Annotated in this window: 48 protein-coding genes and 1 riboswitch (1 of these 49 only partly in view); of the genes, 21 read left to right on the top strand and 27 right to left on the bottom strand. The window is 67.8% G+C overall.

Annotated features, from left to right (window positions below):
- The 4 genes from KVS69_RS08085 to aceB all read right to left on the bottom strand — a co-directional run.
- On the bottom strand, nt 1–507 hold the beginning of the coding sequence (locus tag KVS69_RS08085) for a putative peptide modification system cyclase (protein WP_217537693.1). It extends 1,989 nt beyond the left edge of the window; only the first 507 of its 2,496 coding nucleotides appear in the window; the start codon lies at nt 505–507; its stop codon lies off the left edge, out of view.
- Between the two features lie 12 nt (nt 508–519).
- On the bottom strand, nt 520–1,563 hold the full coding sequence (locus KVS69_RS08080; RefSeq protein ID WP_068848380.1) for a GGDEF domain-containing protein: 1,044 nt from the start codon (nt 1,561–1,563) through the stop codon (nt 520–522).
- 333 nt (nt 1,564–1,896) lie between these two features.
- On the bottom strand, nt 1,897–3,180 hold the full coding sequence (gene aceA / locus KVS69_RS08075) for an isocitrate lyase (RefSeq protein WP_217537692.1): 1,284 nt from the start codon (nt 3,178–3,180) through the stop codon (nt 1,897–1,899).
- A gap of 62 nt (nt 3,181–3,242) precedes the next feature.
- On the bottom strand, nt 3,243–4,892 hold the full coding sequence (aceB, locus tag KVS69_RS08070; RefSeq protein WP_217537691.1) for a malate synthase A: 1,650 nt from the start codon (nt 4,890–4,892) through the stop codon (nt 3,243–3,245).
- A 106-nt stretch (nt 4,893–4,998) separates the two neighbouring features.
- Between aceB and KVS69_RS08065 the strand changes: the two genes are divergently transcribed.
- Together KVS69_RS08065 and KVS69_RS08060 are read left to right on the top strand one after the other, a co-directional pair.
- On the top strand, nt 4,999–5,967 hold the full coding sequence (locus KVS69_RS08065; RefSeq protein WP_068848374.1) for a LysR substrate-binding domain-containing protein: 969 nt from the start codon (nt 4,999–5,001) through the stop codon (nt 5,965–5,967).
- Nucleotides 5,968–5,976: 9 nt separating this feature from the next.
- Complete coding sequence (locus KVS69_RS08060) at nt 5,977–6,882, top strand: LysR substrate-binding domain-containing protein (RefSeq protein WP_068848370.1); 906 nt, start codon at nt 5,977–5,979, stop codon at nt 6,880–6,882.
- Here KVS69_RS08060 and KVS69_RS08055 read toward each other — a convergent pair.
- Together KVS69_RS08055 and lepB are read right to left on the bottom strand one after the other, a co-directional pair.
- Nucleotides 6,872–8,143: an MFS transporter gene (locus KVS69_RS08055; RefSeq protein WP_217537690.1), complete on the bottom strand. Its 1,272-nt coding sequence runs from the start codon at nt 8,141–8,143 to the stop codon at nt 6,872–6,874. The two genes, KVS69_RS08060 and KVS69_RS08055, sit on opposite strands and share 11 nt — an antisense overlap.
- 266 nt (nt 8,144–8,409) lie before the next feature.
- Nucleotides 8,410–9,036 carry a signal peptidase I gene (gene lepB / locus KVS69_RS08050; RefSeq protein WP_217537689.1) on the bottom strand — a complete coding sequence of 209 codons (627 nt, stop codon included), beginning with the start codon at nt 9,034–9,036 and terminating at the stop codon, nt 8,410–8,412.
- Nucleotides 9,037–9,348: 312 nt separating this feature from the next.
- Between lepB and KVS69_RS08045 the strand changes: the two genes are divergently transcribed.
- Both KVS69_RS08045 and KVS69_RS08040 read left to right on the top strand, forming a co-directional pair.
- Entirely contained in the window at nt 9,349–9,753 is a 405-nt protein-coding gene (locus tag KVS69_RS08045; protein ID WP_217537688.1) for a hypothetical protein, read from the top strand.
- A 3-nt stretch (nt 9,754–9,756) separates the two neighbouring features.
- Nucleotides 9,757–10,200 (top strand): 3-dehydroquinate dehydratase, encoded by a 444-nt coding sequence (locus tag KVS69_RS08040; RefSeq protein WP_217537687.1) that lies wholly within the window; start codon nt 9,757–9,759, stop codon nt 10,198–10,200.
- A 206-nt stretch (nt 10,201–10,406) separates the two neighbouring features.
- Here KVS69_RS08040 and dcp read toward each other — a convergent pair whose 3' ends face one another.
- From dcp to arfB, 3 genes are all read right to left on the bottom strand, one after another.
- Nucleotides 10,407–12,563, bottom strand: coding sequence for a peptidyl-dipeptidase Dcp (gene dcp, locus KVS69_RS08035; protein ID WP_093535183.1), 2,157 nt, complete (start codon nt 12,561–12,563; stop codon nt 10,407–10,409).
- 106 nt (nt 12,564–12,669) lie between these two features.
- Nucleotides 12,670–13,230: a lysophospholipid acyltransferase family protein gene (locus tag KVS69_RS08030; RefSeq protein WP_254622084.1), complete on the bottom strand. Its 561-nt coding sequence runs from the start codon at nt 13,228–13,230 to the stop codon at nt 12,670–12,672.
- A gap of 46 nt (nt 13,231–13,276) precedes the next feature.
- Nucleotides 13,277–13,708 (bottom strand): alternative ribosome rescue aminoacyl-tRNA hydrolase ArfB, encoded by a 432-nt coding sequence (gene arfB, locus KVS69_RS08025; RefSeq protein ID WP_093535185.1) that lies wholly within the window; start codon nt 13,706–13,708, stop codon nt 13,277–13,279.
- A 190-nt stretch (nt 13,709–13,898) separates the two neighbouring features.
- Here arfB and KVS69_RS08020 point away from each other — a divergent pair, with 190 nt between their 5' ends.
- Nucleotides 13,899–14,453, top strand: a complete 555-nt coding sequence (locus KVS69_RS08020) for a DUF2059 domain-containing protein (protein WP_217537686.1) — start codon at nt 13,899–13,901, stop codon at nt 14,451–14,453.
- A 143-nt stretch (nt 14,454–14,596) separates the two neighbouring features.
- Here the strand turns inward: KVS69_RS08020 and KVS69_RS08015 are convergent, their stop codons facing one another.
- From KVS69_RS08015 to KVS69_RS08005, 3 genes are read right to left on the bottom strand one after another with little or no spacing between them, the layout of a single operon-like run.
- Nucleotides 14,597–15,319 (bottom strand): pseudouridine synthase, encoded by a 723-nt coding sequence (locus KVS69_RS08015; protein WP_217537716.1) that lies wholly within the window; start codon nt 15,317–15,319, stop codon nt 14,597–14,599.
- 11 nt (nt 15,320–15,330) lie between these two features.
- A complete protein-coding gene (gene ubiB, locus KVS69_RS08010) occupies nt 15,331–16,989 on the bottom strand; it encodes a ubiquinone biosynthesis regulatory protein kinase UbiB (protein ID WP_068848346.1) in 1,659 nt (552 codons plus the stop codon).
- On the bottom strand, nt 16,986–17,627 hold the full coding sequence (locus KVS69_RS08005) for an SCP2 sterol-binding domain-containing protein (protein WP_068848343.1): 642 nt from the start codon (nt 17,625–17,627) through the stop codon (nt 16,986–16,988). The genes ubiB and KVS69_RS08005 overlap by 4 nt, the downstream gene beginning before the upstream one ends.
- A gap of 130 nt (nt 17,628–17,757) precedes the next feature.
- On the opposite strand from KVS69_RS08005, the gene ddlA reads away from it, so the two are divergent.
- Nucleotides 17,758–18,861 (top strand): D-alanine--D-alanine ligase, encoded by a 1,104-nt coding sequence (ddlA, locus tag KVS69_RS08000; RefSeq protein ID WP_217537685.1) that lies wholly within the window; start codon nt 17,758–17,760, stop codon nt 18,859–18,861.
- Between the two features lie 98 nt (nt 18,862–18,959).
- On the opposite strand, the gene KVS69_RS07995 is transcribed toward ddlA, so the two are convergent.
- The 3 genes from KVS69_RS07995 to oleC form a co-directional block, all read right to left on the bottom strand.
- Nucleotides 18,960–19,115, bottom strand: a complete 156-nt coding sequence (locus tag KVS69_RS07995; RefSeq protein WP_068854496.1) for a DUF1328 domain-containing protein — start codon at nt 19,113–19,115, stop codon at nt 18,960–18,962.
- Nucleotides 19,116–19,176: 61 nt separating this feature from the next.
- Nucleotides 19,177–20,187, bottom strand: coding sequence for a 2-alkyl-3-oxoalkanoate reductase (oleD, locus tag KVS69_RS07990; protein WP_210133008.1), 1,011 nt, complete (start codon nt 20,185–20,187; stop codon nt 19,177–19,179).
- Nucleotides 20,184–21,839: an olefin beta-lactone synthetase gene (gene oleC, locus KVS69_RS07985; protein WP_217537684.1), complete on the bottom strand. Its 1,656-nt coding sequence runs from the start codon at nt 21,837–21,839 to the stop codon at nt 20,184–20,186. The genes oleD and oleC overlap by 4 nt, the downstream gene beginning before the upstream one ends.
- 105 nt (nt 21,840–21,944) lie before the next feature.
- Between oleC and KVS69_RS07980 the strand changes: the two genes are divergently transcribed.
- A complete protein-coding gene (locus KVS69_RS07980) occupies nt 21,945–22,328 on the top strand; it encodes a YkgJ family cysteine cluster protein (protein WP_093535195.1) in 384 nt (127 codons plus the stop codon).
- A gap of 90 nt (nt 22,329–22,418) precedes the next feature.
- Here the strand turns inward: KVS69_RS07980 and KVS69_RS07975 are convergent, their stop codons facing one another.
- The 4 genes from KVS69_RS07975 to KVS69_RS07960 all read right to left on the bottom strand — a co-directional run bounded on the left by KVS69_RS07975 (nt 22,419) and on the right by KVS69_RS07960 (nt 27,809).
- Nucleotides 22,419–23,309: an alpha/beta fold hydrolase gene (locus KVS69_RS07975; RefSeq protein WP_093535197.1), complete on the bottom strand. Its 891-nt coding sequence runs from the start codon at nt 23,307–23,309 to the stop codon at nt 22,419–22,421.
- Nucleotides 23,310–23,389: 80 nt separating this feature from the next.
- Nucleotides 23,390–24,406 carry a 3-oxoacyl-ACP synthase III gene (locus tag KVS69_RS07970; protein ID WP_068848332.1) on the bottom strand — a complete coding sequence of 339 codons (1,017 nt, stop codon included), beginning with the start codon at nt 24,404–24,406 and terminating at the stop codon, nt 23,390–23,392.
- Between the two features lie 113 nt (nt 24,407–24,519).
- Nucleotides 24,520–24,837 carry a DUF4156 domain-containing protein gene (locus KVS69_RS07965; RefSeq protein ID WP_093535545.1) on the bottom strand — a complete coding sequence of 106 codons (318 nt, stop codon included), beginning with the start codon at nt 24,835–24,837 and terminating at the stop codon, nt 24,520–24,522.
- A 128-nt stretch (nt 24,838–24,965) separates the two neighbouring features.
- Entirely contained in the window at nt 24,966–27,809 is a 2,844-nt protein-coding gene (locus KVS69_RS07960; RefSeq protein ID WP_217537683.1) for a pitrilysin family protein, read from the bottom strand.
- A 406-nt stretch (nt 27,810–28,215) separates the two neighbouring features.
- Here KVS69_RS07960 and KVS69_RS07955 point away from each other — a divergent pair, with 406 nt between their 5' ends.
- Both KVS69_RS07955 and trmL read left to right on the top strand, forming a co-directional pair.
- On the top strand, nt 28,216–28,662 hold the full coding sequence (locus KVS69_RS07955) for a hypothetical protein (RefSeq protein WP_217537682.1): 447 nt from the start codon (nt 28,216–28,218) through the stop codon (nt 28,660–28,662).
- Nucleotides 28,663–28,750: 88 nt separating this feature from the next.
- Nucleotides 28,751–29,230 carry a tRNA (uridine(34)/cytosine(34)/5-carboxymethylaminomethyluridine(34)-2'-O)-methyltransferase TrmL gene (gene trmL / locus KVS69_RS07950; RefSeq protein ID WP_095362500.1) on the top strand — a complete coding sequence of 160 codons (480 nt, stop codon included), beginning with the start codon at nt 28,751–28,753 and terminating at the stop codon, nt 29,228–29,230.
- Here the strand turns inward: trmL and KVS69_RS07945 are convergent.
- Complete coding sequence (locus KVS69_RS07945) at nt 29,227–30,390, bottom strand: acyl-CoA dehydrogenase family protein (protein WP_217537681.1); 1,164 nt, start codon at nt 30,388–30,390, stop codon at nt 29,227–29,229. The two genes, trmL and KVS69_RS07945, sit on opposite strands and share 4 nt — an antisense overlap.
- A 120-nt stretch (nt 30,391–30,510) precedes the next feature.
- On the opposite strand from KVS69_RS07945, the gene KVS69_RS07940 reads away from it, so the two are divergent.
- The 3 genes from KVS69_RS07940 (at nt 30,511) to KVS69_RS07930 (ending at nt 33,287) form a co-directional block, all read left to right on the top strand.
- Nucleotides 30,511–31,011: an N-acetyltransferase gene (locus KVS69_RS07940; RefSeq protein WP_217537680.1), complete on the top strand. Its 501-nt coding sequence runs from the start codon at nt 30,511–30,513 to the stop codon at nt 31,009–31,011.
- A gap of 213 nt (nt 31,012–31,224) precedes the next feature.
- Complete coding sequence (locus tag KVS69_RS07935) at nt 31,225–32,901, top strand: electron transfer flavoprotein-ubiquinone oxidoreductase (RefSeq protein WP_217537679.1); 1,677 nt, start codon at nt 31,225–31,227, stop codon at nt 32,899–32,901.
- 29 nt (nt 32,902–32,930) lie between these two features.
- Nucleotides 32,931–33,287, top strand: coding sequence for a c-type cytochrome (locus tag KVS69_RS07930; RefSeq protein ID WP_345776796.1), 357 nt, complete (start codon nt 32,931–32,933; stop codon nt 33,285–33,287).
- A 60-nt stretch (nt 33,288–33,347) separates the two neighbouring features.
- Here KVS69_RS07930 and KVS69_RS07925 read toward each other — a convergent pair whose 3' ends face one another.
- Nucleotides 33,348–36,926 (bottom strand): transporter substrate-binding domain-containing protein, encoded by a 3,579-nt coding sequence (locus KVS69_RS07925; RefSeq protein WP_217537678.1) that lies wholly within the window; start codon nt 36,924–36,926, stop codon nt 33,348–33,350.
- Between the two features lie 78 nt (nt 36,927–37,004).
- Here KVS69_RS07925 and KVS69_RS07920 point away from each other — a divergent pair, with 78 nt between their 5' ends.
- The 4 genes from KVS69_RS07920 to pnuC all read left to right on the top strand — a co-directional run bounded on the left by KVS69_RS07920 (nt 37,005) and on the right by pnuC (nt 41,783).
- Entirely contained in the window at nt 37,005–37,643 is a 639-nt protein-coding gene (locus tag KVS69_RS07920; RefSeq protein WP_068848316.1) for a response regulator, read from the top strand.
- A gap of 46 nt (nt 37,644–37,689) precedes the next feature.
- Complete coding sequence (locus tag KVS69_RS07915; protein ID WP_217537677.1) at nt 37,690–38,826, top strand: phosphotransferase; 1,137 nt, start codon at nt 37,690–37,692, stop codon at nt 38,824–38,826.
- A 41-nt stretch (nt 38,827–38,867) separates the two neighbouring features.
- A riboswitch (TPP riboswitch) is annotated at nt 38,868–38,963 on the top strand.
- Nucleotides 38,964–39,030: 67 nt separating this feature from the next.
- Nucleotides 39,031–41,202, top strand: coding sequence for a TonB-dependent siderophore receptor (locus tag KVS69_RS07910; protein ID WP_217537676.1), 2,172 nt, complete (start codon nt 39,031–39,033; stop codon nt 41,200–41,202).
- Entirely contained in the window at nt 41,199–41,783 is a 585-nt protein-coding gene (gene pnuC, locus KVS69_RS07905) for a nicotinamide riboside transporter PnuC (RefSeq protein ID WP_345776794.1), read from the top strand. The genes KVS69_RS07910 and pnuC overlap by 4 nt, the downstream gene beginning before the upstream one ends.
- Nucleotides 41,784–41,795: 12 nt before the next feature.
- On the opposite strand, the gene KVS69_RS07900 is transcribed toward pnuC, so the two are convergent.
- The 5 genes from KVS69_RS07900 to KVS69_RS07880 all read right to left on the bottom strand — a co-directional run bounded on the left by KVS69_RS07900 (nt 41,796) and on the right by KVS69_RS07880 (nt 51,249).
- The gene (locus tag KVS69_RS07900; protein WP_217537713.1) at nt 41,796–43,919 is read right to left on the bottom strand and encodes a phospholipase C, phosphocholine-specific; all 2,124 of its coding nucleotides are present in this window, start codon (nt 43,917–43,919) and stop codon (nt 41,796–41,798) included.
- Between the two features lie 17 nt (nt 43,920–43,936).
- Nucleotides 43,937–46,297, bottom strand: coding sequence for a TonB-dependent receptor (locus KVS69_RS07895; protein ID WP_217537675.1), 2,361 nt, complete (start codon nt 46,295–46,297; stop codon nt 43,937–43,939).
- A 106-nt stretch (nt 46,298–46,403) separates the two neighbouring features.
- Complete coding sequence (locus tag KVS69_RS07890) at nt 46,404–49,469, bottom strand: efflux RND transporter permease subunit (protein ID WP_217537674.1); 3,066 nt, start codon at nt 49,467–49,469, stop codon at nt 46,404–46,406.
- Entirely contained in the window at nt 49,466–50,566 is a 1,101-nt protein-coding gene (locus KVS69_RS07885) for an efflux RND transporter periplasmic adaptor subunit (protein WP_217537673.1), read from the bottom strand. The genes KVS69_RS07890 and KVS69_RS07885 overlap by 4 nt, the downstream gene beginning before the upstream one ends.
- Nucleotides 50,567–50,616: 50 nt before the next feature.
- A complete protein-coding gene (locus KVS69_RS07880) occupies nt 50,617–51,249 on the bottom strand; it encodes a TetR/AcrR family transcriptional regulator C-terminal domain-containing protein (protein ID WP_184126243.1) in 633 nt (210 codons plus the stop codon).
- A 426-nt stretch (nt 51,250–51,675) separates the two neighbouring features.
- Between KVS69_RS07880 and KVS69_RS07875 the strand changes: the two genes are divergently transcribed.
- Nucleotides 51,676–52,365 carry an MltR family transcriptional regulator gene (locus tag KVS69_RS07875; protein ID WP_217537672.1) on the top strand — a complete coding sequence of 230 codons (690 nt, stop codon included), beginning with the start codon at nt 51,676–51,678 and terminating at the stop codon, nt 52,363–52,365.
- Between the two features lie 363 nt (nt 52,366–52,728).
- On the top strand, nt 52,729–53,352 hold the full coding sequence (locus KVS69_RS07870; RefSeq protein WP_093535221.1) for a response regulator transcription factor: 624 nt from the start codon (nt 52,729–52,731) through the stop codon (nt 53,350–53,352).
- Here KVS69_RS07870 and KVS69_RS07865 read toward each other — a convergent pair.
- On the bottom strand, nt 53,349–53,882 hold the full coding sequence (locus KVS69_RS07865) for a hypothetical protein (RefSeq protein ID WP_217537671.1): 534 nt from the start codon (nt 53,880–53,882) through the stop codon (nt 53,349–53,351). The two genes, KVS69_RS07870 and KVS69_RS07865, sit on opposite strands and share 4 nt — an antisense overlap.
- A gap of 217 nt (nt 53,883–54,099) precedes the next feature.
- Here KVS69_RS07865 and KVS69_RS07860 point away from each other — a divergent pair, with 217 nt between their 5' ends.
- From KVS69_RS07860 to KVS69_RS07850, 3 genes are all read left to right on the top strand, one after another.
- Nucleotides 54,100–54,924, top strand: coding sequence for an alpha/beta hydrolase (locus tag KVS69_RS07860; protein WP_217537670.1), 825 nt, complete (start codon nt 54,100–54,102; stop codon nt 54,922–54,924).
- A gap of 71 nt (nt 54,925–54,995) precedes the next feature.
- A complete protein-coding gene (locus KVS69_RS07855) occupies nt 54,996–55,910 on the top strand; it encodes an alpha/beta hydrolase (RefSeq protein WP_217537669.1) in 915 nt (304 codons plus the stop codon).
- Nucleotides 55,907–56,277 (top strand): alpha/beta hydrolase (locus tag KVS69_RS07850; protein ID WP_217537668.1); only part of this gene is annotated, 371 nt, incomplete at its 3' end. The genes KVS69_RS07855 and KVS69_RS07850, both read left to right, overlap by 4 nt.

Below are 56,277 nucleotides of genomic sequence, written 5' to 3'. Positions count from 1 at the left end.
GGCGCGCTCGCCCAGGGTGGATGTGGCGCGATGGGTGAGTGACTCGGCGACGGCCGACAGCAGGATCTGCCCCGGCCTTGCCAGCATCATCAACCGAGCCGCCATCGGCTTGGCCAGGCCCTCGACTTCGACCGACTTGGCGCCGGCCTTCACCGCTTCGGCGCTGTTTTCCCAGGTAAGGACTTCACCCACGTGCAGGCCGGCGCGGGCGCGCAGCTCGAGCTTCTGCGCCTGGCCCAGCGCCTTCAGTTCCCGCTGGTAGTCCAGCGCGAAACCCAGGCCATCAATGGCGCGTTCGAACAACAGGAACAGGCCATCGGAACGGTCGATCTGCTGGCCATTCCATTGCTGTTGCAGCGTCAGCACCAGCCGGTCGTGCTGCTGGAACAGCTCGGCTGCGGCGCTGTCGCCGATGCGTTCCACCAGGATCAGCGAATCGCACAGATCGGTGAACAGCAGTGCGCGCAGCTGTGGGGCCTGGGTAGACGTTCCGTTGTCACCGTTCATTCGGATTCCCCGTCAGGGAGTGGCGATCGCATCATGCGACCAATACGAGCGGTTGCCGCCTTGGCGCTTGGCTTCGTAGAGCGCATTGTCGGCGCGGGCGTACCACCCGCTCCAGTCACCATCGGCCTCCAGCAGGCTCATCCCGATGCTGACCGGGCAGACATGCGGATGGCCGCCGGCCCGGCTCATCAGGCCATGCACCGCGCCGAGGATGAACTCGGCGGCATGCTGCACGGCTTCTGCGTTGGCGTCGCGCAACAGCAGGCAGAACTCATCCCCGCCCAACCGGCAGGCACGATCCTGTTCGGTGGCTACCGAGCGAAGGATGTTGGCCACGCTCTGCAGCACACGGTCGCCGGCCTGGTGGCCGTACTCATCGTTGACCTGCTTGAAGTGGTCGCAGTCGATCAGCAGCAGGCCCTGCGGCGCGCCGTTGTCATGGTTGCGACATTCCTGCAGGTACAACGCCAGGCCGCGGCGGTTGTGCAGGCCGGTCAACTCGTCGGTACGCACCAGCTCGCGGGTGTGGGTGAGCTGGTGGGTGGTGACGTAGAGGTTGTCCAGCGCGGTTTCGAGGTCGTGGTTGCGCCGGCGCAGCTGGCGGATCAGCACCTGTTCGTTGCTCACCACGCGCATGATCGTGCGGCGCAGGAAGTAGGCCACCAGGCCCGGGTCGCGGTCGACCAGACGCTGGAAATCGGTGTGGTCCAGTTCCAGCACCAGCGAATCGGTGGTGGCGCGCGCGTCGGCGCTGCGCGGGTGGTCGCCGATGAGCAGGCCCAGTTCGCCGAAGAATTCATGCTGGCCCAGCGTCTTGACCACCAGGTCTTCGCCGAAATCCAGCTCGATGGCACCGGTGACGATGACATACATGGTGCTGCCGGCCTGGTTGCGCAGGAACAGGTGCTCGCCGGCGCGCAGCGCGCGGTGCTGGCCGAATTCGGCAAACAGGGCGAATTCGCCGGCGCTCAGGACCGCGTGCACGATCTCAGCCATCGCGGTCTGCGCGATGTCTGACGCTCGTTCGCACACATTCGTCGCAAGCTTGCCGGTCATTCCCGTACACCCGCTTCCCAGCGTTCCCCGGTGAGCGAATGAGGATAGCACCCCTTAAAAGTGTGCGCCTCATCCCATTTCCATGCCCCGGCGCCCGGATTTCTCCGGCGCTCCGGCCCAGTCTTCCCCAACGCAGCGACCGGTTTGAACCGGCCATCCCCTACCGCATGGAGTCTTTTGCGGACCGTAGCATCTGGCGGGGGCATATAAAAGAAGGGCCACCCCTACAGGGGCGGCCTTCTTCGGGATGGGTTCCCGGGGATCCGGCCAACGGCCGGGGTTACCCGGGTGGCGCGGCCACCCGGCGGCGGCCGCAGCCGCCGATTCCGGGCGTCAGGCCGCCCGGAATTGTTCCTCTTCGGTCGAGCCGGCCAGGGCGGTGGTGGAGGACTGGCCCTGCTGGATGGCCTGGGTGACGGCGTCGAAGTAGCCGGTGCCGACCTCGCGCTGGTGCTTGACCGCGGTGAAGCCCCGGTCGGCGGCGGCGAATTCGGCTTCCTGCAGTTCCACGAAGGCGCTCATCTGGCGGCGGGCGTAGCCGTGGGCCAGGTTGAACATGGAGTAGTTCAGGGCGTGGAAGCCGGCCAGGGTGATGAACTGGAACTTGTACCCGTAGCTGGCGATCTCCTTCTGGAACGTCGCAATGGTGGCGTCGTCCAGGTTCTTCTTCCAGTTGAAGCTGGGCGAGCAGTTGTAGGCCAGCAGCTTGCCCGGGTACTTCGCATGGATGGCTTCGGCGAATCTGCGCGCGAACTCCAGGTCCGGCTTGCCGGTTTCGCACCAGATCAGGTCGGCGTAAGGGGCGTAGGCCAGGCCGCGGCTGATGGCCTGGTCCAGGCCGTTGCGGGTCTTGTAGAAGCCTTCCACGGTGCGCTCGCCGGTGGCGAAGGGCTGGTCGTTGGCGTCGATGTCGCTGGTCAGCAGGTCGGCGGCTTCGGCGTCGGTGCGGGCCACCAGCAGGGTGGGCACGCCCAGCACGTCGGCGGCCAGGCGCGCGGCATTCAACTTCTCGATGGCCTCGCGGGTGGGCACCAGCACCTTGCCGCCCATGTGCCCGCACTTCTTCACCGAGGCCAGCTGGTCTTCGAAGTGCACGCCGGCCGCGCCGGCTTCAATCATCGCCTTCATCAGCTCGAAGGCGTTGAGCACGCCGCCGAAGCCGGCTTCGGCATCGGCCACGATGGGCTGCAGGAAGTCGATGTCGTCCTTGCCTTCGGCGTGGTGCAGCTGGTCGGCGCGCAGCAGGGTGTTGTTGATGCGCTTGACCACGGCCGGCACCGAATCGGCCGGGTACAGCGACTGGTCGGGGTACATCTGGCCGGCCAGGTTGGCGTCGGCGGCGACCTGCCAGCCGGACAGGTAGATGGCGTTGAGGCCGGCCTTGACCTGCTGCATGGCCTGGTTGCCGGTCAGCGCGCCAAGCGCGTTGACGAAGTCCTTTTCATGCAGGTACCTCCACAGCTTCTCCGCGCCCAGCCGGGCCAGCGAATGCTCCACGTGCACGGTTCCGCGCAGGCGCACCACGTCGGCGGCGCTGTAGTTGCGCTGGATGCCGGCCCAGCGCGGGTCGGTGTTCCATTCGTGCTGGATCTGTTCGGCGGTCGGCAGCTTGGTCATGGCAATTCTCCAGGGGATGAACATCGAAAGCGGTAGCGCCGGGCCCTGCCCGGCTGAGCGGGTCAATCGATCCGGTCGTAGGCCGGCAAGGTCAGGAAATCGGTCAGTTCATTGCGGCGGCTCAGCTCACCGAGCAGGGCGATGGCCTCGTCGATGCGCGCCCCGCCCGGCAGCGCGCTGCGCTCGCCCAGGCGCGCCGGCAGTGCGGCCAGGGTGGCGTCGAGCAGGGCCAGGTCGATGGCGGTGCCGTCGTCCAGGTGCTGGCCGGGCACGTGCAGCCACTGCCACAGCTGGCTTCGGCTGATCTCGGCGGTGGCCGCGTCTTCCATCAGGTGGTGGATGGGAACGCAGCCGTTGCCGTCCAGCCAGGCGGCCAGGTAGCGCACGCACACTTCCACGTTGCCCTCGAACCCGGCGCGGGTGATGGTGCCGGTGGGCGCGGCGATCAGCTCGTCGCGGCCCACCCGCACGTCGCGGCGCAGCACCGCGTGCTGGTTGGGGCCGGGCATGTGCGCGTCGAAGATGGCCTGCGCCACCGGAATCAGCGCCGGGTGCGCCACCCAGGTGCCGTCGTGGCCGGCGGTGACTTCGCGCAGCTTGTCAGCGCGCACCCGCGCCATGGCCTGTTCGTTGGCGGCGGCATCGTGATTGATCGGGATCTGCGCGGCCATGCCGCCCATCGCGTGGGCGCCACGGCGGTGGCAGGTCTGGATCAGCAGTTCCGAATAGGCCTTCAGGAACGGCTGGGTCATGGTCACCTGGCCGCGTTCGGGCAGCACCTTGTCGGCGTGCTTACGGAAGGTCTTGATGTAGGAAAAGATGTAATCCCAGCGGCCGCAGTTCAGGCCAACGATGCGGTCGCGCAGCGCGTGCAGGATCTCGTCCATTTCGAACACCGCGGGCAGCGTTTCGATCAGCACGGTGACCTTGATCTGGCCATGCGGCAGGCCGAGCATGCCTTCGATGTGCGACAGCGCGGTTTCCCACAGCGCGGCCTCTTCCATCGACTGCAGCTTGGGCAGGTAGAAGTAAGGGCCGCGCTGGCGGCACATGAGGGTGCGGGCGTTGTGGAAGGCGAACACCGCCGCGTCGAACAGGCCGCCGGCCAGCGGCTGGCCATCGATGCGCACGTGCTTTTCATCCAGGTGCCAGCCGCGCGGGCGCACGATCAGCACGGCCTGTTCCTCGAGCGGGCGCAGCGCGTAGTGCTTGCCGGGCTTGCCGTCCGCGCCGGGCGCGGTGTGGGTGAGGTCGCCGCGCACCGCGCCGATCAGCGCCTGCTGGCCAGCCAGCAGGTTGCGCCAGGCCGGGGCGGTGGAATCCTCGAAATCGGCCATGAACGCCTTGGCGCCGGAGTTCAGCGCGTTGATGACCATCTTCGGGTCGGTCGGGCCGGTGATCTCGACGCGGCGGTCCTGCAGGGCGTCGGGGATCGGCGCCACGCGCCAGTCCTCGCTGCGGATGGCGGCGGTGTCGGTGCGGAAATCCGGCAGGCCGCCGCCGTCGAAGAAGGCCTGGCGCTCACGGCGGGCCTGCAGGCGGCGCTGGCGTTCGGGTTCAACCGCGCGGTGCAGCGACACCAGCAGCGCCAGTACCCCCGCCGGCAGCAGGGCCGACTGGCCGGCAAGCTGGGTGGTCAGAGCGATGCCCGGGGTGGCCGGGGCATCGGCCGGGGTGGGCTGGGCGGTGGCGAAGGCGGCGACAGCGGACATGTCCAACTCCTGCGTTGCGGGTGATGCCACCGTGCGCCGGAGTGTGGTATTTGACAAAACAGTTATCGCAATGCTTTACATAAGCTGCGCTTATATTCGTTACACCATGCCCACACCCAAGCCGCCAAGTCCCCGTTTTTCCTACAAGTCTGACCGGCTCAAGCCGCTGCGGGCGTTCTGCCAGACGGTGCGATTGGGCTCAGTCTCACGTGCGGCTGAGGCGCTGTTCGTCAGCCAGCCGGCGATCAGCCAGCAGTTGCAGGCGCTGGAACGCGAGTTGGGGGTGGGCCTGTTCGAGCGCAGCGGGAGGCGCCTGGTGCCCAGCCGCGAGGGCCAGCTGCTGTTTGAAATGGCCCAGCCGTTGGTGGAAAGCCTGGACGGGCTGGAGGCCAGCTTTCGCGACAAGGTCAAAGGGCTGGATGCGGGCGAGCTCAACATTGCCGCCAACAGCTCCACCATCCTGTACCTGCTGCCGCGCATCGTGGAGCGCTTCCGCCAGCGCCACCCGGACGTGCGCCTGACCCTGCACAACGCGATCAGCGCCGATGGCACCGACCTGCTGCGCAGCGATGCGGCCGACCTGGCGGTGGGCTCGATGACCGATGTGCCGGCCGACCTGAGCTATGCGCCGGCCTACCGCTTCGAGCAGGTGCTGATCGCCCCGCCCGACCACCCGCTGGCCACCGCGCCGGAGCTGACCCTGCAGGCGATCTCGGCCTACCCGCTGGTGCTGCCACCCAAGCGGCAGATCACCTACCGGCTGGTGGACCAGGTGTTCCAGCGCCAGCGCGTCCCGTACACGGTGGCGCTGGAGGTGGGCGGCTGGGAGGTGATCAAGCAGTACGTGGCGATGGGGATGGGCATTTCCATCGTGCCGGCGCTGTGCCTCAACGATGCCGACCGCGGCCGGCTGGTGACGCGCTCGATGAGCGCGTGGTTCCCCGAGCGCAGCTATGGGGTGATCGTGCGCCGGGGCCGCTTCCTGTCGCCGCAGGCACGGGCCTTCATCGAGCTGATCCAGCCGGACCTGTTCAGTCCGCGCAGCTATGATGAAAGCGGTCATTCCGAACGCTGATGCGCTGCCATGTCGATTGAACTGCGCCACCTGCGCTACTTCCTGGCGGTGGCCGATACCCTGCATTTCGGGCGTGCGGCTGAGCGGCTCGGCATGTCGCAGCCGCCGCTCAGCCAGCAGATCCGGCAGCTGGAAACGCTGCTGGGCGCGCGCCTGTTCCTGCGCAGCAACCGCCGGGTGGAACTGACCGAGGCCGGGCGCGTGCTGCAGGCGCAGGCCACCGACGCATTGGCACGGGTGGACCAGGCCATCGAACTCACCCAGCGCGCGCAGCGCGGTGAAACCGGCGAGCTGCGCATCGGGTTGACCCGCGCCACGCCGTTGTCCACGCAGATTCCGCGGGCGATCTTCGCCTACCGCCAGCAGTTCCCGCAGGTGCAGTTGAAGCTGCGCGAAATGAACACGTTGCAGCAGATCGATGCGCTTGTAGCCAATGAGCTGGATGTGGGGTTGATCCGCAAGCGCGCGTTGCCCACGCCGCTGATGTCACGCAAGTTGTTCAGCGATCCGCTGGCGCTGGTGGTGCATGACCAGCATCCGCTGATCCGCGACCTGCCGGCCGGTTCGCCGGTGGCGCTGCGCCAGTTCGCGCATGAGCCGTTCGTGGGCTTCCTGCGCGAGGTGGGCGCCGGCATCCACGATCACTTCATTGCGCTGTGCCGCAGTGCCGGCTTCACGCCGCGCATCATCCAGGAAGCTGGCGAGGCGTCCACGCTGATCAGCCTGGCCGCGTCCGGGTTGGGGGTGACGGTGCTGCCTGCTTCATGCAGCCACATCCACGTGGAAGGCGCGCGCTTCGTGCCGCTGAGTGATCGCGCGGCGAGTTCGGAGGTGCATGTGGCCTACCGGCGCGGTGCCCCATCGCCATTGATCACCCACTTCACCCGGCTGCTGCAGGGCGGCTTCAGCGGCTGAGTGCGAGCCCGGCCGGCAGCGGCTGCGCGCGGCGACCCAGCCGCCAGGCGATGGTGGCGCCGATCGCGGTGAGCACGGCGGTGAAGGCGCACACGCCCCACCAGTCCCAGCGGGTGTAGAACACGCCGCCGGCAGCACCGGCCAGGCTGGAACCGAGGTAATAGGCGAACAGGTACAGCGCCGAGGCTTCGGCGCGCATCACGCCCGCGCGGCTGCCGACCCAGCTGCTGGCCACCGAATGGCCGCCGAAGAAGCCGAACGTCACCAGCGCGATGCCCAGTGCCATGCAGCCCAGCCACGGCAGGGACAGCAGCACGATGCCGAGTGCGATCAGGCCGTAGCAGATGCCGAGCACGCGGCCCCGGCCATGCCGGTTGGCCTGCTGGCCCATCCACGCCGAACTGAAGGTGCCGACCAGATACACGCTGAAGATCAGGCCGACCACGGTCTGGCTGAGCCGGTACGGCGGCGCCAGCAGGTGGTAGCCGAGGTAGTTGTAGAGGGTGACGAACACGCCCATCAGCACGAACGCGGTGGCGAACAGCGAGGGCAGGCCGGGATCGGCGAACAGCTGGCGCCAGCGCGCGGGCAGTTCGCGCAGGCCGCCGCGACGGCTCTGGAAGTGGCGCGACGGCGGCAGCTGCACCCACAGCAGCACGGTGCTGAGCACGGCGATCAGCGAGACCACGCCGATGCCCCAGCGCCAGCCCCAATGGTCGGCCACGATGCCGGCGATCAGGCGCCCGCTCATGCCGCCCACTGCATTGCCGCCGATGTACAAACCCATCGCCAGGCCGAGCGCGCGGCTGTCCATTTCTTCGACCAGGTAGGTCATCGCCACCGCCGGCACGCCGCTGAGTGCGATGCCGAGCAGGGTGCGCAGGATCAGCAGCGTGGTCCAGTCGTCGACCATGGCGCTGGCGGCCGAGAGCACGGTGGAGGCCAGCAGCGCGGTGATCATCACGCCACGGCGGCCGACCCGGTCGGAGATCAACCCGGCCACCAGCATCGAAACGGCCAGCAGGCCGGTGCTGAGCGACAGGGCGAGCGCGCTGTTGGCGGCAGAGACGCCGAAGTGGCGGCTGAACTCCGGCAGCAGCGGCTGCACGGTGTAGAGCAGGCCGAAGGTGGAGAAGCCGGCCAGGAACAGCGCCGCCGCCGTGCGCCGGAACGCGGGGGTGCCCTGCTCGATGTGCTGCGAGGGCGCGGGCGAAGGGGGGGTGGGGCTGCGCTCGGGCAGCGCTGCGGTGTCGCCGTTCATTGCGTCTGGGCCCGTGGGGGCGGGCCGGTGCGTAAGGATCAGCGCTCAGGATAGGCAGCCGGTACAGGTCGATCCATAACCTGACGGGTCTGGATTGAGACGTTGTACGTATCGATCAAGGTTTTGCGAGGGCCGGCCAACGGCCGGCGCTACCAGTGGATCACGGTTTTGGGCACCCGACCCCGATCACGGTTTTAGGCGCCGACCCGATCGGGGTTGTGGGCGCCCGACCCCGGTAGCGCCGGCCGTTGGCCGGCCCCGTGATCTCACAGCGCCTGCCAGGTAAAACCCTCTCCGCGGCGGTAATACACGCGCGCCGCCTTTCCATACAGGGCCTTGGCGTCGACCAGGCCGAAGTAGCGGCCATCGGCGCTGTTGCCACGGTGGTCGCCCAGCATCAGCACCTTGCCGGCGGGTACGGCCAGCCCGGTGATGTCCGGGCCGCCGCCCTGGCCCAGGTCGAGCTGGGCCAGGGTGCGGCCGAAGTCTTCCACGTCATCTGTTCCCACCTGGCCGAGCGGGTGGCCGTTGATGCTGAGGTGGCCGTCATGCAGGTCCACGCGGTCGCCGCCCACGGCGGCGATGCGCTTGATCAGGCGGGTGCCGTCCTGCGGGGAATCGAACACCGCCACCTCGCCGCGCTGTGGCACACCGGTGTGCAGCAGTTCCACCGAGGTGAACGGCAGGCGTAGGCCGTAGGCACGCATGTCCACCACCACCCGGTCGCCGGGCATCAGGGTGTGCTGCATGGAGCCGCTGGGCACCTGGTAGTGGTTGGCCAGGCTGTCGCGCGCGGCGGCGAGCAGGCCGAGCATGACCAGCAGCGGCAGGGCTTCCTTCTTCAGCCAGTGGAGCAGGCCGTTGGAGCGGGGTTCGGCGGCGGCGGCGGTCATGGTGGCGATCCTTGCGGGCTTGAGTCCTGTCTGACCGTTGCGGCGTTCCGGAGTTCCCTGCGTGACGACCAACGGTCGTCACCTACCGCCAGGACCGGTAGGGCACGCAAGGAGCGGCGCAGCCGCGAGTAACGTCGCCCGCGACGGCCCGGAGGGTGCCCGGCCACGGCCGGGCATACCGTTGGTCGTGCCCCGACACAAAAAAAACTACGCGTTGTTTACGCGGCCCGGGCATGCGGGGCATCGCCCCGTTATGGCCCGCGCGCGCATCGTGTCGACACCGCGCCTCCGGGCGCTTTGTCGAGGTGTTCCATGACCATCCTGTTGCTCCGGCAGCCGTCGCCGGACCCGCTGCCGGTGCCGGCCCAGCTGGCCGGCCACGCCGTGCACTGCCAGGACTGCGCCACGCTGCCGGCGCTGCTGCAGTGCCTGCGCCAGGCCCGGGAAAGCCAGCCGGCGTGGGTGCTGATCGAGACCGGCGCCGCCGAGCCGGCGCAATGGGCCGCGCATGGCCGCGCGCTGTGCGCAGCGCTGGACGCGTTGCCGGCGCCGTATATCGAGATGGCGGCCAACGATGACGATGGGTTGGATGCGCACCTGCACCCGCTGCATGCGCCAGTGGCGCGGGTGGTGTGCAGCAGTGGCCGCGAGGATGCATGCCGGTTGTCGCTGGCGATTGCCGCGCGCCGGTTGCAGACCGTTGCAGGGAGTGCCTGAGCCATGTCGATCTTCATCATTCGTGGCCCGGAAACGAGCGGGCAATTGATCCGCACCGCGCAGCCGCTGCCGGCGCCCGTTCTGAAGGCGCTGGTGCACCGGGCGATCGATGCGGGTACCACGGTGGCAATCCGTGCGTGTGGGTCGGAGCAGGAGCTGCTGGATGCGTTGCGCGTGGCCGATCACAGCCGCGGCGAGGTCACACTGCTGGATCCGGGGGCGTGCGTGGGCAGTACGCGCTTGCAGCGGTTGTTGCCGCATCTGCATAACGTGTACGTGGAAGTGCATGACGATGATGCGGGCGCGCCGGAGGATTGCCTGCCGGCGGACGTGGGCCAGCGCATCGGCGTGGCGCACGGGTACTGCGCGCAGAGTTACATGCACGCGTTGGAGATCGCGTTGGATCACCTGGGATGCAGCGAGGTGGGATGTCGCGTGGGAACGTAGACGGTAGAGCCGACTGTTAGTCGGCTGCCGTTCGCGCGGCGATCGAACGTCCGTGGACCGCGCTTTGCCGACTAACAGTCGGCACTACCGGTTGGGCGACCGGCACCGGCAGGCCCCGGCACCGGCAGCCCCGGCACCGGCCGGCCCCGGCACCGGATATGCGAACGGCGGGGTTTCCCCCGCCGTTCGTTGTTACATCGGCCGCATTATTTCAGGCCGCGGTTGACCAGCAGCGGTTCGACCGACGGGTCCTTGCCGCGGAATTCGCGGTACAGGTCCGCCAGTTCCACGCTGTTGCCGCGCGAGAGGATCTTGTCGCGGAACACCTGGCCGTTTTCAGCGGTCAGGCCACCGTGTTCCTTGAACCACTCGAACGAGTCGTGGTCCAGCACTTCAGCCCAGAAGTAGGCGTAGTAACCGGCCGAGTAGCCGCCGCCCCAGATGTGGTCGAAATAGGTGGTGCGGTAACGCGGCGGCACCTGGGCCAGGTCGACCTTGTACTTCTTCAGCGCGGCCGCTTCAAACGGGGCGACGTCCTGCAGCTTGGCGTCGGCCGGCTGGGTGTGCCAGGCCAGGTCGAGCAGTGCGGCCGACAGGTACTCGGTGGTGGCGTAACCCTGGTTGAAGGTACGCGCCTTGAGGATCTTGTCGACCAGCGCCTGCGGCATCGGCTCGCCGGTCTTGTAGTTCTTGGCGTAGTTGGCGAACACCTTCGGGTCCAGCGCCCAGTGCTCGTTGAACTGCGAGGGGAACTCGACGAAATCGCGCGAGGTGCTGGTGCCGGCGATGGACGGGTACTTCACGTTCGAGAACATGCCGTGCAGCGCATGGCCGAACTCATGGAACATGGTAGTGACGTCGTCGAAGCTCAGCAGGGCCGGCTGGCCGGCGGCGGGCTTGGTGAAGTTGCAGACGTTGTAGACCACCGGCTTGGCGCCGGTCAGGCCGTTCTGCTCGACGAACACGTCCATCCACGCGCCACCGGACTTGCTGTCGCGCTTGAAGTAGTCGGTGTAGAACAGCGCCAGCGAGGTGCCGTCCTTGTCGAACACTTCATACACCTTCATGTCCGGGTGGTAGGTCGGAATGTCGGTACGCGGCTTGAAGGTGATGCCGTACAGCTGGGTGGCGGCGTAGAAGACGCCGTTCTGCAGCACGTTGTCCAGTTCGAAGTACGGCTTGATCTGCGATTCGTCCAGGTCGTACTGCGCCTTGCGCACCTGTTCGGCGTAGAAGTCCCAGTCCGATGCGGCCAGCTGGAAGCCACCCTTCTGCGCGTCGATCACCTTCTGCATCTCGGTGATTTCACCGCGTGCCTTGTTGGTGGCGGCCGGCACGGTGTCGGTGAGCAGCTTGAGCGCGGCGGCCGGGGTCTTGGCCATCTGGTCGGCCAGGCTGTAGGCGGCGTAGTTCTCGAAGCCGAGCAGCTTGGCCTTCTGCGCACGCAGCTGGGCCAGGCGCTGCACCGTTTCGCGGGTGTCGTTGCCATCGCCGCGCTCGGCGCGGGTTTCCGACGCCTTCAGCACGGCCGCACGCTGCTCGCGGTTGCTCAGCGAGGCCAGCACCGGCTGCTGGGTGGTGTTCTGCAGCGGCAGCAGGAACTTGCCTTCCAGGTTGCGGGCCTTGGCGTCGGCAGCGGCGGTGTTGATCTCATCCTCGCCCAGGCCGGCCAGGTTGGCCTTGTCGTCCACCACCACGGCAGCGGCGGCGGTCGCGGCGACCAGACGGGTATGGAACTGGGTGGCCAGCGTGGTTTCTTCCACGTTGAGCTTGCGCAGGGCGGCCTTGTCGGCGTCGTTCAGCTGCGCACCGGCGCGGACGAACTCCTGGTAATCGCGTTCGACCAGGCGGGTCTGCACCGGGTCCAGGCCCAGCGAGGCGCGCTGGTCGTAGATGGTCTTGATGCGCGCGAACAGCTTCGGGTCCAGGCTGATTTCATCCTGGTGTTCGGCCAGCTTCGGGGCGACTTCTTCCTGGATCTTCTGGCGCGCTTCGTTGGTATCGGCCTGCACCAGGCCGAAGAACACGCGCGACACGCGGTCCAGCGTTTCGCCGCTGCGCTCAAGTGCTTCGATGGTGTTGTCGAAGGTGGCCGGTTCGGCGTTGTCGGCGATCTTGCGCACTTCGGCCAGGTGCTGCTTCATGCCTTCGTTGAAGGCCGGCAGGTAGTCACTGTCCTTGATGCGGTCGAACGGCGGAGCCTGGAACGGCAGCGTGCTGGCGCTCAACAGGGGGTTGGTGGAGGCGTCGGCCGGCTGCTGCGCGGCGGGGGTCTGGGCGTCGGACACGGGGGTGGACTCCTTGCCGGAACAGGCCGCCAGCGCCAGGCTGATGGCGGCGGCCAAGATAACGGTACGCGACATGAAAACGGGCTCCTGGAATGAGGTGAAGCGGCACACAACCGCAGCCGGTCACCCTACTCCCATTGCCCGCGCCCGGCATGTGCCGGACGTGGCGCCTGGGCTTGCTTCAAACGGTGCCGCGGTTCTTGCCCTGCCAGGGGCGGTAATACTCACGGATGGCGGCCATGTCGGCCACGTCGTCGCCGGTGGAGTAGAACAGCGGGCCGATGCCGATGGTCTTTTCCGGATAGTGGAAATAGCAGGCCAGCACCGGCACGTCGGCCATGCGGGCGATCTTCAGGAACCCGGCCTTCCAGTGGGTCACCGCTTTGCGGGTGCCCTCGGGGGTGATCGCGTACCAGAGGCGGTCGGAGTTGCGCAGCAGGCTCACCGCCTGTTCCACGGTGCCCTGCGGCGAGCTGCGGTCCAGCGGGATCACCCCGAGGGTGCGCAGCAGCGGCGACAGCGGCCACCAGAACAGCGAGGCCTTGCCCAGCACCTTGACCTGCATGCCCAGCGCGATCTTGGCCGCCATGCCCCAGAAGCCGTCCCAGTTGGAAGAGTGCGGGGCGACGATGAAGACCAGCTTGGGCACGTCCGGGAAGGTGCCAGTGACTTTCCAGCCGCCCAGGCGCAGGGTGCAGCGTGCCAGCCAGCGCAGGAAGCGGTTCGGTTTGACCTGCGGCATGTTGGGCGGCACGGCCGGCAGCAGCGGACTTCGGTTGTTCAAGCAATCACTCCCAATTGCGTGTGGTGCGGCCGCGCTTGATCTGCGCGCGGCCCTTCTTTTCATCCAGCCGGCGCAGCTTGGAGCCATGCGAGGGCTTGGTGGCCACGCGCGGCTTGGGCACGCTGAGGCTGGCCTGGATGAAGGCGGCCAGGCGCTCGCGTGCATCGTCGCGGTTGCGGTCCTGGGTGCGGAAACGCTGGGCATCGATGACCAGCACGCCCTCGCCGGTCATGCGCCGGTCGCGCCGGGCCAGCAGGCGGGTGCGCAGCGGCTCGGGCAGCGAGGGCGAACCGGCCACGTCGAACCGCAGTTCAACGGCGCTGGAAACCTTGTTCACGTTCTGCCCGCCGGCCCCGCTGGCGCGCACGAAACGTTCGACGATCTCCGTGTCCGGAATCGCCAGGTGCGCGTTGATGGTGACAGGCCCGTTTCCCATGGGCGGCATTGTAAGGGCAGGATCGCCGCCTGAGGTGACCGCAATGTTCACCAATACCGCCGATAAGGGGCATAAAAGCCGGGTACGGGCCGGAACCGTCGGCACCGGACGCGGCAATGCAACGCGCGCACGGCTGCTTGACCGGATCGCAGGTATGCTCGGGCTTCCACGCAACGCAGGATGCACTTACATGATGTCGACCCGTTCGCCGGCCCGCCGTGGCCTGACCCGCCTGGCCCTGACCCTCGCGCTGGGCCTGGCCGCCATTGCCCCGGCGCTGGCCGCGCCGCCGTCGGACGCGGACATCAACCGCCTGCTGGCGGCGTCGCGCGCGCAGAGCATGCTGGACACCATGCTGCCGCAGATCGAGGCGATGCAGCGCCAGCAGTTCCAGCAGGTGGCCGAACAGCGCCAGCTGGATGAGGCCAAGAAGGCGCAGCTGCAGCGCATCGAGCAGCGCACCAACCAGACCATCCGCCAGGCGCTGTCGTGGCAGCAGCTGCGGCCGATGTACGTGGACCTCTACAAGAAGACCTTCAGCAAGGAAGACGTGCTGGCCATGGCCGAGTTCTACGAGAGCTCGGCCGGGCAGAGCCTGCTGGACAAGACCCCGGCGCTGATGCAGAACGTGATGGTGGCCATCCAGGACAAGATGCAGCCGCTGTTCGTGGACCTGCAGAAGGACCTGGAGGCGATCGTGAACGAAGGAAACGCGCCGGCGGCAGCCCCGGCTCCGGCCAAGTAAGGTCGAACGGTGTGGATGTGCGTGGGACACGCGTGGCGTGTCGCTACGCGGTTGGTCGGTGCGGGGTGATTGCAGACGGTGACGGGCTTGCCACGTAGTGACACGCCATGCGTGTCCTCGCGGCCCGAGACCCGCGCAACGCGTTACCAGCCAAACAGATCCATCGCCTTGCGGAACTCGCCATCCACCGGCGCGCTGACATCCATCAGCGTGCCGTCCGGATGCGGGAAACGCAGGCGTTCGGCGTGCAGCAGCATGCGGTGGATGCCCTGCATGCGGAAGCTGCGGTTGTGGCGGCCATCGCCGTGGCTGGTGTCGCCGATCAGGTGATGTGAGAGGTGCTTGAGGTGCCGGCGGATCTGGCGGAAGCGCCCGGTCTGCGGCTGGCAGCGCAGCAGCGCGTAGCGCGAGGTGGCGAACTCGCCCACCGGCACGCTGATCTCGCCCACGGCCACGCGCTGGAAATGGGTGATGGCGGGCTTCTTCACCGGCTTGCCGGGGCCGCCATCCAGGTCGTGGTCGACCGTGAACGCTTCTTCGGCCGGCCAGCCACGGCAGATGGCCAGGTAATCCTTGGTGACATCGCCGCCCATCAGCGATTTGCCCAGCACGCTGGCGCTTTCGCGGTCGAAGGCCAGCAGCAGGCAGCCGCTGGTGGCGCGGTCGAGGCGGTGGACCAGGAAGATCGGCTTGCCCAGCTGCTCGCGCAGGCGGTCGGCGAGGAAATCATCTTCGCCCCGGGCCAGCTTGCTGTCATGGACCATCAGCCCGGCCGGCTTGTTGACCACGGCCAGGCGCTCGTCCACGTGCAGCAGCTGCAGCGGCGGCAGCGCCACCGGCGCCTCGACCGTGGCGTCGGCGCACATCTCGATAGCGGTCACCGGCGCCACCAGGCGCTGGCCAGCGAGAACAACCCCGCTGCCCCGCTCACCCAGCTCCACACCGGCGCATCGCCGAAGTACCAGCCGCCCGGCTGCATGCCGTACAGCACCGCCGCCACGATCAGCAGGCCGACGCCGGCAATGGCGGCCACGGCGCGCTTCTGCAGCTTCTGCAGGTTGCTGTTGAGTGCCACCAGGTCCTGCGAGCGCATGGACAGCTCATGCCCGCCTTCCACCTGCTGGCGCAGCCAGGCGTGCACCAGGCGCGGCATGTCGGGGGTGTGGGTCATGATTTCCGGCAGGCGCTTGCGCAGTTCCTTGAACACGCGGCGCGGGCTGTAGCGTTCGCGCAGGATGCGTTCCAGCACCGGCCGCGCCACTGCCCAGATGTCCAGTTCCGGATCCAGCTGGCGGCCCACGCCTTCGATGTTGAGCAGCGTCTTCTGCAGCAGGATCAGCTGCGGCTGCAGGGTAAGTTCGTAACGCTGGGCCACGCGGAACAGCTTGATCAGCACTTCGGCCAGCGAGATCTGCGACAGCGGGCGGGTGAAGTACGGTTCGCATACCGAACGCGCGGCGGCTTCGAGTTCATCGATGCGCACGTTGTTGGGCATCCAGCCGGCTTCGACATGGAGCTCGGCCATGCGCCGGTAGTCCTTGTTGAAGATGGCCATGAAGTTTTCGGCCAGGTAGTACTGATCTTCCTCGGACAGCTGGCCCATGATGCCGAAATCCAGCGCGATGAAGCGCGGGTTGTCGCGGCGCGCCGGATCGACATCGACCCAGATGTTGCCGGCGTGCGCGTCGGCGTGGAAGAAGTTGTCGCGGAACACCTGCGTGTAGAACACGCGCACGCCCTTTGCCGCGAGCGCCTTGCGGTCGATCCCGGCCTTGTCCAGCGCGGCGATGTCATCCGACGGGATGCCCCACACCCGTTCCAGGGTGAGCGCGCGTTCGGCGGTGTGGCTCCAGACCACCTCGGGCACGTACAGGTCGTCCGAGTCCACCCAGTTGCGGCGCAGGACGCTGGCATTGGCGCCTTCGCGCTGCAGGTCCAGCTCGGCGGCCAGGGTGTTTTCGACTTCGGCCACCACTTCGCGCGGGCGGATCTTGTCGGCGCGCGGGTGGGTGCGTTCGACCAGCGCGGCGGCCGATTTGAGCAGTGCGATATCGGCGTCGATCTGCTTTTCGATATCCGGGCGCAGCACCTTGACCACCACCTGGCGGCCATCGGCCAGCGTGGCGGCGTGCACCTGGGCGATCGAGGCCGATGCCAGCGGTTCCAGCTCGAAACTGGCGAAGGCCTCACTGACCGGGCGGCCAAGCGCGGCTTCCACGATGCGCTGCGCGGTAGCGCCATCGAACGGTTTGACCCGGTCCTGCAGCAGCGTAAGTTCGTTGGCGATGTCGGCCGGGATCAGGTCGCGGCGGGTGGACAGGATCTGCCCGAACTTGACGAAGATCGGGCCGAGGTCCTGCAGCGCCAGGCGCAGGCGCGCGCCCCGCGACTGCACCGCGATGTCGGCCGAGGCGCGCGGCACGAACGGCTTGGCCAGGCGCAGCCAGCCTTCCAGCGGGGTGCCTTCGAGCAGGTCGTCGAGGCGGTAGCGCAGGATCACCCGACCAATGCGGCTTGCCCGGAACACCGCCTTCATGCGCGCACCTGGGCAAGGCGCTGCACGCGGGCGGCGATGCGTTCGACGTCGTCGCGCATCACATCCACATCGTCATGGAAGGCATCCAGTTCGGCTCGGGCTACCACGTCGCGCGACTCCTCGGTGACAAAATCGGCGGCGCTGTGCGCCAGGTCGGACGCGCCACGGCGCGCATGCTGCAGGGCCGAACGCAGGGCATTGGCGATCTGCACGCCCAGTACTTCACCGAACACCCGCACGAACGGCTGCTGCCAGTCCGGGTCGAAGCGGCTGGCCAGCTGCTGCAAACGGCGCGCCAGTTCGGCATCGCCGGACACTTTGACCCGCCCGGCCGGGGCGTCGCCGCCACGGCGTGCGTTGGCCAGGAACGGCAGCTGTGCCAGTACCCCGCCCAACGTGCTGCGCACGGCCAGGTCCGGTTCCTGCTGCGGGTCCACCGGGCCCACCGTGAGGCGCTCGCCCTCGACACCGATCCGCATCGCCAGCGCGGGCGATTCCAGGGTCAGGGCGATGTGGCGGCCATCCAGCGCGACCAGCGCGCGGCGGGTATCGGGATCCAGCGCCAGGGTGCGGTTGAGCGCGAGCTGCAGCGCATTGCCGGCCAGGGGCTTGAGGGAGGAGAGCAGGGAGCGTGCCATTGCGTCATTGTACCCGCCGCCTTGATGGGTAGAGCCACGCCCTGCGTGGCTGAACCATCGTCGGCCGCTCCAGCCACGCAGGGCGTGGCTCTACAATATCCCTCACACGCATGGCAGGAGCGGCAGCAGCATGGGCAGGATCCGGGTTGGCATCATTTTCGGCGGCCGTTCGGCCGAACACGAGGTCTCGCTGCAGTCGGCGAAAAACATCCTGGACGCGCTGGACAAGGAGCGTTTCGAGGTCACCCTGATCGGCATCGACAAGCAGGGACAGTGGCATGTGAGCGATCCGGACGGGTTCCTGCTGCACGCCGACGACCCGGCGCGGATCGCGTTGAACCGTTCCGGCCAGGGCGTGGCGGTGTTGCCCGGCGCCGAACGCCAGCAGCTGGTGCCGGCCACCCCGGCGGCCGCGCTGGCCCAGATCGACGTGGTATTCCCGATCGTGCACGGCACGCTGGGCGAGGACGGCTCGCTGCAGGGGCTGCTGCGCATGGCCAACCTGCCCTTCGTGGGCTCGGGCGTGCTGGGCTCGGCGGTGGCGATGGACAAGGATGTGGCCAAGCGCCTGCTGCGCGATGCCGGGCTGGCCGTGGCACCGTTCGCCTGCTTCACCCGGGCCACCGCAGGCGCAGCCGACTACGCCGCGCTGACCGCCCGGCTGGGCAGCCCCCTGTTCGTCAAACCCGCCAACCAGGGCTCGTCGGTGGGCGTGAGCAAGGTGCGCACGGCGCAGGAATTCCAGGACGCGCTGGCATTGGCACTGGATTACGACCACAAGGCACTTGTGGAAGCGGCCATCGACGGCCGCGAGATCGAATGCGCGGTGCTGGGCAACGCGTCGCCCGAGGCGAGCGTGTGCGGCGAGGTGGTGGTGCACGACGAGTTTTATTCGTACGACACCAAATACATCAGCGAAAACGGCGCCGATGTGGTGGTGCCGGCCGACATCAGCGCAGCCGACCAGCAGCGCATCCGCGAGATCGCGGTGCGCGCCTACCAGGCGTTGGACTGCGCGGGGCTGGCACGGGTGGATGTGTTCCTCACCCGCGGTGGCGAGGTGGTCATCAACGAGATCAACACCCTGCCCGGCTTCACCCGGATCAGCATGTATCCCAAGCTATGGGCGGCCAGCGGACTGGATTACACCGCGCTGATCACCCGGCTGCTGGAGCTGGCGCTGGAACGGCACGCCAGCGAGCGCGCGCTCCGCAGTTCGATCACCGGCACCTGAAGCAACGACGGCCCGGCGCTCTTGCGAGCGCCAGGCCGTCGGAGACTGCGCTGGATCCTGGTTGCCCGGAGAGAGGGGGCGTGCAGGATCCTGCGCTACTACCCTCGCTTACGGAACATCGAAATGATGGCCAGGATCAGGAACACCACAAACAGGATCCAGGCAATGTTGCTGGCAGCGCCGGCGATGCCGGAGAAGCCGAGCACCGCCGCAATGATGGCGATGACAAAAAAGATTACGGCGTAGTGCAGCATGTCGATCCTCGCGTCGTGCGTGCCGGATTGGCGTGCTGCCATCTTCACCAACCCCCGGTGTTCAGGAAGTGATGGATTCCTCGCCGCGCGATGAAGCCTTCAGCCTCGTGAGCCCTTCGTCAATGCTCACCTGCGGCACGTAGCCGAAGTCGCGCCGCGCAGGTTCCATGCTGTACCAGTGCGGCGTGCACAGCTGCTCGGCGAGGAAGCGGGTCATCGGCGGTTCGCCGCGCAGGCGCAGCAGCGGCCACAGCCGTTCGGCCACCGCGCCGATGCGGTAAGCGGTCTTGAAGCTGATCGATTTCTCCACCGGCGGCGCGCCCACCGCGGCCATCAGCTTGTTGAGCAGCTCGCGCATCGGCAGCGGTTCGCCGTTGGAGATGAAGTACGCCTTGCCGGCGCACGCCGCGCCCGGGGCCAGGTGTTCGAAGGCCAGGAAGTGGGCCAGCGCGGCATTGTCGATGTAGGTGGTGTCGACCAGGTTGCTGCCGTCGCCAACGAAGCGCAGGCGGCCGGCGCGCGCGCGTTCGGCCAGGCGCGGCACCAGCTGCTGGTCGCCCGGGCCCCAGATCAGGCGCGGGCGCAGTGCGACGGTGGCCAGGGTGGCGTCGTTGGCGGCCAGCACGTGCTGCTCTGCGATGGTCTTGGTGGCCGCGTACGGGGCCTGGAAGTTCTCGCCATACGGCACTTCATCGGCACCCAGGCCTTCCACCGGGTGGGTGGCGCGGTGGGTGACGCTGGGCGTGGAGGTGTACACCAGCGTGCGCACGCCGTGGCTGCGGCAGGCGGCGATGACGTTGTCGGTGCCGACCACGTTGGCCCGGTGGTAGCTCTCATAGCTGCCCCAAGCACCGGCCTTGGCGCCGTTGTGGAACACCGCATCCACCCCGGCCACCGCGTGGCGCACGGCGTCGGCGTCGGCCAGGTCGCCGCGGATCTGGCCCACGCCCATCGCGGCCAGCGGCGGGTAATCGCCGCGGTTGAAACTCAGGACCTCGTGGCCTCGCGCGACCAGGCCACGGCACAGCGCCTGGCCGAGGAAACCACCACCACCGGTGACAAGGATCTTCATGCGGGTTGTTCCATTCGGGTTGCCGCCCAGACCGCGAGCTTCTCGCGGCCGATCTTGGCGTTGTGGCGGATATCGACCGGGAAGCCGGGGTGCAGCAGGAAGCGTTCGATGCGCAGCGTGCCGGCATGCGCGGCCGCTTCATCGCGCAACCGCTGCTGCAGGGCCGGCGAATCGGCGCTGCCCGGCTGCAGTTCATAGCAGAGCACCGGCAGCTGCCGGCCAGCGGGGCCCACGCCGACCAGCGCGGTGCGCGCGATGCCGTTGAGTGCGTTGAACACCGGCTCCACCTGTTCGGTATACAGCGGGCCGTATGCGGTCTCCAGGCGCTGGGTCTTGCGCCCGCAGAACCACAAGCGGCCGTCGGCGTCGAAGTAGCCGACATCGCCCATGCGGTGCACCACGCGGGTGCTGCCGTCGGCGCGCGTTTCGGTGATCTTGGCCGCGGCGGTGGCCTGCGGGCGGTTGAAGTAGCTGTCGGTGGCGGTCGGGCCGGCCACGGTGATTTCACCCACCACGCCCTGGGCCACTTCGCGCGCCTGCGACCAGTGCGGCAGCGGGGCGTCGTCGATGGCGATGATGCGCACCTCGTTGGGCGCCACCACGCGGCCCACGCAGGTGCCGGCGCCGGCTTCGGTGGCCTGGCGGGTGCTTTCCAGCTCGCGGCCTTCGATCACTGCCACCGGCAGGCACTCGGTGGCGCCATACGGGGTCCAGAACTGGGCGTCGTCGGGCAACAGGCGGCGGATGCGGGCCACCACGTCCGGCGGCACCGGCGCGCCGGCCGAGGTCACCCGGCGCACGCCGGGCAGCGGCTGGCCGTGGTCGGCCAGCACCCGGATCAGTGCGGGCGAGCCGAACAGCTGGGTCACGCCGAAGCGGGCGATGGCGTCGTGCAGCCTGCGCGGGTCGGCCTTGGCCGGGCGCGTGGGGTCCATGTCCGGAATGACCGAGGTCAGCCCCAGCGCCGGGTCGAACAACGCGAACGGCGGGAAGGTGGGCAGGTCGACCCCGCCGGCCTCCATGCCGAATGCCGAGCGCAGCAGGTCCACCTGGCCGACGAAATGGCGGTGGCGGTAGACCACGCCCTTGGGCACGCCGGTGGAGCCGCTGGTGAACAGGATGGCGGCGACATCCTCGCCATCGGTGGCGGCCATCGGCTGCGGCTGGCGTGCGCCCTGCGCTTCCAGCTGGTCCAGGGTGGTGCCACCCCAGCCCCAGCGGCGGCCGACCGTGACCAGGCGCGTGGCGGACGGGCACCAGCGCAGCACCAGCCGCGCCACGTGGGCCAGGCCGATGCCGATGAAGGCTTCCGGCTGCGCCTCGCCCAGGCACTGCTTCAGCGCGCGCTTGTCGATGCCCGGGTCAACCAGTACCGGCACCGCGCCGTTCTTGAACAGCGCAAACATCAGCAGGAAGAACTCCGGGGAGGGCCGCACCATCACCACCGCGCGCACGCCGCGGCCGATGCCGTAGGCCGCCAAGCCGGCGGCCATGGCGTCGCTGCGGGCGTCCAGGGTGCGGTAATCGAGGGTCACGTCATAGCGCGCCATGCCCCCGGGGCCGGGCCGGCCGGGGCAGCGGATGGCGATCTGGTCGGGGCGTTCGCGGGCCAGTTCGGGCAGGCGCGCGGCGATGTTGATCGGGCTGTTCATCCGTTCATTGTCGCCGCTGCAGAAAATTCTTGCGCGGCGGCCGCAGGCGTGGAAAATTCGCCCCCTTCGCCTTTCCATCCCCCTGCCGCCCGAGGCGGCACGCCCATGTCCCATCCCTGCATGACGTGCGGCGCCTGCTGCACCCAGTACCGCGTGGCCTTCCACTGGATGGAATCGGACGAGGTCACCCCCGGCGGCGTGCCGCACCAGCTGACCGAGCCGCTCGACCCGCACCGCCTGTGCATGCGCGGCACCCATTCCAAGCCCGTGCGCTGCGTGGCGCTGGATGCGGAGATCGGGGTGTATTCACGCTGCAGCATCCACCCCAACCGCCCCAGCGTGTGCCGCGAGGTGGATGCGTCGTGGGAGTTCGGCAAGGCCAGCCCGCAGTGCGACAAGGCGCGGGCGATCCATGGGCTGCCGGCGCTGAGCCTGGAGAGCTGGGCCTGGCGGGATGGCGAGGGCAACGACGGCAATCGCGCCGCCTGAATGTGCGTGTGACGACCAACGGTCGTCACCTACCGCCTGCACCCGCCACGCCAACCCTCGGTAGGTGACGACCGTTGGTCGTCACGCCCGTCAAATCGGGTTCCGGTCCAGGAACGCGCGGATCTCCGGCACCAGCACCTCGTGCTTGTCTTCCAGCACGTAATGCCCGGCGTCCTCGAACGCGTGCACCTGCGCCTGCGGCAGCGCCGCCTGGAAGCCTGCCAGGAAGTGGTGGTCGAACACGAAATCGCGCAGGCCCCAGCCGATGAAGGCCGGGCGGTCGGCAAACGACGGCAGCGCCTTGCCGGCGCGTTCCAGCAGCGACCAGGCCTTGTCGGCCGGGCTCAGCGGAATGTCCTGCATGAAGCGGATGGTACTGATCCGGTTGGCATAGCTGTTGTACGGCGACACATAGGCACGGCGCACGTCGGCCGGCATCTTCCGCTCCACGCCCAGCCACGAGGCACCGGACGAGAACGCATTGAAGGTGCGGATGATCCACTCGCCGATCTTCCAGTGCCGGCCCAGCGCGATCTGCCACGGCATCTGCTTGGCCGCCGGCATCGGGAAGGCGGCGGTGTTGAGCACCACCAGGCGCTTGACCTGCGCATGGTGCGACAGCGCCCAGCCAAAGCCGATCATGCCGCCCCAGTCGTGCACGGCCAGGGTCACCGGGCCGGTAATGCCAAGGTGCGCCAGCAGCGCGTCCAGGTCGTCCACGCGCGACTGCAGGGTGTACTCGTAGTGCGCGTCATCGGGCTTGTCCGACAGGCCCATGCCGATGTGGTCGGGCACGATGCAGCGGTAGCGGTCCGACAGCCCGGCCACCAGCGTGCGCCAGTAGTAGCTCCACGACGGGTTGCCGTGGACCATCACCACCACCTCGCCATCGCGCGGGCCTTCGTCGAGGTAGCCCATCGTCAGGCCGGGGCGGACTTCGAAGCGCTGTGGATGGGCGGGATAACCGGGAAGCTTGGGCATGGAAGCGCACCTGTGGAAAGGGCCGGTAGAACCGGCCCTCGAGTATGGGAAGAACCGCGCGGCGGCGCTGAAGTGGCGGTTTACCAGACCACTTCGGCCATCGAGCAGTTCAGGCCCGAACCGATGCCGAGCAGCGCGATGCGGTCGCCCTTCTTGAGGCGGCCCAGCTCCTTGAGCTTGCTCAGGACGATCGGCACCGAGGCCGGACCGATGTTGCCGTGCTCACCGAAGATGGTCATCACCTTCTTCGGGTCGATGCCGAAGTTCTTGATGAAGGCGGCGGTGTGCGGCTGGCTGACCTGGTGGATGACGAACTGGTCCAGTTCCTCCACCGCCCAGCCCAGTGCTTCGCGGGCGGCCACGAAGGTCTTCTGGGCCAGCTTGATGCCTTCGATCAGCAGCATGCGGGTGTCGGTGACCATGCGGTCCAGGTTGCCGCGGCACAGCTGGTTCCACTCAGTGGCCGAACGGGTCACGCCACCGCGGTAGCGCGGCGCGTCGGGCACCAGTTCGGTGCGTGCCATGACCATGGCGGCAGCGCCACAGCCCAAGGTCAGGGCGGCCATCTCGTTGCGGAAGTCGTCGGCGGTCACGCCCGGCAGGGCCATGCGCTCGAGGGTCTTCTCGTAGACGAGGTTGGCGGTTTCGCCATCGACGATCAGCGCATAGTCGATCTCGCCGCGTTCAAGCATGCGCGCGGCGATGTCCATGCCGTTGATGAAGGCCAGGCAGGCATTGGCGACGTCGAAGGTCATGCACTGGTCGCTGACGCCCAGGTTGCCCGAGACGATGCTGGCCGTGGACGGCTCCAGGTAGTCGCGGCTGACCGAGGTGTTGACCAGCAGGCCGATCTTGTCAGCGCCGATGCCGGCGTCGTCCAGCGCCTTGCGGGCAGCCAGGGTCGCGGCGTCGGAGGCGAGCATGTCCGCGTCCCACAGGCGGCGGGCGTGGATGCCGGCGATATCGCCCAGCACGTCCGTACGGATGCCCAGGCGATCCAGCGTCGGCTGCAGACGTTCGTTGATTTCCTTGGACGTCAGCGTGTGCGGCGCGTCGATGTGCGCCAGGCCGGCGATCGATACATTCTTGAAGAGCATCAGTTAGCGCCAAGGCTCAGGCAAAGGGGGCGCTATTGTAAGCCCCCTTTGCCTTCACCGCACCTTTACGAATTCACGTCCGGGCGTATGGTTCCGGCCCGGACCTGACGGGTTCAGCGTGGCGGGCACTGGAAGGCAGCAAAACGCTGGCTGCCATCTGCCGGCAGGCCTGACGCCTGGACCGCATTTGCGCCGGCGCTGGGCGCCTCGTTGCGGGCCAGGGTTTCCAGCTCTTCCTGCACCCGCAGCGGGTTGCGGTTGTAGAAGCCGACCTTGTCCTTCACGGTGACCACCACCTCGCCCTTGGTGACGCAGCCGGTGGGAACCGGGCCGGACGGCAGCACGCGGACGGTCTTGCCCACCGGTTCGATCGGCACCCAGGTGCAGGCAGTGGCGCTGAGGGTCAGAACGGAAAGCAGCAGAAGGCGCATGGTGGGGACGCTCGTGAAGGTCATTGGGGCGATTCTGCCTGAACAGGCTGAATCGCGGGTGCACAGCCCCCGCGCAGCCGGGCAGGGCCCGGCGCTACGGGGGTGTGGCCGGGCCGGGCCCGGCGCCCTTATTTCACCGGCTTGCCATCGGCGTCGATGATGGTCACCTCGCCCAGGTTCAGCGCGCGCACCGGGGCTTCGGTCTGCTTCAGGTCGCCCACCACCACCCAGGTCAGGGTTTTTGGATCCAGCGTGGCGGCGGCCTGCTGGACCTGGGCCGGGGTCATCGCTTCGATCTCGGCCTTGCGCTTGAACACGTAGTCGTCCGGGCGCTGGTAGCGGACGATGCTGCTGATGGTGCCCAGCACCGCGCTGGCGGTCTCGTAGGCGCCCGGCAGGCTCAGGTTCTGGATGTTGCGGATGCGGGTGACCTCGGCCGGCGTGATGGTTTCGGCACCGGAGGCGAAGTCGGCGATTTCCTTCTGCATCTCCTTCATTGCCTCGGCGGTCTTGTCGATCTGGACCGGGGCCACGGCCATCCACGGGCGCTGGCCCAGAGTGCTGCTGGCCATGGTGCGGGCGCCGTAGGACCAGTGCTTCTCTTCGCGCAGGTTCATGTTCAGGCGCGAGGTGAAGTCGCCGCCGAGCACGCCGTTGGCGATATCGAAGCGCGTGGCACCGGCGTCCATGGTGGAGGGCACCACCTGGCCGGCGAACAGGTTGGCCTGCACCGCGCCGGGCTGGTCGATCAGGTACACGCGGGCCTTGGCCGGGCGCGCGACATCCACCGGGGCCTTGGCCTGCGGCGCCGGGGTACTGCTCTTCCAGTCGCCAAGCTGGCGCTCCAGCAGCGGCACGATTTCCTTCAGGGTGGTGTCACCGACCACGATCAGGGTGCCCTGCTCCGGGCGCAGCCAATCGCGGTGGAAGTCGACCAGGTCGGCGCGGGTCAGCGACTGGATGTCGGCTTCGTTGCCGCTGCCGGTGAACGGAATGGCGTACGGATGGCCAGCCCCATACAGCAGGGTGGGCAGGACCCGCATGGCCGAGGCGTTCGGGTTGACCTTCTCCTGCTGGATGCCGGCGATCCAGGTGGCCTTGACCCGGTCGATCTCGGCCTGGTCGAAGCGCGGCTGGCGCAGCATGTCCGCGTACAGGGCCAGCGACGGGGCCAGGTTTTCCTTCAGCGCCGACAGGTACACGGCGGCGCTGTCCAGGGTGGCCGATGCACCCAGGCTGGCGCCCAGTGCGTCGGCCGCATCGGCGAACGGCAGTGCGCCCAGCTTGCCGGCGCCCTCGCCCATCAGGTCCATGGTGAAGTTGGCGGTGCCGGACTTGCGGCCCTGGTCGGCGGTGAAACCACCGGGGAATTCATAGCTGAACTGCACCACCGGAATGTCATGGCGCTCGGCCAGGATCACCTGGGTGCCGTTCTTCAACGTGGCGCGGTGCAGCTGCGGGAACTTCAGTTCCGGGAAGGTCCTGGTCTGCGGCACGCCGGTGCTGCGGTCCACCACGGTCGGGCTGGTGCTGAACCTGGGGTCCACGCCCGGCACGGTGAACGGCTTGGGGGTGGCCGACGGCAGTTCCGGCAGAGCCACGCGTGCGCCCGGTTCCACCACCAGGGTGTGGTCGCCCACGCCCAGCCACTTGGCACCGGCCGCGCGCACGTCGGCGGCGCTGGCGGCGTCGATGTTGGCCAGCGAACGGCGGAAGCAGCCCGGGTCGCCTTCGAACACGGCGCACTCGGCCAGCGCGTCGGCCTTGCCGCCGAACCCGCCGATGCGTTCGATGCCACGGATGAAGCCAGCGCGGAACGCGGTCTTGCCGCGGCTCAGCTCATCGGCGGTGGGGCCGTCCTTGACCAGGCGGCGCACTTCCTCATCGATGATCGCTTCGACCTTGGCCGGGTCCACGCCCTGCTTGACGGTGGCCATGATCACGAAGTTGGACCCCAGCTGCGAGGTGTAGGCACCGGCGCTGATGTTGTCCACCAGCTTGTCCTGGTGCAGCAGGCGCTGGTCCAGGCGCGAGGACTTGGCCCCGCCCAGTACCTGCGCGAACAGCTGCAGCTGGTCGATGTCGGTGGTGCCGGTCTGGGCGACGTTCCAGACGCGGTAGATGCGCGCCTGCGGGACCTTGTCGGTCATGGTTTCGCGCGTGGATTTCTCGCGCTTGGCCACGTTGACCGCCGGCTGGGCCATGCTCGGGCCGGCCGGGATGTCGCAGAAGTAACGGGCGACCTTTTCCTTGGCGGTGGCCACGTCGATATCACCGGCCAGCACCAGCACCGCGTTGTTGGGGCCGTACCAGGTGCGGAACCAGTTCTTGACGTCGTCCAGCGAGGCCGCGTTGAGGTCGTTCATCGACCCGATCACGCCGTGGTGGTACGGGTGGCCTTCGGGGTACATGGAGCGGGTGAGCTTGTCCCACACCTGCCCGTAAGGCTGGTTCTCGCCCTGGCGCTTTTCGTTCTGCACCACGCCGCGCTGTTCGTCGAGCGCAGCCTGGTCGATCGCGCCGAGCAGGTGGCCCATGCGGTCCGATTCCATCCACAGCGCCATGTCCAGCGCGGTGGTGGGGACGTTCTCGAAGTAGTTGGTGCGGTCGGTGTTGGTGGTGCCGTTCTGGCCGGTCACGCCGACCTGCTTGAACGGTTCGAAGTATTCGCCGGCGTGGTTTTCGCTGCCCTGGAACATCAGGTGTTCGAACAGGTGCGCAAAGCCGGTGCGGCCGGCCGGTTCGTCCTTGCTGCCCACGTGGTACCAGATGTTCACCGCCACGATCGGCGCCTTGCGGTCGGTGTGCACCACCACGCGCAGGCCGTTGGGCAGGGTGAACTCTTCAAACGGAATGTCGACCTTGGCGACCTGTGCCGGCCTTGCCATCACCGGGGCCGGGGCGAAGCTGCCCAGGGCGGCGGAAAGCGCTACAGCCAGCAGCGCGGCACGCGGTCGAAGTTGGGAGGTCATTCCGTTTCCTTGGTCATGAAAGTGAAGGGAGATGCTAGCCCGGGACTACGGGTGAAGGCATCGGCCAACAGTCACTCCCTTTGTCAGGGAACTTTCCGGGCGCGCCGCTGACCGCCACGGCGCCTTCTGCCGCCACCTGAACCCCTGTCCGGACAGTCGCGCAGCCCTGGATCGGACAGGTGTCCGGACAGCGGACACTCTGTGCGCCCGACAAAACGCTTTCAAATCAACGACTAAAAGTTGGCACGGGGCCTGCTTACACCCAAGTGCGGAAAGGACGCGATCAAACCAAAGCTGACTGATCGCTGAACACAACACGGAATCTGAAAATTTCTCTTGCACTCCCAGATTCGGTGTACTACCTTACTACTACACCACTGCTCACCAACACTAAACAGGCCCCGTCATGAACACCAAGACCATCGCAATTGCCATCGCCCTCGCTGCCGGCTCCGCGTTTGTTTCGAACGTGCATGCCGCTTCCGCCATCACCACCCTGCCGACCGTGCAGGTCCGCCCCGCCGCCGACCAGCTGGCCCAGGCCGAAGTCGAACGCACCAGCAGCATCCCGACCCTGGCGCTGGTGGAAGTCCGTCCGACCGCCGGCCAGATCGCCGAATACCGTGCCGAACTGGCCAACAGCCAGCGCGTCACCACCCTGGCCGCCGTTGAGGTCCGCCCGACCGCCGAACAGCGCGAAGCCCTGGCTGCCGAGCAGGACACCCGCAGCACCGATTACATGGGTGCCCTGGCCTCGGCCGCCGGCACGATCGCCCGCGATGTGATCATCAACCTGCCGACCCTGCAGGTGCGCCCGTCGCCGAACGACCTGCAGGCCTTCGCAGTTCGCTGAAGCGTACCGACCAACGGTCGGTACCTACCGTAGGGGTGCATGCCGTTTGATTTGTCCGTACATCGAGGTCGCGGCGTAAAATGCACGAATGACCGCCAACCCTACGTTCCATGTTGTGTTGTTCCAGCCGGAAATTCCCCCGAATACCGGCAATGTGATCCGGCTCTGCGCCAACACCGGCGCGCGACTGCACCTGATCGAGCCGCTCGGTTTCGACCTGAGCGACAAGCAGCTCAAGCGCGCCGGCCTGGATTACCACGAATACGCTCGACTGCAGGTGCATCCGGACCTGGATACCGCCCTGCAGGTGATCGCGCCCAAGCGCCTGTTCGCCCTGAGTACCCGCGGCAGCGTGCGTTATGACACCCAGCAGTTCGAAGATGGCGATGCGTTCCTGTTCGGCCCGGAAACCCGTGGCCTGCCGCAGGACGTGCTGGATGCGTTGCCGCACGGCCGCCGCCTGCGCCTGCCGATGCAGCCGGACAACCGCAGCCTCAACCTGTCCAACACGGTCGCCGTGGTGATGTACGAAGCGTGGCGCCAGAGCGGATTCGCCGGCGGCGCTTAGAACGCGTTGATGCCGGTCAGTTCGCGCCCGATCACAAGCTGGTGCACGGTTTCGGTGCCCTCATAGGTGATCACCGATTCCAGGTTCAACGCATGCCGGATCGCCACGTGTTCGGTGGTGATGCCGGCGCCGCCGAGCAGGCCGCGGCACTCCCGGGCGATGTCGATCGCCATGCGGCAGTTGTTCCACTTGGCCAGGCTGACCTGCTGCGGCTGCAGCTGGCCGGCATCCTTCAACCGCCCCAGCTGCAGTGACAGCAGCTGCGCGGTGGTGATGCGCCGGGCCATGTCGGCGAGTTTGATCTGGGCGCTCTGGGTGGCCGCCACCGGGCGTCCGAACAACACGCGTTCCTTGGTGTAGTTCAACGCCTCGTCCAGGCAGGCCACGGCCGCGCCGATCGGGCCCCAGCTGATGCCGTAGCGGGCCTGGTTGAGGCAGCCCAGCGGGCCTTTCAGGCCCTGCACGTTGGGCAGCCGGTTGCGTTCGGGCACGCGCACGTTGTCGAAGAACAGCGCGCCGGTGAGCGAGGCGCGCAGGCTCATCTTGTGCTTGATTTCCTGGGTGGTGAACCCGGCCATGCCCTTTTCCAGCACGAACCCCTGGATGCCGTCTTCGGTATGCGCCCAGACGATGGCGATATCGGCCACCGGGCCGCTGGTGATCCACATCTTGCTGCCGTTGATCACCCAGTCGCCGCCGTCGCGCACCGCGCGGGTCTTCATCGCGGCCGGGTCGGAACCGCCGTGGGCTTCGGTCAGGCCGAAGCAGCCGATCACCCGGCCGGCCGCCATGTCCGGCAGCCAGCGCAGGCGCTGGTCTTCGCTGCCGTAGGCGAAGATCGGGTACATGCACAGCGAGCTCTGCACTGAAACGAAACTGCGCAGGCCCGAGTCACCGCGTTCCAGTTCCTGGCAGATCAGGCCGTAGCTGACCGCGTTGAGGCCGCCCCCGCCGTATTGTTCCGGCAGGCTGGAGCCGAGCAGGCCAAGCGAGGCGATTTCGGGAATGAGTTCATCCGGGAAGCGGCCCTCGTCAAACGCGTCGCCGATGATCGGCAGCACGCGTTCGTCGGTGAAACGCGCCACCGTGGCCTGCACTGCGCGCTCCTCTTCGGTGAGCAGCGAGCGGACATCGAACAGATCGTACGGATTGAGGGCCATGGGCGGCGGCGTCGCAGGGCAGTGACAGGACCCCCATTGTGATGCCTGGCCCGGGACCGGCCAAGGCACGCCGCACCACGCCGGTACAATGGCGACCTCCTCCCGCAGAGATCTCCGCCCATGCAGATCCGCAGCGAGCGTCCCGGCGAGGCCGACGCCATTCATGCCCTCACCCGCGCAGCGTTCGTCGATGCGCCGCACAGCAGCCACACCGAGCAGTACATCGTGGATGCGCTGCGCCGCGAAGGTGCGCTGGCGGTCTCCCTGGTGGCCGAAGACGCCGATGGCATCGTCGGGCATGTGGCGCTGTCAAAGGTGCAGCTCAGTGATGGCAGCCCGGGCTGGTATGGGCTGGGGCCGATTTCGGTGGCACCGGGGCGGCAGGGGCAGGGTGTGGGGAGCGCGTTGATGCGGGCAGCAGTGGAGACACTGCGGGCGCGCGGTGCGGCCGGTTGCGTGCTGCTGGGGGATCCGGCGTATTACGGCCGGTTCGGGTTCCGGGCCGAACCGCGCCTGCGGTTGCCCGGGGTGCCGGCGGCGTATTTCCATTCGCTGCGGCTGCACGGTGGGTGTCCGGATGCCGAGGTGGAGTATCACGCGGCGTTCGGGGCCGCGAGCTGACGTGCTGTCCGCAATCCCCGTACGATCACCGCCCGTGCTGGATTGATGCGACGCACCATATGACAGCGAATGTCGGCGAACTAGGCGGAAACGCCGCGTGCCGCTACCCTGATGGCTTGATCCAGCATTGCGCAGTGACACGTCGCGCGCGATTCCCAGGCAACCGCCGCCGGCTCCGGCCGGGACGGCACTACCCACGAGTTACGCACCCCCATGAGCGAAGAAACCACTGCCCTGCCCCCGCGTGAAGCCATGGAATTCGACGTGGTGATCGTCGGCGCCGGCCCTGCCGGCCTGGCCACCGCGATCCGCCTGCGCCAGCGCGCCATCGAGGCCGGCCGCGAGCTGTCGGTGTGCGTGCTGGAAAAGGGCTCCGAACCCGGCGCGCACATCCTGTCCGGCGCGATCATGGATACCCGCGCGCTGACCGAACTGTTCCCGGACTGGGCCGAACGCGGCGCGCCGCTGAAGCAGAAGGTCACCCGCGACGAATTCCTGTTCCTCAGCCCGGAAGGCGCGCGCAGCACGCCGCATGCGCTGTTGCCGGAATGCTTCCACAACGAAGGCAACTACATCATCAGCCTGGGCGAGGTCACCCGCTGGCTGGCGCAGCAGGCCGAAGCGCTGGAAGTGGCGATCTTCCCCGGCTTTGCCGCCGCCGAAGTGCTGTACGACGAGAACGGCGCGGTGATGGGCGTGGCCACCGGCGACATGGGCATCCGCAAGGATGGCTCGCACGGGCCCAACTTCGAACGCGGCATGGAGCTGCATGCCAAGTACACGATCTTCGCCGAAGGCTCGCGCGGCCACCTGGGCCGCGAGCTGATCGCACGCTTCCAGCTCGACGCCGGCAAGGACCCGCAGGCGTACGGGATCGGCATCAAGGAGCTGTGGCAGATCGACCCGGCCAAGCATGAGCCGGGCCTGGTGGTGCACACCGCCGGCTGGCCGCTGGACAGCGATACCTACGGTGGTTCGTTCCTGTACCACGCCGACGGCGGCAAGGTCGCGGTGGGCTTCGTGGTCGGGCTGGATTACCGCAACCCGTGGATGAGCCCGTTCGAGGAATTCCAGCGCTTCAAGACCCACCCGTCGATCCGCAAGCACCTGGAAGGCGGCAAGCGCATCGCCTACGGCGCGCGTGCGATCACCGCCGGTGGCCTCTTGTCGCTGCCCAAGACCGTGTTCCCCGGCGGCGCGCTGGTCGGCTGCGAAGCCGGCTACCTCAACGCCAGCCGGATCAAGGGCAGCCACGCGGCGATCAAGACCGGCATGCTGGCCGCCGATGCGGCCTTCGATGCGCTGGTGGCCGATCGCCAGCGCGACGAGCTCAGCGCCTACCCGGCCGCATTCGAAGGCAGCTGGCTGCATGATGAGCTGAAGCAGTCCAAGAACTTCAAGCAGTGGTTCAAGAAGGGCCGCAGCGTGGCCACGCTGATGACCGGTATCGAGCAGTGGCTGCTGCCCAAGCTGGGCATCCGCAACCCGCCGTGGACGCTGCGCCACAGCAAGGCTGACCACGAGTGCCTGGAACCGGCGTCGCAGCACACCAGGATCGTGTACCCCAAGCCGGACAACGTGCTCACCTTCGACCGGCTCAGCTCGGTGTTCCTGAGCAGCACCAACCACGAAGAAGACCAGCCTTCGCACCTGACCCTCAAGGACGCGAGCGTGCCGGTGCGGGTCAACCTGGCCGAGTACGCCGGCCCGGAAGCGCGCTACTGCCCGGCCGGGGTGTACGAATTCGTCGGCAGCGAAGGCCACGAGCAGCTGCAGATCAACGCGCAGAACTGCGTGCACTGCAAGACCTGCGACATCAAGGACCCCACCCAGAACATCGTGTGGGTTACTCCGCAAGGTGGCGGCGGGCCGAACTACCCGGCGATGTGATGCGGCTGCCGCGCCGGTTGCTGGTGCTGATGTGCTGCCTGCTGCTGGGCGCGTGCGCACGTACGCCGCAGACGCCCGAGCAGGCGCGGCAGCAGGAACGCCAGCGTGCGTTCGCGATCTGCGGTGGCTGCCACACGGTCACTGCCGGCGGCGTGCACCGCTTCGGTCCCAACCTGCACGGCGTGCTGGGGCGCCGCGCGGGCAGCGTGGCCGGCTATCCCTACTCGCTTGCGATGCAGCGCGCCGACCTGGTCTGGACCGAGCAGACCCTGGACGCGTTCCTGCGCTCTCCGGCCACCGTGGTGCCGGGCTCCAGGATGGTCAATGCGACGGCGGATCCGGAGCGCCGGCGGCTGGTCATCGAATACCTGAAGGAACAGCCGTAGGGACACCCCATGGGTGTCTGCGCTTTGATCAGGCATCGCGCGGACACCCATGGGGTGTCCCTACGATTCGTCCAGGCTGGCCAGGTACACCTGCAAGGCGTCCTCGAACGCGCGGATGTCGTCGGCGCTGGCCGTCAGGCCGTGTTCTGGAATCCGCTGCATCAGGTCGCGCGCCTGGGTGGCCAGTGCTTCGGCGCCCAGCGTGCCCAGCCCTCCGACGATACGATGCAGCACCTCAACCGCGGTGTTGCTGTCGCCCATGTCGCGCGCTTCCCAGCCGCGCTGCAGGTCGTCGGCGGTGGCCTGGCGCATGCTGTCGATCAGCACCGTGGCCACGTGTTCGGAACCGAAGCGGCGCACGATCGCCGCGCGCGTGGGCGCCACCGCAGGCGCGGCTTCCACCGGCGGCGTGGCGTCACGCACAGCGTCGTCCGCATCGTCCGAGGGCAGCCAGCGGCGCAGCGCCTGGCGCAACGTGGCCAGCGCCACCGGCTTGGCCAGCAGGTCATCCATGCCGGCTTCGCGGCAGCGCTGCACGTCTTCGGCCAGCGCGCTGGCGGTGAGCGCCAGCACCGGCATGCGCTGGCCCCTGCCACGTTCGCGCTCGCGGATGCGCCGGGTCAGGGTGTAGCCGTCCATCACCGGCATGCGGCAATCGGTGATGACCAGGTCGAAATGCGAGGATGCCAGCAACGCCAGCGCGGCTTCGCCATCCACCGCCAGCTCATGCTGCAGCCCCAGCTGCTGCAGCCGCCAGCGCATCAGGGCCTGGTTGGTGGGATGGTCTTCCACCACCAGCACCCGGCGCCGTGCCTGGCCCGGCGGCAGCGGGTCGACGTCGCCGCCGGGGCGCTGCTCGTCACGCACGGTTTCCTCGCCGGGCACCAGCGGCAGGCTCAACAGCACCTCCACGCGCGTGCCCTCGCCCGGCACGCTGTGCATCTCCAGTCGCCCGCGCATCAACCCCACCAGGCGCTGGCAGATGCTCAAGCCCAACCCGGTGCCCCCGTAGTGGCGGGTGATCGCCACATCGGCCTGGGCAAACGGTTTGAACAGCCGCTCGCGCTGCTCGGGTGAAATGCCGATACCGGTGTCGGCCACCGTCAGCCGCAACGCCTGCGCCATCTCATCATCGCGCTCCACGCTCAATGCGATGGTCACCGCGCCTTCGTTGGTGAATTTGATGGCGTTGCTGAGCAGGTTGAACACGATCTGGCGCAGCCGCATGCCATCGACCAGGTGCTGGTGGGCGACGGCGGGATCGACCTCCAGGCTGAGCGAAAGGTTCTTGCTGGAGGCCTGTGGCGACAGCAGCTGCTGCACGTTGTCGAGCAGGCTGCGCAGCATGACCGGCTGCGGCTCCAGCGGCAACGCGCCGGCTTCGATGCGCGAGTAGTCGAGGATGTCATCCAGGATCTGCCGCAGCATCTGCGCCGAATCCTCGATGACCGCGATGATGCGCCGCTGCTCGCCATCCAGGTCGGTGTGCGACAGCGCTTCGACCATGCCCAGCACGCCACTCATCGGCGTGCGGATTTCGTGGCTCATGGTGGCCAGGAAATTGGATTTGGCCGCGGTGGCCCGTTCGGCGTCGGACTTGGCGGCGGCCAGGGCATCGGCCTGTGCGCGCGCTTCGGTCACGTCCACCCAGTAACCGCTCCACAGCACTACACCGTGTTCGGCGGCATACGGCAATGCGCGGGTACGCACCCAGCGCACCGCGCCGTGCGGGCTGGTGCGGAACTCCATGTCCAGCGCGGAGAAATCGCGCGCGGCGTCGTGCAGCGCGCGGTTGACCGCCTCGCGGTCGCGCGGGTCGATCTGGTCGACCAGGCGGGTTTCATCAGCGACCACTTCGGCGGTGCTGACCCCGAACATCGACTGCAGGTCGCCGGTGATGTACGGGAACGTCACCCGGCCATCGCTGTCACGGCGCGCCTGGTAGACGATCGCCGGCAGGTTGTCGGTCACTTCCACCAGCCGCTGTTCCAGCCGGCGCCGCATGCCGACCTCGCGACGCAGCCGCCAGTAGCCCCAGCCATGCACGATGATGCCGGTGAGCAGCACCAGCGACAGCGGCACCGCCCAGCGCGCGACCGAGCGCCAGTCCAGCCCGGTGCGGTATTCGGCCAGCAGCCAGTCGCCCCGGATGGCGGCGTGCTCGCGTGGGGTGAGGTTGGCCAGCACCCGGTCGAAGGTGGTGGCCAGAGGCGCGTACTGGCGTTTGACGGCCAGCGACAGCTGGTCGCTGAAGCCCGCCGGCGCGGCCACGTGCAGCTTGGCCGGATACACCTCGCGAACCACGCGGTCGACCATCGCCAGGTTGCCCACGTAGGCATCGGCGTCGCCATTGGCCAGTCGCGACAGTGCCTGCTCCACGCCGCGCGCCGGCACGATGCGCGCCTTGGGCGCGTACTGGAGGATGTAGCCGCGCAGGCGCTCGGGGTCGGAGAGCAGGATGCTGCGCCCATCCAGGTCGCCCAGCCCCAGTACCGAACGGCTGTTGTTCGGGGTGACGATCACGTTGGGCACGCTGATGAAGGGCTGGCTGAAAACCCAGTCATCGCCCAGGTAATGCGCATCGTTCGGCATGCCCATCACCACATCGACATCGCCGCGGCGCATCTGCTCGCGCACCTCGAACCAGTCGTGCGCGGGCACGCGGTTCAACTGTGCCCCGACCATGCGCAGCTGGCGCAGGTAATCGCCGGCCACCCCGCTGGGTTCGCCGGCCGCATCGATGAACGACAGCGGCGCCCCATTCGGCGCATAGCCCATGCGCAACGGGGTGGCCAGGATGCGGCGTTCGGCCTCGCCCAGGATCAGCCGCGACTGCGCCGACCACTGCAGTGGCGGCAGCCAGCGCTTGTACAGCGCCTCGCGCTGCGCGGCGGTCACGGTGGACAGCGCGCTGTCGAGCGCTTCTGCCAGCGGCTGGCGGGCATTGGGCACGCCGAAGTGGAGGCGCTCGGGCGGCAGGTCGCTGGGCCGCAGCAGGGCGATACCGTCAATGTCCTGCTCGCGGATCAGGGTGCTGGCGACGTGCGCATTGCCGATGTACACATCGGCCTTGCCCTGGGCCACCATCGCCAGCGCGGCCCGGGTATTGGGCGCGGTTACCTGGCGGGCGGCGGGGAAGCGTGAACGCACCTGGTTGCTGGTAAGGAATTCCTGCTCGGTGACCACGCGCAGCCCGGCCAGGTCCGGGTCGCTTGAGGTCCGGGTATCGCCCACCCGGCCCACCAGGGCCAACGGCGCGTCGGCGTAGGAGCCGGTGTAGACCATGCAGCGGGTGCGGTCCGGGGTGAGGGTGATGTTCATCACCACGTCGACCTCGCCCCGGCATGCCGCATCCAGCACGTCTGCCCAATCGCGATACACCCGCACCTTCACCCGCACGCCGAGCTGCCGGGTCAACAACATCAGGTAGTCGTAGCCGAGTCCATCGGGGCGGCCGTTGTGCATGAATTCGAATGGTGGCCAGCCGCTGTCGTACAGCCCCAGTAAGATGGTAGGGTTCCGGTCGATCCATTCAGCCTGGCGCGGTGACAGCGACGGTGCAGGCGCCGGAGCCGCGATGGCGCCCAGCGCGATCACCAGGCCCAGCACGACCAGCCAGCGGACAACCGAGGTACGCATGCTGTCAGTTCTCCCAGGAGTGATCCGCCCACCGCGACGTGCCCCGAGGGGCCGCTGCCTTAACGGCCATACTATTCCATGAGCTTGCGCATAATCATCGCCGACGACCACCCGGTGGTCCGCATCGGCACCAAATCCGTGATCGAATCCAGTGGCGTGGGCCACGTGGTGGCCGAAGCCAGCAGCGTGGATGAGCTTTTGGCCGTGCTCAAGGTCAAGGAGTGCGACGTGCTGGTCACCGATTACTCCATGCCCGGCGGCGGCCAGCCTGACGGTTTTGCCATGATCGGCCAGGTCCGCCGTCACTATCCGGACCTGCCGGTGCTGATGCTGAGCGTCTCCAACAACCTGGCGATCCTGCGCATGGTGGTTGGAACCGGCGTGCTCGGGCTGGTCGACAAGACCTCGTCGATGGAAGAACTGCCGGTGGCGATCCAGACCGTGCACCGCGGCCAGCCGTATGTCAGCCGCACCCTGAAAAAACGCATCGACAAGATCGGCACGGAGGGCATGGGCGACGATCGCGCACGCGCGCTGTCGCCCCGTGAGGTGGAAGTCCTGCGCCTGCTGGGCAGCGGCCTGATCGTCAAGGAAATCGCCGCGAAACTGCACAAGAGCGTGAGCACCATCAGCCGGCAGAAAGGCGATGCCATGCTCAAGCTTGGCCTGGACAATGACGCCGATCTGTTCGATTACATCAAGATCCACCGCTTCTGAAAGTGCGTCACCGATCCATGCCCTGTTTGCCGACACTACCGTTTCAATGACGAACACCGATCACCGCGTGCAGGGCCTGGACAACGATGACGTCGCCGCAGATTGGCCTGCAATCGACGACGCCGAACTTGCCTGGCTGCGCGGGCACTATCCGGTGCTTGAGGGCGACTGCCACGTGGTGTGGCACAGCCCGCGACCGTTTTCAGCGGCCGCGCTGGTGGAGTGCGGATCACGGCGCTGCTTCATCAAACGCCACCATCGCAGCGTGCGCACGGCCGACGTGCTGGCTGAAGAGCACCGTTTCATCGCGCACCTGGCCGCTGCCGGACTCCCGGTCGTGCAGGTGCTGCAGGCCTGCGATGGCGCCACGGCGATCGCCCATGGCAACTGGACCTACGAACTGCACGCGCAGGGTGACGGCCATGACCTGTACCGCGACAGCCCCTCCTGGACACCGCTCGGCGATGCCGCGCAGGCGCGCACTGCCGGTGCGATGCAGGCCCGCCTGCACCTTGCATCGGCCAGCTACCGCGCGCCCCAGCGCAGCACGCACCTGCTGGTGGCGCGCGATGACCTGATCCGCGCCCCTGATCCACTTTCACTGCTGAAGCGTGAGCTGCCCGACCGACCGGGGCTGGCCAGCTACCTGTCGCGCCAGCAGTGGGAACACGACCTGCAGCGCGCGGTGCTGCCCTGGCACGCGGCCCTGGGCGACCGCCTGGCCGCCGAGCCGGTGCTGTGGGGGCACAACGACTGGCACGTCTCCAACCTGCTCTGGCACGGGCAGGGCGCCACGGCGTCGATCGCCACCGTGTTCGATTTCGGCCTGGCCTCGCCGACCAGTGCCCTGTTCGACCTGGCCACCGCGATCGAGCGCAATGCCATCGCCTGGCTGGATGCAGGCGGCGATGGCCCGGTGGCGCATGCCGATATCGCGCTGGCGCTGCTGGCCGGCTACCGCCAGGTACGGCCGCTGGGGGCCGCCCAGGTGCACCTGCTGGCCGACCTGCTGCCGGTGGTGCACCTGGACTTCGCCCTTTCGGAAGTGGAGTACTTCCAAGGGGTTACCGGCTCTCCGGCCAACGCCGACGTGGCGTACCACACGTTCCTGCTGGGCCATGCCGACTGGTTCGCCAGCCGCCCGGGCCGGGCCCTGCTGGATGCCGTGCACGCCGCTGCCTGAGCCACCGGGGTCGCAACGGCGGCCGATTGGTGTGAAACTAGCCACTGAAGCGGGGGTGCCTGGCGTTGCCAGGCTGAGAGAGTCCCTTGGAACCTGATCCGGTTTGCACCGGCGTAGGGAGCTTGAGCAGCGAGCGCATCCCCCATTGCGGGCCGGTGCGCCTGCGCGCCGTCGCTTCGTCTCCTCTGGCTGATGACGAATCGAATGAACCGCTGCTACCGCCTCACGCTGTTGACCGCCGCCCTCTGCGCCGCCCTGCCGCTGTACGCCAGTGACGCCGACAGCGCCGCGGGCGAGCGCTCGCCCACCGACCTGGCCGGCATCCGCGTACAGGCGCGCAAGCCCGCCGCGCCGCTGGCGCCCTCGAGCAGCTTCGGCAGCGCGGACTGGAAGAACACCCCGGCCTCGGTCAACGTGCTCGACAGCGCCTTCCTGGATCGCCTGCAGGTGCGCACCCTGTCCGAGCTGGCCCGGCACGACGCGTCGCTGGGCGACAGCTACGCACCGGTGGGCTATTACCAGAACATCGCCATCCGCGGTTTCGCGCTGGACCCGGCCACCGGCTACCGCTTCAACGGGCTGTCCATCGCCGGCGAACAGCGGCTGGCGCTGGAAAACGTGCAGCAGGTGGAAATCCTCAAGGGTGAAGCCGGGCTGGCCGCGGGCGTGATGGCGCCGGGCGGGATCATCAACTACGTCGGCAAGCGCCCCGCCGATGTGCGCAACATCACCCTGGCTACCGATTCGGAAGGCTCGCGCTACGCGGCGGTGGACCTGGGCGGCTGGCTTACCCCGCGCTTCGGGCTGCGCTTCAACGCGGCCTGGGATGACACCTCGTCCTACATCGAGCATGCCGACGGCCGCCGCAACTTCTATTCGCTGGCCGCCGACTGGCTGATCGGCGAACGCGGCAAGCTGGAAGTGGATGCCAACTACCAGACCAGCGCGCAGCGTTCGGCGTCCGGTTACCAGCTGCTGGGCGGCAGCGAACTGCCGCGCGGCGTGGACCGCAGCCGCATGCTGGGCCACCAGCCGTGGCAGCAGCCGGTGGGCATCGACAGCACCAACCTCACCGCGCTGCATACCTACGATTTCAGCCCGGCCTGGCAGTCGCGCGTGTCGGTGGGCCACAGCCGCTCGGTGATCCAGGACAACGTCGCCTTTGCGTACGGCTGCTACTACGCTGCCGGCTGCGCCGATGGCAGCGTGCCGGGCAACTACTTCGCGCCCAACGGCGACTACGACATCTACGATTACCGCAGCCCCGACGACGTGCGCCGCAATGACGAGGCACGCGGCGAACTGCGCGGCCGCTTCAGCACCGGCGCGGTGGAACACGAACTGTCGGTGGGGCTGAGCGCGTTCCACCGCACCGTGGACAAGCGCCAGAACGTCAACGAGTACGTGGGCACGGCCAACATCGGCGATGCGCAGGTGCCGGTGTTCGATCCCTCGCCGCTGCAGCCGGGCCCGTCCGCGCGGCGCCTGGACAGCTGGCAGCGCGCGGTGTTCGCGCTGGACCGCATGCACTTCGGCGATGACTGGCAGTGGCTGGCCGGCGGCCGCTACGTGCGCCTGGATGAGCGCGCCTACGACAAGCGCGGCACCCCGGAACGGCACAGCCGGCTGTCGCAGTTCCTGCCGCAGACCGCGCTGGTGTGGCAGGCCACCGAACAGCTGAACGTGTACGCCAGCTACGTGGAAGGCCTGTCGCTGGGCCAGGAAGCGCCGTTCTGGACCTCCAACGGCAGCACCTTCCTGCCGGCCATGCAGTCGCGCCAGCGCGAGCTGGGGGTCAAGTACGCCGCCACCGACGGCCTGATGCTGGGCGCAGCGGTGTTCCGCACCACCCAGCCGTTCCAGTACGCCAAGCCGGACGCCAGCGAGGCCGGCTTCACCTTCGTGCAGGAAGGTACCCAGGCACACACCGGGCTGGAGCTGACCGCCAATGGCCAGGTCACCGAGCGGCTGGCGCTGAACGCCAGCGCCAGCGTGCTGCAGGCGCGCGCGCGCGATGCCGGCACCGCGTTCTACGACGGCCAGCAGCTGGTCAACGTGCCCAAGGTGCGTGCGGCCGTGCACGTGGACTATGCCCTGCCGTTCGTGGCCGGTTTGGCGGTGAGTGGCGGCTGGCGCTATGCCTCGTCCAATGTGGCCACGGTGGATGGCAGCGTCAAGGCACCCTCGTATTCGGTGTTCGATGCCGGTGTGCGCTTCCAGCACGCGCTGCGCGAGCATCCGGTGACCTGGACGCTGTCGGTGGACAACGTATTCGACCGCTTCTACTGGCGTGACACCGGCAGCAGCTATGGCGATTACTACCTGTTCGCCGGTGCGCCGCGCCAGGCGCGCCTGTCGGTCACCTTCGGCCTGTGAGCGCGCTCCTGCTCGAATGGAGCGCCGTCGCCGCCAGCCTGCTGGGGGTGTGGCTGATGGCCAAGCGCCGCGTGCTGGCGTGGCCGGTGGGACTGCTGGCGGTGGGCCTGTATGCGGTGGTGTTCATCGAAGCACGGCTGTATTCGGACACCCTGCTGCAGGTCGCTTTCGGCGGTTTCCTGCTGTACGGCTGGCTGAGCTGGCACCGGCATGCCGAGCAGGATGGCGCGATCGTGATCGTGCCGCTGCCGCGCCCGCAGCTGCTGCGTGACCTCGGCGTGGGCATCGTCTTCGGCATCGCGTTGGGCGCGGCCATGCACACCTGGACCGATGCCGCGCTGCCTTGGCTGGACGCGATGCTGGCCGCGCTCAGCCTGGTGGCGCAGTGGTGGCAGGCACGCCGGCACGTGGCCACCTGGTGGCTGTGGATCGTGGTGGACGTGGTCTACGTGGGCATGTACCTGGCCAAATCGCTGGACATCACCGCCGGGCTGTACCTGGTGTTCGTCGGCCTGGCCGTAATGGGCCTGCGCGCGTGGTCGGCCGCAGGCCATGCCGGGGCGGCACTGAAACCGCGCTAGGCGCGTAATGCCTCAGTCGAGCAGAAAACGCATCGCCCCGGTGCCCAGCGCCGGGTCGGTGCTGCCCGGCCGGCCATCTTCGATGCGCCCGGCCAGGCGCTGCATCACGCCGGGCTGCTGGATCTCCAGGTCGTACCAGCCTGCCGTGGGAGCGGCGTTCCAGCGGATCTCCATGGCCTGCCCCGGCGCCAGCTGCAGCTCACGTTCCGGCATGCGGCCGGCGTAGACGGCAGCGCGTACGCTGACGGCCTGCGCGGTGGCCGTGGTGTTGTGCAGCTGAAGCTTCAACTGCCCGCCCTCCCCGCGCAGTGACGCCTGCACCGGTGCAGCGGCGTTGGCAGCGCCACGGAACTGCCGGTGGAAGCCGTTCGGGCCCAGCAGCCACAGGTCGTAGCCTTCCCCTGCGTGCAGCGGCCAATGATCCTGCAGCGGCGCACCAGGCGCCACGGTGTAGCGGCGCGGAATCGCCTCCAGCCGCAGCCGGTCGTAGACGTGCAGTACCGCGGCGGCGCCTTCGCACCCCAGGGTCAGCTGCACCTTGGTGTTGCCCGCATCCAGTGCGATCTCCGCCTGGGGGCGGTACGGCAACGCGCGCGCCGGGCGCACACCCGGTTCCTGCTTTGCCGGTTCAAGGTCTGCCGGCAGCGCCGGCACCGTGCGCCCGGGCAGCGCCGCCGCCCGCGCGGCGACGGCAGCGGTAGCCGGCAGCGACGCAACGAAGGGCCGCGTATCGGATGCGGTGAAATCGAAGGCACCGGTCAGGTCGCCGCACACCGCGCGGCGCCACGGCGACAGTTCCGGTGCAGGCACCCCGAAGCGGCGCTCGATCAGGCGGATCACCGAGGTGTGGTCGTACACCTGCGAATCGACCCAGCCGCCCCGGCTCCACGGCGAAATCACGTACAGCGGCACGCGTGGGCCCAGCCCGTAGGGGCGGCCACGCAGGTCAAGCGGGTCGGCCTTTTCGTTGCCCGGCGACGGATGCAGGTGGTACTCGCCGTCGGTGGACACTGCGGAAGCACCTGCCCAACCCCCCGTGGCGGTGGTATCACGCGACGGCGGTGCAGGCGGCGGCATGTGGTCGAAGAAGCCATCGTTCTCGTCGAACATCAGCAGCAGCGCGGTGCGGCTCCAGACGTCCGGGTCCGCTGTCAGCGCATCCAGCACGCGCGCGGTATAGGCCGCGCCCTGGGCAGGGCTGGACGGACCGGGATGTTCGCTGCCGGCGGCATCGGCAATGATGAAACTTACCTGCGGCAGCTGCCCTTTCAGCACGTCCTCGCGCAGCTGCGCCAGGCCACGGGTGCTGACCCCGCGCTCGCGCAGCGCTGCGTCATGCCCGGGCGCGCCGCGCCACGCCTGGCGGAACGGCTCGAAGCCGGCCAGCGGGTTGTCGGTGAAGTTGTCGGCCATGTCCTGGTAAATCCGCCAGTCGATGCCCGACCGTTGCAGGCGCTCGACGTAGGTGGTCCAGGTGTAGGAATCGGGGTTGCCGCCCAGTTCCGGAAAGTTGTCGTGCGAGTTGGCCACGGCCGGCCCGCCGCCGCGTGCGTGCGGATCGTTGTGGCCGGTCCACAGGAACAGCCTGTTCGGATTGGTGCCGGCCTGCATTGCGCAGTGGTAGGCATCGCACACGGTGAAGGCCTCGGCCAGCGCGAACTGGAACGGCATGTCATCGCGGCGGTAGTAGCCCATCGCATGGTCCTGCTTGGCCGCCGGCCAATGCGCCATGCGCCCGTGGTCCCACGCACGCTGCGCATCGGGCCAGGTGTGCGGGGTGCCTTCCACGCGCATGTAGCCGAAGTGCGCGGCGGTATCCAGCGGGAACGGGGCGATGCCGTGGGTGCCGGCCGCGTTCGGCTGCAACCAGATGTTGCGGCGTGGCTGCCCGGCGGCCAGCGGGGCCGCCGGCACCACGAAGCGGTCGCCGAAGCCGCGCACGCCGGGCAGCGTGCCGAAGTAGTGGTCGAAGGAGCGGTTCTCCTGCATGAACACCACGATGTGCTGCACATCCTCAAGGCTGCGGCTGCGCGCATGCGGGGCGATCGCCGCCGCACGCGTGATGCTGGGCATCAGCGCGCCGATGCCGGCGGCCAGCCCGGCCTGCAGCAGCCGGCGCCGGCCGCTGTCAGGCAAGGACGGGCGCGCAGGGCTCACAGGTCGACCCGCACCGAGAAGCCCACGGTGCGCGGCGCACCGATGAAGGCCGAATCGCTGCCGTCCACGCCGGCCAGGTAGCGGCGGTCGGTGAGGTTGCTGACCACCAGGTTGGCGCCCACGCCCTTCAGCTTCGGCGACAGGCTTTGCAGGTCGAAGCCGATGTTGGCGTTGAACACCGTGGCCGACGGCAGGCGGTTGTCGTTGGCCGCATCCAGGTAACGCTCACCGAGGTAACGCCCGGACAGGCCGACGTTCCAGCTGTCGCCCTGCCAGTCGGCCGAGACCACCAGCACGTGCTTGGGCTGGCCGATCACCTGTGCACCGTCGACGATGCCCAGTTCGGTGTCGCGCGCCACGTTGCCGCTGCCCAGGTACTTGGAACGGTTGTAGGTGTAGGCACCATTGATGCGCCAGCCGTTGTCCCAGCCATAGCCGAGCGCGGCTTCCAGGCCGGTGCTTTCCACGCCACCAAAGTTCTCGTAGACGCCATCGGTCTCGTCCAGGTAATCGATGCCGTCGGCCAGCCGCGCGGGCAGGTAGACGATGCGGTTGTCGAACTTGATGTTGTACAGGGTCAGCGAGCCGGTCAAGGGCCAGCGGCTCACGCGCAGGCCGAGCTCGATGTTGTCGGCGGTTTCCGGTTCCACCCGCGAGAAGCGTTGCGCGTCGGTCTCGCCAAGCACGCCGGAGGGAATGGCGGCGAAGTTCTGCGAGTAGCCACCGAACAGTTCCAGCCCTGCCACCGGCAGGGTCCAGGTGCCGCCGGCGGAAACCAGCGGGTCGGACTTCGAATCCGAACGCACGTTCTCGGCGCTGCCGATCACGCGGTTGCGCTTCTGGTCGACGAAGAACTGCTTGACCCCCACGCGTGCGCTGAACGGCCCGAAGCGCGCCACGTCCTCCACGTAGTACATCTGCTCATCGGTCTTGTAGCGGTCTTCGAACTGCACCCAGTACGGCTGGTGGTCGAAGCTGATGTCGGTGCCGACGTTGAGCAGGCGGTGCCAGTCGCGGCGCACGCTGCGATCAAACTGCTCCAGCCACACACCAGCGCGCACGGTGTTGTCGACCGTGCCCAGAGTCTGCTTCCATTCCACGTCGGCGGTGACGCCGGCGCGGTCGTTGTCGTAGTGCGAATGGCGGTAGGACTGCACGCCCTGCACGCCCGGTGCGTAGCAGTTGGGGTCGTACTCGGCACTGAAACCGGCGCGCGGCACGCAGCCGGCGCGCATCTGCGCGGCGCTGCCATCGGGATTGACGAAGTAGAACTGGCCCAGCGCGCTGCCGCCGTACACGGTGCTGCCGCCAAGGTATTCCGATTCCGGCGCGCCCACGCCATCGTTGCGCGCCTGCACCAGGTAGGGTGGCAGCCAGTCGCCACGGCCTTCCATTTTGTGCGCGTAGCCGGTGAGCGAAAGCTTGAACCCGTTGCCGCTGTCGAACGCGCCGCGCAGGTAGCCGAAGGTGTTCTCGCGCAGCGCGCGCGAACCGGAACGAAAGTTCTGGTCCAGGTAGGGAATGCCGGTGAGCGTGCCGGTGAGCCCGTCGCGATCCGGGTTGGTCGCGAACGCTTCCGGGGTGACACTTGTGTATTCGGGCTCGTCGGCATCGTTGTACGAGGCGTAGCCGCTCAGCGTCCAACGGTCGAGCTCGGTGATGAACTTGGCGGCCAGGTGATCGTTGCTGACGTGGCCGCTGCCGTCGATCCAGTCGTTGACGCGGGCTGAGGAGGCGCTGACCCACGCGCGGGTGTTGCCACCGAGCACGCCGGTGTCATAGCGCACGTAGTACTTGCGCGCGTCGTTGTCGCCGCCACCGGCGACCATGCGCAGGCGCGCGTCCTGCAGCGGGTCGCTGGTAAGGAAGTTCAGCGTGCCGCCGAGCGCTTCGTTGGAGCGCGAGGAGATGTCCGCCGTGCCCTGGCTGACTTCAATGGTCTCCAGGTCCAGCGTGTCGATGTAACGGTTGGCCAGCGAACCGCCGCCGTAGCCGGAGCCGCCGTTGGGCAGGCCATCGATCGTGGTACCGATCTGCTGCGTGTCGCGGTTGGTCACGAAGCCGCGCATGCTGATCTGGGTACCCCAGACCGAGGAGCCGGTGGCGTCGGCTTCGCTCACCACCACGCCGGGCAGTTCATTGAGCGCGTTGTTGACGCTGCCCAGGATCTGCTGGCGCTGCAGGGTTTCCTGGCTCACGGTGGTCTTGGCGAAGCTGGTGGCCTGCCCGATGACCTGTACCTGGTCCAGCGTGCGCGCGTCATCGGCGGGTGCCGGTTCGGCGGCGATGGCCTGTACGGAAGCAGAAAGCAACAGGGCGAGCAGCGAGACACGGGGATAACGGCCAGCAGTGGGCATCGGTCATGGGCGCGGCAGTGGGGTCGGCCGGCAGTATTGGCAGCTGGGGTTACGTGCCCATGACATGCGCGCGACGGGTGTTCCGTCGCGCGCACGTGTCATTCCCTCAATGCGCGCCGTGCGTGGAGCGGTGGCGGAACCTGCGCGACATCCATTCGCCGAGGTCATCCATCACGGTGAATGCCGCCGGGATCACGATCAGGCTGAGCAGCGTGGAGGTGATCAGGCCGCCGATCACGGCAATCGCCATCGGTGCGCGGAAGCTGGAATCACCGGCGAAGCCCAGCGCGATCGGCATCATGCCGGCGCCCATCGCCAGGGTGGTCATGATGATCGGCTGGGCGCGCTTGCGGCACGCATCGATGAGCGCGTCATGCTGGCTCATGCCCTGTTCGTCTTCGGCCATCACCGCGTAATCCACCAGCAGGATGGAGTTCTTGGTGGCGATACCGATCAACATCAGCAACCCGATCAGCGCTGGCAGCGAGAGCATGTTCTGGGTGATCAGCAGCGCACCGAACGCACCGCCGGCGCACAGCGGCACCGCCGCCAGGATCGTCACCGGCATCAGCGCGTGGTTGAACAGCAGCAACAGCACCATGTAGATGCAGATCAGGCCGGCGGCCATGGCCAGCATGAAGCCGATGAACAGCTCCACGAACACTTCGGCATCGCCGGTGTTGAGGAAGGTCACGCCCGGCGGCAGCTGCTTGACGCTGGGCAAGGCCTGCACTTCGGTCATCACATCGCCCAGCGGGCGGCCGTTGAGTTCGGCGGTGAGGGTCACGTTGCGCTGGCGCTGGTAGCGCGAGATCTGCGACGGGCCACTGCCCTGGCGGATCTCGGCCACCGCCGCCAGCGGCACCGGGCCATCGCGGCCGGGCACGCGCAACTGCCCGATCAGCGCCGGGTTGGCCAGCGTGGCCTCGGCGAAGCCGACCCGGATCGGCACCTGTCGATCAGGCAGGTTGAGCTTGGCCAGGCGCTGCTCGTAGTCGCCGGCGGTGGCAATGCGCGCCGCTTCGGCGATGTCCTGGGTGGCTACGCCGAGGTCGGCAGCGCGTGCGGCGTTGGGCACGATCTGCAGTTCCGGGCGCAGCAGCGAGGCGGTGGAGGTCACGCTGCCCAGGCCCTGGATGCCGCGCAGGTCGCGTTCCAGGGCGGTGGACGCGTCCTGCAGGCGCTGCGGGTCGTCACCGGACAACACCAGCTGCAGCAGGTTGCCCGGCTCGGAGCTGACATAGCTCACGCGGACGCCGGGCAGGTTGGCCAGGCGTGCGCGCGCATCGCGTTCCAGCGCGCGCTGGTCGCGGTCGCGGTCATCGGCCACGCCCCAATCCAGGATCAGCGTGGCCTTGCGCGGTTCGCCCACGCCGGTGGCGCTGGGGTCGCCCAGGTCGAGCACGGCGCCCACGGCGGTGTAGACCTGCTTCAGCTCGGGCATGTCCTTGAGCAGCGCACGCGCACGTTCGGCCACGGCCACGGTTTCCTGCAGGCGGGTGCCCGGTGGCAGCTCCAGATTGAGGTTGCTGCGGCCCAGGTCGGACTGCGGAATGAAGGTGGCCGGGATCAAGGGGACCAACGCCAGCGACCCTACGAACATGGCGAACGCCAGCCACAGGGTCCAGCCGCGGTGGCGCAGTGCCTTGTCCACCCAGCCCAGGTACCAGCCCATCAATTTCGATTCGGGCTTCTCCTCGCCGTGCGGCTTGAGCAGGTAGGCGGCCATCATCGGGGTGAGCAGGCGCGCCACCAGCAGCGAGAACAGCACGGCGGTTGCCGCGGTCCAGCCGAATTCTCGGAAGAACTTGCCGGCGATGCCGGGCATGAATGCCACCGGCACGAATACGGCGGCCAGGGTCAGCGAAGTGGCGATCACCGCATTGCCGATTTCGCCGGCGGCTTCGCGCGCGGCCTCAAGCGGGGGCTTGCCCATGCGCAGGTGGCGCACGATGTTTTCGATTTCCACGATCGCGTCATCCACCAGGATGCCGACCACCACCGACAGCGCCAGCAGGGTGATGATGTTGAGCGTGAAGCCGAAGAAGTACATCACCGCGAAGGTGGGGATGATCGACAGCGGCAGCGCCAGCGCCGATACCCAGGTGGCGCGCCAGTCGCGCAGGAACAGCCACACCACCAGCAGGGCCAGCAGCGCGCCCTCCCACAGCATGGTCATCGACGAATCGTAGGAGCGGTGGGTTTCGTCGATGGCGGTGGTGACCAGGCGGAAGTCGATGCCCGGGTGCTCGGCCTTTATTTTGTCCAGCGCGTCATGCACGCCGGCTTCCACCTTCACTTCGCTGGAACCGCGGGTGCGCGACATCGAGAATGCCACGACCTTCTCGCCGTCCAGCAACGCCGCTTCCGTGGGGTCGGCCGCAGCGTCGGTCACCGTGGCCAGGGTGGACAGCCGGACCGCGCGGCCGTCGGGCAGCGCGATGGAGTAGTCGCGCAGCGACTGCGCGTCACCGACCGTACCCAGGGTGCGGATGGTCTGCTGTGCGCCTTCGATCTCCGCCTTGCCGCCGGCGCGCTCGACCTGGATGCGCGCCAGTTGCTGCGAGACATCACCGGCGGTGATGCCCATCGCGATCAGGGCGTTGGGGTCCAGGTCCACGCGCACCTGGCGCTGCACGCCGCCCACGCGGGTGACCCGGGCCACGCCCGGCACGCCGTACATCGCACGCGAGATGTCGCGGTCCACGAACCAGCTGGCCTCGTCCGGGGTCATGTGCGGGGCGACCAGCGCGTAGGTCATCAGCGAACCGCCGATATCGACCTTGGAAATCACCGGTTCCTGGATGTCCTGCGGCAGGTCGGTGCGGATGCGGGTGACCGCATCGCGGGTATCGTCGAGCGCGGTGGCCAGGTCGGCCTCGAGCTGGAATTCGATGGTGGTGGTGCTGACGCCTTCGCTGACCGAGGAGATCACGCGCTTGACGTTGTTGACCGTGGCCACCGAGTCCTCGACCTTGCGGGTGACCTCCGCCTCCAGCTGGCTGGGCGAGGCGCCCGGCTGGGTCACGGTGACCGTGGTCATCGGGAAGGCGATGTCGGGGAAGCGGGCGACCGGCAGCTGGTAGAAGCCCCACAGGCCGGCCACGCACAGCACGAAGAAGATCAGCAGCGCGGGTAACGGGCGCTTGATTGCCCAGGCGGAGACATTCATTTCGCGGCTGCCTTGGCATCGGCCACCACGCGCACGCGATCGCCTTCACCGAGGAAGCCGGCGCCGTCCACCACCACGCGGTCGCCGGCCTTGACGCCGTCGAGGATGGCGGTACGGCCCTGCACCGCTTGGCCGGTGCGCACGCGCAGCCGCGCGGCCTGCTGCTTGTCGTTCACCGTGAACACATAGCTGTGGCCATCGCGCTGCACGATCGCGGCGGTCGGGAGGGTCAGCACCGGGCCCTCGCCGGTGACGATGCGGCCTTCGACGTACACCCCCGGCTTGAGCGTGCCCGGCTCGGGCAGGTCGGCATACAGCGTTCCGGTGCGGGTCTGCGCGTCCACGCCCGGGGTCACCGCACGGATGCGCCCGGTGACCACGGCACCGGCATACGGCAGCTCCACCGTGTTGCCCACGGCCACGCCGGTGAGCTGGTCTTCGGGCAACTCGGCGCGCCATTCCAGGCGGCCGTCGCGGATCAGGCGCAGCAGCTCGGTGCCGGCCGAGACCACTTGGCCGGGCTGGACCAGGCGCTTGGAGATCAGACCATCGGCCGGCGCGCGCAGGTCGGCGAAGTCGCGGCGCAGCTTGGCCGCGTCACGCGCCGCACGGGCGGTGGCGGTCTGCGCTTCGGCATTGATGCGGTTGGCGCGCAGCTCGTCCAGGCTGCTTTCGCTGATCAGCTGCTGCGCGGCCAGCTTGGCGCTGCGCTCGTAGTTCATCCGCGCCAGGTCCTGCGCCGCCTGCGCCTGCTTCAGCGAGGCGTCGGCCTGGGCCAGTTCGCTGTCCAGCGTGCGGTGGTCCAGCTGCAGCAGCACCTGGCCCTGTTTGACCCACTGGCCGACGTCCACCGGCAGTGCAGTCACGCGCTGGCCGCTGATTTCGACGCCCAGCTGCATTTCCTCGTACGCGGATACCGGCCCGGAAACCAGCACCGTGCGCGCCATGGTCTGCTGCTGCACGGTGGCCAGCGAAACCGGCAGCGCGGAGCTGGCCGCCGCTGCCTCCGCTTCGGCTTTTTCGTCCTTGCCGCCGCATGCGGTGACCAGGGCGAGGGTGAGCAGGAGCAGTGAACTGCGGAGAAGAGGTGCACGCATGGAGGAGCTTCCGTGTCGAAACCGCGGGAACAGGGGAAAGGGAAAACGAATCAGGGTGTTCGGGCCAGGCGCAGCTCGATGCCGTCGAGCATCAGGCCGAGGCCCTGTTCGAAGCGCGTGTCGAAATCGACCTCGCTCCAGACCTCACGGGCGTCCCAGCAGTGCGGGAAACGCGCTTCGGCCAAGGCCATGAAGGCCTCGCCCAGCGCTTCCATGCTGCCGTCGCCGGGCCAGGACTGTTCTTCGATGACAAAGCCCATCGCGTAGTACACCAGGTCCATCGAGGCAGTCGCGGCGAACCGCACCGACGCACCGGCGCCGACCAGCGCGGCGATGCTGGCCTCGCCCACCCGCAGCACGTTCTCGGTGGCCAGGAACGTGCCTGCATACACCCGCGCACCGTCGCGGCGGGCCTTGAAGGCCACCCGGAATTCGCGGGCGATCTGCAGCAGGGTCTGCCGCCAGGGCTGGCCTTCGGGAATGTCGCGGGCCACGTCCACGATCATGGCGTCGGCCATGGCATCGACCAGCGCCTGCTTGCTCTTGAAGTGCCAGTACAGCGACGGCGCGCGGATGCCCAGCGTGCAGGCCACCTTGCGCAGGGTCACGCCCTCCATGCCGGCCTCGTCGAGGATCTTGAAGGCGGCACCGACGATGTTGTCCCGGGCGATGGGTTGACGCACTGGGGGCTTCTACCTAACGTTGTTAGGGGGCGAATCTAACAGTGTTAGGTTGTTGGGCGCAATGGCTGGCGTATCCTGATTCCGGACCCGCCCCCCCCGCTTTTGGTGCATAGCCACCGTGACGCATTGACGTCTTGGCGTGGGGCCGGTCCACCCGAACTAGGCTTCGCGTTTCTTCGGCTGGGTTTCATGCGTCAATTGCGCTGATCACTGGCGTCGGCAGTCGTCTGGCGAGCGACTCTACCGGCGCCCAGATTGCAGCTGCGGCTGCAGAAGCGAATCTGGCTCGTTGACAGCCTCAGTAATCGCCGCGTACTTGCAGTGGACCCGACTTAGATCTGCAGCGATTGCATTCGCAAGCGGACGGCGTGCAGGATAGCCTTGGGTGAGCCTTTAACAACAGCATTGGACGTATTGGAGACCGGTATGAGCAGGGAACGCGAAAAGACCACAGTGTCGATTGAGGAATACGAAAAGGTTCAGACAGTACTGAATGCACTTATGGACCAACTGGCTTCGCAACTCCCCAATGAGTCTGCGAACCGCATCAAGGAAATCTACGAATTTAGGTCGTCAATTCTTGGCGAAACCGATAGAGGCGCAGTTCTCATGGCCGCAGCCTTTCTGGACGACAAGCTTAAGGGACTTATCGAGAAGCGCTTGGTCCAGGATAGAAAGGTAAGAAAGCGAGTTTTCGACTTCAATGGAGCATTAGGCACTTTTTCCTCTCGGATAGATTTTGCCTACCTGATTGGAGTGATTCCAAAGAACGCCCAGAAGGACTTACATACCATTCGAAACATCAGAAATCAGTTCGCCCATCATGCAGCTCCCCTCAGCTATGACGACGAAAAAGTGAAGGGTCTTTGCAACAACCTAGTCTTTCATGGGGTTCTCGAAACTGCTGATGCAGGCTCCAAGTTCAGACGGTCGGTCATGGGTCTCCTCACCCATGTCACCCTTGCATTTGAATCGACGGAGGCTATCGAGGCTCATCCGGACTTCTCCATCCCCGACCGAGCAGGTGCATACCAAATTGTGTCAAAGGTGTTCACGGACGTCACAGGTGCCGAGTATCCACTGAAGCACGAGCATGAGTCAGTTGGCGCGCGGTAACTACGTACAAAGGGGAGACTTGCACCGGACACCTACCAGTTCCGGCTGATCGCAGCGACGACACCGGAACGGGGGCACCGTGCTGCCGGCGTTCTGGCAGACCAGCTGGTTCGTGCTGGCGATGCTGGCGTTGGCAGGCGCTCTGGTCTGTCGTCCACGGCGGCAGCGAAGGACATTGGGGCCTGCCTGGCATGCGCGAACGCGCGGCACTGTGCGGCGGCACGTTGTCGGTGCAGGCACTGGGCACCGGCGGCACCCGGGTAGCGGTGCGCCTGCCACGCTGGCGGGGCTTCCGGCGCTGAGGAAAGCGCTTGCGTTGGGCAGCGCCACGATGCACGGTGCACTCCTCACCAGGACCTTGCCATGACCCTCCGCATCCTGACCATCGATGACCATCCCCTGATCCGCCAGGGCATCGCATCCATGCTGGAGGTGGAACCGGGCCTGGAACTGGTCGGCGAGGCCGCCGATGCACTGGACGGCATCGAACAGTACCGGCGCCTGCGGCCGGACATCGCGCTGGTCGACCTGCAGATGCCCGGTGTGGATGGGATCGAACTGACCCGTCGCCTGCGCGCGGAGTTTCCGCAGGCCCGCGTGGTCATCCTGACCACCTACCGGGGCGATGCCAATGCGCGCGACGCACTGGCAGCGGGCGCCTGCGGCTACCTGCTGAAGAGCTCGCTGCGCCGCGAACTGGTGGAGGCGCTGCACCGCGTGGCACAGGGCAAGCGCTGCCTGTCGGCGGAGATCTCCGAAGAGATCGCCCAGCACATCGGCGAGGAACCGCTGACCGCGCGCGAGCAGTCCATCCTGGCCGCGCTGGCGCAGGGGTGGGAGAACAAGCGCATCGCCAATGACCTGGGCATCTCATCGGAAACGGTGAAGTCACACCTGGCGCGCATCTTCGAGAAGATCGGTGCACGCACCCGTACCGAAGCCATCCATATCGCCCTGCGTCGTGGGCTGGTGCGGCTGGACGACTAGCGCTTCATCATCGGCAGCGGCCGCAGCGGATGGCGCAGCCCATGCCGCAGCGAGAACTGGACCAGGCGCAGGTGGAAGCCCAGGCGCGGGAATCGCTCTACGGCGCGGGTGAAGTCATCCGGATGCAGGTCGAAGCGGAGCAGCCCCAGCGAAACATCGATCCAGTCGGCGCGGCGGAACGCCTCGATGCGGCGGTCCTGGTCCGGTGGGACGCGCGAGATCCGGTGGTGCTCGCTGATCATCGCCACCACCACCGGCACCAGTTCCGGCCGCTCCTGCTCGAGCAGGTACTGCCGGGCCAGCGCTTCGGAAGGCGCCAGGTAATCAAAGGTCCCAGCAGTCCAGATCCCAAGATCATGAAACGCAACGGCCACCGACAGGGCGTACAGATCGTGCACCGTGCCCGGCAGCATGCACCAGTGGAAATTGGCCACGCGGTAGGTGTGGTTGCGGTAGGGATGGAAGTCCCGGCCCAGCACATTGGCGTGGCGCTCCAGGATCTCATCCAGCACAGCCAGGCGGTCGAGCATGGCGTTCTCCCGATGCACGGCGCGACGTCGTGCTGCTGGCAAGGGTAGCGCCGACGCGGGCCGGTGGCCGCCGCCGGCCGGGTTATCCGTAAATCCCCCATGTGGGGGCGACGGCGCCGCAGCCCCCGGATGGGGGAGCACCTGCGCGCCCGAACGACCGATGCCCCGCCCTGCGCGTGCGTGGGAGGCTGCGCACGTCCCTTCTGCCGAGGCTGCCATGAGCTACTTCACCACGTCCGACGGTACCTCCCTCTACTACAAGGACTGGGGCAGCGGCCCCGTGGTGTCCTTCAGCCATGGCTGGCCGCTCAACGCCGATGCCTGGGAAGCCCAGGTGTTCTTCCTGGCCAGCAACGGCTACCGCTGCATCGCCCACGACCGGCGTGGGCACGGGCGCTCCAGCCAGCCGTGGAACGGCAATGACATGGACACCTATGCCGATGACCTGGCGCAGCTGTTCGCGCACCTTGGAGTGAGCGAGGTCACCATGGTGGGTCATTCCACCGGCGGCGGCGAAGTGGCGCGCTACATCGGCCGGCATGGCACCAGCCGGGTGGCCAAGGCGGTGCTGATGGGCGCGGTGCCGCCGATCATGCTCAAGACCGCCGACAATCCCGACGGTCTGCCCATCGAGGTGTTCGATGGTTTCCGCAGCGCCTACCTGGCCGACCGCGCGCAGTTCTTCCTGGATGTGGCGACAGGTCCGTTCTTCGGTTTCAACCGCCCGGGCGCCAAGGTATCCGAAGGATTGATCCGCTCGTGGTGGACGCAGGGCATGCAGTCGGGCCACAAGAATGCGTACGACTGCATCAAGGCGTTCTCCGAAACCGACTTCACCGCCGACCTGGCGAAGTTCGATGTTCCCACCCTGATCATCCACGGCGATGACGACCAGATCGTGCCGATCAAGGCCGCAGCGCTGCGCTCGGCGACGCTGATCAAGGGCGCCCAGCTGAAGATCTACCCCGGCGGTGGCCACAGCCTGGGCGATACCGCCAAGGAGCAGCTCAACCAGGACCTGCTCGCGTTCCTCAGCACCTGAGCGCGCCTTCCCCCGCGCACCCCTTACGCGCCGGCCATGCAGGCGCGCTGCTTCGTCACCGAGGACCTGCCATGAATACTGTTCCCCCCGCAGCCCTGCATGCCGTGCCGTCCGACGTCCGCGGCCCCTCCCGCAGCGAAGAATTCATCAGCGGCGGCGAGCGCGAGCTGTTCATCCGCAGCTGGCGCCCGACCGGGAAGGTGCGCGCGGTGCTGGCCATCGTGCCCGGCTTCAACTCCCATAGCGGGCACTACCAGTGGGCCGCCGCGCAGTTCACCGCGATGGGCTTGGCCGTGTATGCCGTGGACCTGCGCGGCCGCGGCAAATCCACTGGTGAACGTTTCCATGTCGAGCACTTCGACGATTACCTGGCCGACGTGCAGTCGCTGCTGGATGTCGCGCGCTCGCGCGAACCCGGGCTGCCGGTATTCCTGCTCGGGCACAGTGCCGGCGGGGTGATCGCCTCGGCGTACACGCTGGCGCACCAGGACGAACTGGCCGGCCTGATCTGCGAAAGCTACGCCTTCCAGGTGCCGGCACCGGCGCCGGTACTGGCACTGGTGCGCTGGCTCAGTGGCCCGTTCCCGAAGCTGCGGGTGCTCAAGCTGCCCAACAAGGAATTCTCGCGGCTGCCCGAGGTGGTAGCGGCGCTCAATGCCGATCCCCTCATCGCCAACGAGAAGCAGACGGCGCTGACCGTGGCGCAGATGCTGGTCGGCATCGACCGGCTCAAGCGCGGTTTCCCGAGCCTGCGCCTGCCGGTACTGATCGCGCATGGCACCGCCGACAAGGTCACCGTCCCCGCCGGCAGCCAGGTGTTCGACGACAACGCCGGTTCAACCGACAAGACGCTGCTGCTTTACAAGGACCACGCCCATGACCTGCTCAACGATGCAGGGCGCGAAGGCGTGGTGCGCGACTTCCAGCAATGGATCGAGCGGCACCTCACCGCCGCCGCCGCGGCCGATGCGGAGCGCAGCGCATGAGTGCTTCGCTCCCTGCGACAACCATGAGCGCGATCGAAGCGCCGGACCGTTTCGTGGAGGTGCAGGGTCGTCGCCTTGCCTACCGTGACATCGGCAGTGGCACGCCGCTGCTGCTGTGTACGCGCTTCCGCGGGACACTGGATTATTGGGACCCCGCCTTCCTTGATGCGCTCGCGGCGCTGGGCTTCCGCGTGATCACGTTCGACTACAGCGGCCTGGGCGCGTCGACCGGCACGCCCGACTACGGCCCGACCGCGTTGGCCCAGGATGCAAACGACCTTGCCGAAGCGCTGCAGCTTGAGCGCTTCGTTCTGGGCGGCTGGTCGCGGGGTGGGCAGGCCGCACGGGTGTGCCTGGCGCGCTGGCC

The sequence above is a fragment of the Stenotrophomonas sp. GbtcB23 genome (assembly GCF_019091045.1).
Classification (GTDB): Bacteria; Pseudomonadota; Gammaproteobacteria; order Xanthomonadales; family Xanthomonadaceae; genus Stenotrophomonas; species Stenotrophomonas rhizophila_A.
Note: the sequence above shows the minus strand (reverse complement) of the source record. Positions and strands in the feature narration are given on the sequence as shown.

What these genes read in the sequence shown, in the direction of transcription:
- KVS69_RS07935 (WP_217537679.1), top strand. Translation starts at nt 31,225, where the DNA reads ATGAGCGAAGAAACCACTGCCCTGCCCCCGCGTGAAGCCATGGAATTC.
- KVS69_RS07975 (WP_093535197.1), bottom strand. Translation starts at nt 23,309, where the DNA reads ATGCCCAAGCTTCCCGGTTATCCCGCCCATCCACAGCGCTTCGAAGTC.
- KVS69_RS07955 (WP_217537682.1), top strand. Translation starts at nt 28,216, where the DNA reads ATGAACACCAAGACCATCGCAATTGCCATCGCCCTCGCTGCCGGCTCC.
- KVS69_RS08030 (WP_254622084.1), bottom strand. Translation starts at nt 13,230, where the DNA reads ATGCCGCAGGTCAAACCGAACCGCTTCCTGCGCTGGCTGGCACGCTGC.
- ddlA (WP_217537685.1), top strand. Translation starts at nt 17,758, where the DNA reads ATGGGCAGGATCCGGGTTGGCATCATTTTCGGCGGCCGTTCGGCCGAA.
- oleD (WP_210133008.1), bottom strand. Translation starts at nt 20,187, where the DNA reads ATGAAGATCCTTGTCACCGGTGGTGGTGGTTTCCTCGGCCAGGCGCTG.
- KVS69_RS07860 (WP_217537670.1), top strand. Translation starts at nt 54,100, where the DNA reads ATGAGCTACTTCACCACGTCCGACGGTACCTCCCTCTACTACAAGGAC.
- KVS69_RS07995 (WP_068854496.1), bottom strand. Translation starts at nt 19,115, where the DNA reads ATGCTGCACTACGCCGTAATCTTTTTTGTCATCGCCATCATTGCGGCG.
- KVS69_RS07915 (WP_217537677.1), top strand. Translation starts at nt 37,690, where the DNA reads ATGACGAACACCGATCACCGCGTGCAGGGCCTGGACAACGATGACGTC.
- KVS69_RS07865 (WP_217537671.1), bottom strand. Translation starts at nt 53,882, where the DNA reads ATGCTCGACCGCCTGGCTGTGCTGGATGAGATCCTGGAGCGCCACGCC.
- KVS69_RS07930 (WP_345776796.1), top strand. Translation starts at nt 32,931, where the DNA reads ATGTGCTGCCTGCTGCTGGGCGCGTGCGCACGTACGCCGCAGACGCCC.
- KVS69_RS08045 (WP_217537688.1), top strand. Translation starts at nt 9,349, where the DNA reads ATGACCATCCTGTTGCTCCGGCAGCCGTCGCCGGACCCGCTGCCGGTG.
- arfB (WP_093535185.1), bottom strand. Translation starts at nt 13,708, where the DNA reads ATGGGAAACGGGCCTGTCACCATCAACGCGCACCTGGCGATTCCGGAC.
- KVS69_RS07870 (WP_093535221.1), top strand. Translation starts at nt 52,729, where the DNA reads ATGACCCTCCGCATCCTGACCATCGATGACCATCCCCTGATCCGCCAG.
- KVS69_RS07910 (WP_217537676.1), top strand. Translation starts at nt 39,031, where the DNA reads ATGAACCGCTGCTACCGCCTCACGCTGTTGACCGCCGCCCTCTGCGCC.
- aceA (WP_217537692.1), bottom strand. Translation starts at nt 3,180, where the DNA reads ATGACCAAGCTGCCGACCGCCGAACAGATCCAGCACGAATGGAACACC.
- KVS69_RS07970 (WP_068848332.1), bottom strand. Translation starts at nt 24,406, where the DNA reads ATGCTCTTCAAGAATGTATCGATCGCCGGCCTGGCGCACATCGACGCG.
- dcp (WP_093535183.1), bottom strand. Translation starts at nt 12,563, where the DNA reads ATGTCGCGTACCGTTATCTTGGCCGCCGCCATCAGCCTGGCGCTGGCG.
- KVS69_RS08065 (WP_068848374.1), top strand. Translation starts at nt 4,999, where the DNA reads ATGCCCACACCCAAGCCGCCAAGTCCCCGTTTTTCCTACAAGTCTGAC.
- KVS69_RS07875 (WP_217537672.1), top strand. Translation starts at nt 51,676, where the DNA reads ATGAGCAGGGAACGCGAAAAGACCACAGTGTCGATTGAGGAATACGAA.
- KVS69_RS07895 (WP_217537675.1), bottom strand. Translation starts at nt 46,297, where the DNA reads ATGCCCACTGCTGGCCGTTATCCCCGTGTCTCGCTGCTCGCCCTGTTG.
- aceB (WP_217537691.1), bottom strand. Translation starts at nt 4,892, where the DNA reads ATGTCCGCTGTCGCCGCCTTCGCCACCGCCCAGCCCACCCCGGCCGAT.
- lepB (WP_217537689.1), bottom strand. Translation starts at nt 9,036, where the DNA reads ATGACCGCCGCCGCCGCCGAACCCCGCTCCAACGGCCTGCTCCACTGG.
- KVS69_RS07960 (WP_217537683.1), bottom strand. Translation starts at nt 27,809, where the DNA reads ATGACCTCCCAACTTCGACCGCGTGCCGCGCTGCTGGCTGTAGCGCTT.
- KVS69_RS07855 (WP_217537669.1), top strand. Translation starts at nt 54,996, where the DNA reads ATGAATACTGTTCCCCCCGCAGCCCTGCATGCCGTGCCGTCCGACGTC.
- KVS69_RS07980 (WP_093535195.1), top strand. Translation starts at nt 21,945, where the DNA reads ATGTCCCATCCCTGCATGACGTGCGGCGCCTGCTGCACCCAGTACCGC.
- KVS69_RS08080 (WP_068848380.1), bottom strand. Translation starts at nt 1,563, where the DNA reads ATGACCGGCAAGCTTGCGACGAATGTGTGCGAACGAGCGTCAGACATC.
- oleC (WP_217537684.1), bottom strand. Translation starts at nt 21,839, where the DNA reads ATGAACAGCCCGATCAACATCGCCGCGCGCCTGCCCGAACTGGCCCGC.
- KVS69_RS08020 (WP_217537686.1), top strand. Translation starts at nt 13,899, where the DNA reads ATGATGTCGACCCGTTCGCCGGCCCGCCGTGGCCTGACCCGCCTGGCC.
- KVS69_RS07965 (WP_093535545.1), bottom strand. Translation starts at nt 24,837, where the DNA reads ATGCGCCTTCTGCTGCTTTCCGTTCTGACCCTCAGCGCCACTGCCTGC.
- KVS69_RS08040 (WP_217537687.1), top strand. Translation starts at nt 9,757, where the DNA reads ATGTCGATCTTCATCATTCGTGGCCCGGAAACGAGCGGGCAATTGATC.
- KVS69_RS07925 (WP_217537678.1), bottom strand. Translation starts at nt 36,926, where the DNA reads ATGCGTACCTCGGTTGTCCGCTGGCTGGTCGTGCTGGGCCTGGTGATC.
- KVS69_RS07890 (WP_217537674.1), bottom strand. Translation starts at nt 49,469, where the DNA reads ATGAATGTCTCCGCCTGGGCAATCAAGCGCCCGTTACCCGCGCTGCTG.
- trmL (WP_095362500.1), top strand. Translation starts at nt 28,751, where the DNA reads ATGACCGCCAACCCTACGTTCCATGTTGTGTTGTTCCAGCCGGAAATT.
- KVS69_RS08015 (WP_217537716.1), bottom strand. Translation starts at nt 15,319, where the DNA reads ATGTGCGCCGACGCCACGGTCGAGGCGCCGGTGGCGCTGCCGCCGCTG.
- KVS69_RS08005 (WP_068848343.1), bottom strand. Translation starts at nt 17,627, where the DNA reads ATGGCACGCTCCCTGCTCTCCTCCCTCAAGCCCCTGGCCGGCAATGCG.
- ubiB (WP_068848346.1), bottom strand. Translation starts at nt 16,989, where the DNA reads ATGAAGGCGGTGTTCCGGGCAAGCCGCATTGGTCGGGTGATCCTGCGC.
- KVS69_RS08055 (WP_217537690.1), bottom strand. Translation starts at nt 8,143, where the DNA reads ATGAACGGCGACACCGCAGCGCTGCCCGAGCGCAGCCCCACCCCCCCT.
- KVS69_RS07945 (WP_217537681.1), bottom strand. Translation starts at nt 30,390, where the DNA reads ATGGCCCTCAATCCGTACGATCTGTTCGATGTCCGCTCGCTGCTCACC.
- KVS69_RS07940 (WP_217537680.1), top strand. Translation starts at nt 30,511, where the DNA reads ATGCAGATCCGCAGCGAGCGTCCCGGCGAGGCCGACGCCATTCATGCC.
- KVS69_RS08060 (WP_068848370.1), top strand. Translation starts at nt 5,977, where the DNA reads ATGTCGATTGAACTGCGCCACCTGCGCTACTTCCTGGCGGTGGCCGAT.
- KVS69_RS07885 (WP_217537673.1), bottom strand. Translation starts at nt 50,566, where the DNA reads ATGCGTGCACCTCTTCTCCGCAGTTCACTGCTCCTGCTCACCCTCGCC.
- KVS69_RS07920 (WP_068848316.1), top strand. Translation starts at nt 37,005, where the DNA reads ATGAGCTTGCGCATAATCATCGCCGACGACCACCCGGTGGTCCGCATC.